General features: G+C 45.0%; 48 protein-coding genes (2 of these 48 only partly in view). 11 read left to right on the top strand and 37 right to left on the bottom strand.

The genetic code is table 11. The annotated features are described in order from the left end of the window. Both R3I13_RS18200 and R3I13_RS18195 read right to left on the bottom strand, forming a co-directional pair. Positions 1-268, bottom strand: the start of a protein-coding gene (locus R3I13_RS18200) for a FecR domain-containing protein (RefSeq protein ID WP_346319386.1). Its footprint begins 860 nt before the window's first position; the window shows 268 of its 1,128 coding nt (coding positions 1-268); its start codon is at positions 266-268; the stop codon falls past the left edge of the window. 46 nt (positions 269-314) lie between these two features. Then, on the bottom strand, positions 315-860 hold the full coding sequence (locus tag R3I13_RS18195) for a sigma-70 family RNA polymerase sigma factor (protein ID WP_346319385.1): 546 nt from the start codon (positions 858-860) through the stop codon (positions 315-317). Between the two features lie 519 nt (positions 861-1,379). Between R3I13_RS18195 and R3I13_RS18190 the strand changes: the two genes are divergently transcribed. Genes R3I13_RS18190 through R3I13_RS18180 form a run of 3 tightly spaced genes read left to right on the top strand, consistent with a single transcriptional unit; the run spans position 1,380 to position 7,916 of the window. Further along, a complete protein-coding gene (locus R3I13_RS18190; RefSeq protein WP_346319384.1) occupies positions 1,380-4,922 on the top strand; it encodes a SusC/RagA family TonB-linked outer membrane protein in 3,543 nt (1,180 codons plus the stop codon). 60 nt (positions 4,923-4,982) lie between these two features. Continuing rightward, positions 4,983-6,359 carry a RagB/SusD family nutrient uptake outer membrane protein gene (locus R3I13_RS18185; protein WP_346319383.1) on the top strand — a complete coding sequence of 459 codons (1,377 nt, stop codon included), beginning with the start codon at positions 4,983-4,985 and terminating at the stop codon, positions 6,357-6,359. 24 nt (positions 6,360-6,383) lie between these two features. Continuing rightward, complete coding sequence (locus R3I13_RS18180) at positions 6,384-7,916, top strand: TlpA disulfide reductase family protein (RefSeq protein WP_346319382.1); 1,533 nt, start codon at positions 6,384-6,386, stop codon at positions 7,914-7,916. Positions 7,917-8,327: 411 nt separating this feature from the next. Here R3I13_RS18180 and R3I13_RS18175 read toward each other — a convergent pair whose 3' ends face one another. The 21 genes from R3I13_RS18175 to R3I13_RS18075 form a co-directional block, all read right to left on the bottom strand. Further along, positions 8,328-8,645: a hypothetical protein gene (locus R3I13_RS18175; protein ID WP_346319381.1), complete on the bottom strand. Its 318-nt coding sequence runs from the start codon at positions 8,643-8,645 to the stop codon at positions 8,328-8,330. Between the two features lie 505 nt (positions 8,646-9,150). Continuing rightward, entirely contained in the window at positions 9,151-9,600 is a 450-nt protein-coding gene (locus tag R3I13_RS18170; protein WP_346319380.1) for a MauE/DoxX family redox-associated membrane protein, read from the bottom strand. Between the two features lie 11 nt (positions 9,601-9,611). Next, positions 9,612-12,188: a lanthionine synthetase LanC family protein gene (locus R3I13_RS18165; RefSeq protein ID WP_346319379.1), complete on the bottom strand. Its 2,577-nt coding sequence runs from the start codon at positions 12,186-12,188 to the stop codon at positions 9,612-9,614. A gap of 37 nt (positions 12,189-12,225) precedes the next feature. Further along, on the bottom strand, positions 12,226-13,767 hold the full coding sequence (locus R3I13_RS18160; protein ID WP_346319378.1) for a hypothetical protein: 1,542 nt from the start codon (positions 13,765-13,767) through the stop codon (positions 12,226-12,228). After that, a complete protein-coding gene (locus tag R3I13_RS18155) occupies positions 13,754-15,412 on the bottom strand; it encodes an NAD(P)/FAD-dependent oxidoreductase (protein WP_346319377.1) in 1,659 nt (552 codons plus the stop codon). Before R3I13_RS18155 ends, R3I13_RS18160 begins: the two co-directional genes overlap by 14 nt. 326 nt (positions 15,413-15,738) lie before the next feature. Continuing rightward, a complete protein-coding gene (locus R3I13_RS18150; protein ID WP_346319376.1) occupies positions 15,739-15,969 on the bottom strand; it encodes a hypothetical protein in 231 nt (76 codons plus the stop codon). 294 nt (positions 15,970-16,263) lie between these two features. After that, positions 16,264-17,271, bottom strand: coding sequence for an AraC family transcriptional regulator (locus R3I13_RS18145; RefSeq protein WP_346319375.1), 1,008 nt, complete (start codon positions 17,269-17,271; stop codon positions 16,264-16,266). A 656-nt stretch (positions 17,272-17,927) separates the two neighbouring features. Beyond that, on the bottom strand, positions 17,928-19,916 hold the full coding sequence (gene mobC, locus R3I13_RS18140) for a conjugal transfer protein MobC (protein WP_346319374.1): 1,989 nt from the start codon (positions 19,914-19,916) through the stop codon (positions 17,928-17,930). A gap of 38 nt (positions 19,917-19,954) precedes the next feature. Then, on the bottom strand, positions 19,955-21,469 hold the full coding sequence (locus R3I13_RS18135; protein WP_346319373.1) for a relaxase/mobilization nuclease domain-containing protein: 1,515 nt from the start codon (positions 21,467-21,469) through the stop codon (positions 19,955-19,957). Beyond that, positions 21,457-21,843: a plasmid mobilization relaxosome protein MobC gene (locus R3I13_RS18130; RefSeq protein ID WP_346319372.1), complete on the bottom strand. Its 387-nt coding sequence runs from the start codon at positions 21,841-21,843 to the stop codon at positions 21,457-21,459. Before R3I13_RS18130 ends, R3I13_RS18135 begins: the two co-directional genes overlap by 13 nt. A gap of 244 nt (positions 21,844-22,087) precedes the next feature. Beyond that, a complete protein-coding gene (locus tag R3I13_RS18125; RefSeq protein ID WP_346319371.1) occupies positions 22,088-22,393 on the bottom strand; it encodes a hypothetical protein in 306 nt (101 codons plus the stop codon). A 93-nt stretch (positions 22,394-22,486) separates the two neighbouring features. Next, on the bottom strand, positions 22,487-23,527 hold the full coding sequence (locus R3I13_RS18120; RefSeq protein ID WP_346319370.1) for a hypothetical protein: 1,041 nt from the start codon (positions 23,525-23,527) through the stop codon (positions 22,487-22,489). A 227-nt stretch (positions 23,528-23,754) separates the two neighbouring features. Next, complete coding sequence (locus R3I13_RS18115; protein WP_346319369.1) at positions 23,755-24,159, bottom strand: hypothetical protein; 405 nt, start codon at positions 24,157-24,159, stop codon at positions 23,755-23,757. 1 nt (position 24,160) lies between these two features. Continuing rightward, positions 24,161-24,343, bottom strand: coding sequence for a hypothetical protein (locus R3I13_RS18110; RefSeq protein ID WP_346319368.1), 183 nt, complete (start codon positions 24,341-24,343; stop codon positions 24,161-24,163). A 27-nt stretch (positions 24,344-24,370) separates the two neighbouring features. After that, the gene (locus tag R3I13_RS18105) at positions 24,371-24,790 is read right to left on the bottom strand and encodes a hypothetical protein (protein WP_346319367.1); all 420 of its coding nucleotides are present in this window, start codon (positions 24,788-24,790) and stop codon (positions 24,371-24,373) included. A 316-nt stretch (positions 24,791-25,106) separates the two neighbouring features. After that, complete coding sequence (locus R3I13_RS18100; RefSeq protein WP_346319366.1) at positions 25,107-25,673, bottom strand: sigma-70 family RNA polymerase sigma factor; 567 nt, start codon at positions 25,671-25,673, stop codon at positions 25,107-25,109. A 174-nt stretch (positions 25,674-25,847) separates the two neighbouring features. Next, the gene (locus R3I13_RS18095; RefSeq protein ID WP_346319365.1) at positions 25,848-26,708 is read right to left on the bottom strand and encodes a sigma-70 family RNA polymerase sigma factor; all 861 of its coding nucleotides are present in this window, start codon (positions 26,706-26,708) and stop codon (positions 25,848-25,850) included. A 729-nt stretch (positions 26,709-27,437) separates the two neighbouring features. Continuing rightward, positions 27,438-27,980, bottom strand: a complete 543-nt coding sequence (locus R3I13_RS18090) for a sigma-70 family RNA polymerase sigma factor (protein WP_346319364.1) — start codon at positions 27,978-27,980, stop codon at positions 27,438-27,440. Between the two features lie 319 nt (positions 27,981-28,299). After that, positions 28,300-29,058 carry a site-specific DNA-methyltransferase gene (locus R3I13_RS18085; protein WP_346319718.1) on the bottom strand — a complete coding sequence of 253 codons (759 nt, stop codon included), beginning with the start codon at positions 29,056-29,058 and terminating at the stop codon, positions 28,300-28,302. 168 nt (positions 29,059-29,226) lie between these two features. Continuing rightward, the gene (locus R3I13_RS18080) at positions 29,227-29,889 is read right to left on the bottom strand and encodes a hypothetical protein (protein WP_346319363.1); all 663 of its coding nucleotides are present in this window, start codon (positions 29,887-29,889) and stop codon (positions 29,227-29,229) included. 484 nt (positions 29,890-30,373) lie between these two features. Further along, positions 30,374-30,889 carry a hypothetical protein gene (locus R3I13_RS18075; RefSeq protein ID WP_346319362.1) on the bottom strand — a complete coding sequence of 172 codons (516 nt, stop codon included), beginning with the start codon at positions 30,887-30,889 and terminating at the stop codon, positions 30,374-30,376. A 398-nt stretch (positions 30,890-31,287) separates the two neighbouring features. Between R3I13_RS18075 and R3I13_RS18070 the strand changes: the two genes are divergently transcribed. After that, positions 31,288-31,935: a YkgJ family cysteine cluster protein gene (locus R3I13_RS18070; protein ID WP_346319361.1), complete on the top strand. Its 648-nt coding sequence runs from the start codon at positions 31,288-31,290 to the stop codon at positions 31,933-31,935. Between the two features lie 110 nt (positions 31,936-32,045). Here the strand turns inward: R3I13_RS18070 and R3I13_RS18065 are convergent, their stop codons facing one another. After that, on the bottom strand, positions 32,046-32,852 hold the full coding sequence (locus tag R3I13_RS18065; RefSeq protein ID WP_346319360.1) for a competence protein CoiA family protein: 807 nt from the start codon (positions 32,850-32,852) through the stop codon (positions 32,046-32,048). A 355-nt stretch (positions 32,853-33,207) separates the two neighbouring features. On the opposite strand from R3I13_RS18065, the gene R3I13_RS18060 reads away from it, so the two are divergent. The 4 genes from R3I13_RS18060 to R3I13_RS18045 all read left to right on the top strand — a co-directional run bounded on the left by R3I13_RS18060 (position 33,208) and on the right by R3I13_RS18045 (position 36,299). Beyond that, the gene (locus R3I13_RS18060) at positions 33,208-34,560 is read left to right on the top strand and encodes a hypothetical protein (RefSeq protein WP_346319359.1); all 1,353 of its coding nucleotides are present in this window, start codon (positions 33,208-33,210) and stop codon (positions 34,558-34,560) included. 18 nt (positions 34,561-34,578) lie between these two features. Next, positions 34,579-35,220, top strand: coding sequence for a hypothetical protein (locus R3I13_RS18055; protein WP_346319358.1), 642 nt, complete (start codon positions 34,579-34,581; stop codon positions 35,218-35,220). 29 nt (positions 35,221-35,249) lie between these two features. Beyond that, a complete protein-coding gene (locus R3I13_RS18050; protein ID WP_346319357.1) occupies positions 35,250-35,471 on the top strand; it encodes a hypothetical protein in 222 nt (73 codons plus the stop codon). Positions 35,472-35,552: 81 nt separating this feature from the next. Then, on the top strand, positions 35,553-36,299 hold the full coding sequence (locus tag R3I13_RS18045) for a hypothetical protein (protein WP_346319356.1): 747 nt from the start codon (positions 35,553-35,555) through the stop codon (positions 36,297-36,299). 131 nt (positions 36,300-36,430) lie between these two features. On the opposite strand, the gene R3I13_RS18040 is transcribed toward R3I13_RS18045, so the two are convergent. Both R3I13_RS18040 and R3I13_RS18035 read right to left on the bottom strand, forming a co-directional pair. After that, positions 36,431-36,892 (bottom strand): hypothetical protein, encoded by a 462-nt coding sequence (locus R3I13_RS18040; RefSeq protein ID WP_346319355.1) that lies wholly within the window; start codon positions 36,890-36,892, stop codon positions 36,431-36,433. 105 nt (positions 36,893-36,997) lie between these two features. Continuing rightward, the gene (locus R3I13_RS18035; protein ID WP_346319354.1) at positions 36,998-37,201 is read right to left on the bottom strand and encodes a hypothetical protein; all 204 of its coding nucleotides are present in this window, start codon (positions 37,199-37,201) and stop codon (positions 36,998-37,000) included. A 481-nt stretch (positions 37,202-37,682) separates the two neighbouring features. On the opposite strand from R3I13_RS18035, the gene R3I13_RS18030 reads away from it, so the two are divergent. Beyond that, a complete protein-coding gene (locus tag R3I13_RS18030) occupies positions 37,683-38,156 on the top strand; it encodes a hypothetical protein (protein WP_346319353.1) in 474 nt (157 codons plus the stop codon). A 377-nt stretch (positions 38,157-38,533) separates the two neighbouring features. Here the strand turns inward: R3I13_RS18030 and R3I13_RS18025 are convergent, their stop codons facing one another. From R3I13_RS18025 to R3I13_RS17990, 8 genes are all read right to left on the bottom strand, one after another. Then, entirely contained in the window at positions 38,534-39,940 is a 1,407-nt protein-coding gene (locus R3I13_RS18025; protein ID WP_346319352.1) for a TlpA disulfide reductase family protein, read from the bottom strand. Between the two features lie 45 nt (positions 39,941-39,985). Then, the gene (locus R3I13_RS18020) at positions 39,986-41,281 is read right to left on the bottom strand and encodes a TlpA disulfide reductase family protein (RefSeq protein ID WP_346319351.1); all 1,296 of its coding nucleotides are present in this window, start codon (positions 41,279-41,281) and stop codon (positions 39,986-39,988) included. Between the two features lie 22 nt (positions 41,282-41,303). Next, positions 41,304-42,389, bottom strand: a complete 1,086-nt coding sequence (locus R3I13_RS18015) for a TlpA disulfide reductase family protein (RefSeq protein WP_346319350.1) — start codon at positions 42,387-42,389, stop codon at positions 41,304-41,306. 66 nt (positions 42,390-42,455) lie between these two features. Next, positions 42,456-43,916: a RagB/SusD family nutrient uptake outer membrane protein gene (locus tag R3I13_RS18010; protein ID WP_346319349.1), complete on the bottom strand. Its 1,461-nt coding sequence runs from the start codon at positions 43,914-43,916 to the stop codon at positions 42,456-42,458. Positions 43,917-43,928: 12 nt separating this feature from the next. After that, complete coding sequence (locus R3I13_RS18005; protein ID WP_346319348.1) at positions 43,929-47,378, bottom strand: SusC/RagA family TonB-linked outer membrane protein; 3,450 nt, start codon at positions 47,376-47,378, stop codon at positions 43,929-43,931. A gap of 246 nt (positions 47,379-47,624) precedes the next feature. Continuing rightward, positions 47,625-48,545: a TlpA disulfide reductase family protein gene (locus R3I13_RS18000; RefSeq protein WP_346319347.1), complete on the bottom strand. Its 921-nt coding sequence runs from the start codon at positions 48,543-48,545 to the stop codon at positions 47,625-47,627. An 8-nt stretch (positions 48,546-48,553) separates the two neighbouring features. Continuing rightward, complete coding sequence (locus R3I13_RS17995) at positions 48,554-49,720, bottom strand: FecR domain-containing protein (protein WP_346319717.1); 1,167 nt, start codon at positions 49,718-49,720, stop codon at positions 48,554-48,556. Between the two features lie 157 nt (positions 49,721-49,877). After that, a complete protein-coding gene (locus R3I13_RS17990; protein ID WP_346319346.1) occupies positions 49,878-50,468 on the bottom strand; it encodes an RNA polymerase sigma-70 factor in 591 nt (196 codons plus the stop codon). A gap of 420 nt (positions 50,469-50,888) precedes the next feature. On the opposite strand from R3I13_RS17990, the gene rsgA reads away from it, so the two are divergent. Both rsgA and R3I13_RS17980 read left to right on the top strand, forming a co-directional pair. Beyond that, positions 50,889-51,911 carry a ribosome small subunit-dependent GTPase A gene (gene rsgA, locus R3I13_RS17985; protein ID WP_346319345.1) on the top strand — a complete coding sequence of 341 codons (1,023 nt, stop codon included), beginning with the start codon at positions 50,889-50,891 and terminating at the stop codon, positions 51,909-51,911. A gap of 325 nt (positions 51,912-52,236) precedes the next feature. Next, entirely contained in the window at positions 52,237-53,064 is an 828-nt protein-coding gene (locus R3I13_RS17980; RefSeq protein ID WP_346319344.1) for an HAD-IIA family hydrolase, read from the top strand. Between the two features lie 169 nt (positions 53,065-53,233). Here R3I13_RS17980 and R3I13_RS17975 read toward each other — a convergent pair whose 3' ends face one another. The 3 genes from R3I13_RS17975 to R3I13_RS17965 form a co-directional block, all read right to left on the bottom strand. Then, positions 53,234-54,379 carry a TlpA disulfide reductase family protein gene (locus R3I13_RS17975; RefSeq protein ID WP_346319343.1) on the bottom strand — a complete coding sequence of 382 codons (1,146 nt, stop codon included), beginning with the start codon at positions 54,377-54,379 and terminating at the stop codon, positions 53,234-53,236. Between the two features lie 75 nt (positions 54,380-54,454). Beyond that, positions 54,455-55,954, bottom strand: coding sequence for a RagB/SusD family nutrient uptake outer membrane protein (locus R3I13_RS17970; protein ID WP_346319342.1), 1,500 nt, complete (start codon positions 55,952-55,954; stop codon positions 54,455-54,457). Positions 55,955-55,969: 15 nt separating this feature from the next. Continuing rightward, a protein-coding gene (locus R3I13_RS17965) for a SusC/RagA family TonB-linked outer membrane protein (RefSeq protein ID WP_346319341.1) crosses the window boundary here: on the bottom strand, positions 55,970-57,671 show its 3' portion. Its footprint extends 1,544 nt past the window's final position; 1,702 of the gene's 3,246 nt are visible here — the last part of the coding sequence; the start codon falls outside the window, past its right edge; the stop codon is at positions 55,970-55,972.

Below are 57,671 nucleotides of genomic sequence, written 5' to 3'. Positions count from 1 at the left end.
CGCTATAAGGCCACATGAGCCGATGGATGCCACGATTACGATTATTGATGATGGACCAGGTATTACCCAAAGATGCATCCGTATCAAAGTTTTTGCCTTTGGCCCGAATATCCTCTGATCTATAAAAAGCTTGCAACTCCTTATAATAAGCATAGGCTTCGCTGTCTCCCGAAATGAGTTCCATCAGATAGTCCTCATCTTCCTGGGAGATCACCCCGGTGATTTGTTTTACGGTGAGCTGCTCTATGATATCAGTATCCACTTTCATTGGTCTATTAGTATAACACAGCGTGAGTTGTAAAATATAGCCCGCGTCAATAGGGGTTTTTGAAAACTTTTCTTACGAAGGCGACGCCCTGGCTGACGAATTTGCGGGCTGTCTGGAGTTTCATGCCGGTAATTTCTACGATTTCCTGATAACTTTTTCCATCCACATAGTACATTTTGAGCACCTGGCGGGTGGCTGGCGCCGAGATCTTTTCAATGGCGCGGTGCAGCTCTTCGACTAATTCACGGCTATTGGTTTCCGGTATATACTCCTGCGGTTCCACTTCTATGTATCTCCCATTTCGCCGGAGCGCGTTATTTCTCTTTTCATACTTATTAATGGCGGCATTCTTGACCATTGTGAAAAGCAAGTATGAAATTGGGGGCTCCGCCTTCAGCTTGCCCCGGCGTTCCCATAATTTGGCAAACACCTCCTGTACCGCGTCCTGAGCTTCTTCTTTGTTAGCGCCGCAGTACCGCAATGCGATCAGGAAGGCACTCCTACCGTATTTATGATAAAGTGCGTCAAAGGCACGCTCGCTTCCGCCAATCAACTGCTTGACTATCTCAATATCGTCATTCTCAATGTGCATACATGACAGGCAACTGGAATGTTACCGGAAAGAAAGGTGTTTGGTTAAGAACTGCGGTCTAAAAAGTGTTTAAAAAAAACGGCAGCATTTCAAAAAAAGTCCAATAAAATACACATTCATTGTTCTCGGTAAAAATAAGATTATTAAACCGATAATCAAAAATTCAGCGTATGGCAAAAATAGGATGAACTCCCCTCCAAAGCAGCCGCGCAAAGTTAATCAGATGTAAATATTTTTTCATGACTTTTTCGAGAACTTTTTTGAAAAAAAACGGGACATTTGGGGTATATCATGCATTTTGTCCTGTGTTATTATTAGATCAGATCTGAAAAGGGGAACGATAGTCATATAAGCATCCGGTCATGTAATGTTCAGGAATGAAAAATTCCTTCTCGTTGTTACTATTCTGTAGCAACCTATCATTTTTATAGCCCGCTGCCTGTCAGGCTATAATCACTGTCTTCCGTTCACGGGGGATAAACATGGAGAACAACATCTTTCATAAAAAACCTACCACTCATGGGACAATCATGGACCATCTGCCTGCGCAGCATCATGCTACTGTGCGCCTTTCACCTATCCCTACACCTGCCAGCATTTTCTACCCATTCGGAAAACGACCAGGGCAAAGTAAAAGTCACTTTAGTCGCCGACAACATGCCAATAAAACAAGCTCTGCGGCGGCTTGAAAAACAATCGGGACTAACCTTCTTTTTTTCCTCTTACGAAGTAAAGATGCCCCCCTTCATTACGGTCAGGGCCATTGACAAAAGCCTGGATGAAGTACTGGGGATGATCTTTAAAGGCGCCGGGCTTGAATGGGAATACCGTGAGGATATTGTCACGATCCGAAAAAAAAAGGTCGGGGCCCCTACCTCTTCTGCCAATGGGCCTGATTCAACTATCACTTCTGTCCAGGTAACGGGCAAAGTAACGGATGCTGACGGCAAACCTATTCCTGGCGCAACGATCATCGTGAAGGGCACTACTGACGGGACTACAGCAGATGAAAATGGTACATTCTCCCTCCAGAACGTACCGACCAATAAAAAGTTGCTTATCCGCTCCCTCGGGTTTCAGGAAATGGAAGTCCCCGTAAGAGGTGGCACCAAATCCATCCTGGTTAAATTAATGATCGACATCAATAGACTAGACGAATTCGCTGTGCTTTCCACCGGCTATGAAACCCTCCCGCGTGAACGTGTCACTGGCTCCTTCAGTCAACCTATTAAGGAAGTCTACGACGCCCGTGTCTCCACCGACGTTCTCACGAAACTCAACGGGATCACCCCTGGTTTACTGTTTAACAATAATACCTCGCTGACAAGTAATGGAAAGCTCGACTTGTCGATCCGCGGCCGCTCCACGATCTTCGCCAATGACCAGCCGCTGGTAGTGGTGGATAACTTCCCTTACGACGGCGACATCTCCAACATCAATCCTAATGATGTCGAGAATGTGACCGTATTAAAAGACGCCGCTGCCGCGTCTATTTGGGGCGTTCGTGCGGGCAACGGCGTGATCGTTATCACGACCAAAAAAGGCAACCTGAACCAGCCGCTTCGTGTTTCCTTCAACTCCAACGTTACCATTGGAGAGAAACCGGACCTTTTCTACGATCCCAATTTCATGTCGGCTTCAGACATGATCGGGGTAGAGCAACAGCTGTTCGCACAAGGTTTCTACGACAACAATATCAATACCGAATATATGCCTATCAGCCCTGTGGTGAATATTCTCAACAAAGAAAGAAGTGGGGTTATCTCACCGGCAGAAGCGCAAACTAAAATAGCTTCCCTTAAAAACGCCGATATCCGCAATGATCTAAAAAAATACTTTTATCGGAAATCCGTCAACCAACAATACGCCCTTAACTTCAATGGCGGCAATGCACAAAATGCCTACTATGCTTCCATCGGTTATGATAAAAATGCAAGTAACCTGGTGAACAACGACTATGACCGAATTACCTTAAACATTGTCAACACTTTCACACCCATTAAAAAGCTAAGCCTAACGGGAAACATCAACTACATCCAGAACAAGACAGAAAACGACAATACCCTTTCTGGCCTCACCAGCGGTTTCAATGGCACCATCTATCCCTATGCCACCGTGGCTGACAATGCGGGAAACGCGCTTCCCATTGTCAAGGGATATTCTCCCGTCTTCGCAGAAACAGCCACCCAAAAAGGATATCTAAACTGGCAATACTTTCCATTAACGGAACTGCGTAATCAATGGAACAATGACAATACAGCAACGGTTAACGACCTACGAGCGTTTGCCGGGCTGAAGTATGATATCCTTCCGGGTATCAGCGCAGAGGTAAAGTATCAATACCAAAAGGCGACAACCCAGCTCACTTCGATATTCCCCGAAGAAAGCTTTTACACCCGGGATCTAATTAACCGATATTCCATCGTAGATCCTGACGGCAATGTGGTTGGCTATAACATACCCAAAGGCGCCATCTATGGAAAGACTATCTCCGATCTAACGTCCGAAAACTTTCGAGCTCATCTTACGGCCAACAAAGGATGGGGCAAACACTACCTGGCCTCCATTGCTGGTTTCGAGGTACGGAGCACCGAAACAGAATCAACTAATTCCGGGATGTACGGTTTTAATAAAGAGATTGGAGCATTTACCTCAGTCGCTTATGCTACCTACTACCCCCTCAATCCCGATGGGAACTACGGTCAAATCCCAGATCCAAATAGATACGGAAAAACGATAGACCGATTCCGTTCCTATTTTGGAAATGCGGCATATACGTATGCCGATAAATACACTCTATCTGCGAGCGCAAGAATAGACGGTTCAAACTATTTCGGTGTAAAAACGAATCAAAAAAATGTACCTCTTTGGTCCGTTGGTGGCAAATGGGACATAGACAAGGAGAGTTTCTATAAAATTAACTGGCTACCTTATTTAAAATTTAGAGCGACATACGGTTACAATGGAAATCTTGACAGAAGCATTACTGGTATAACAACATTTCGATACACAGGCATTCCTTCGAGGTATACTAATGCAGTAAACGCAGTGATATCCAATATCGGAAACGCAGATCTTAGGTGGGAAAAAATTAAAATATACAACATCGGTGTCGATTTCGGAATAAAAAATGAGATTTTAACGGGAAGTATTGAATTTTTCCACAAAAGTGGAATCGACTTAATCGGCGACGCGGTTATGCCTCCCAGTAGCGGAGTTACTACAATGAGAGGAAATTATGCTAAAATCAAGGGAAGCGGATTTGACCTGAAATTAAATACCAAAAACGTAGACCAGGAAATTAGATGGACGACTACTTTTTTACTAAGCGGTGCCTACGACAAAGTTATAGATTATACGGGAGAGGTAACTCCAAATTCTCTTCTAAGTAATGATAATAATATATACCCATGGAACGATAAGCCTGTGTATGGGGTATATAGCCTTAAATGGGCTGGCCTTGATCCTAATAACGGCGATCCTCAGGGCTTTGACACTAAAGGTACAGTAAGTAAGGACTATTCAAGCTTGCTTCAACCGGATTCAATTAATGGCTTAAACTATCATGGACCTGGCAGGCCAACTATTTATGGTGGAATTAGCAATTCCGTCACTTACAAGGGCTTTTCCTTATTGATAAATATTTCCTATAAAATGGGGTATTACTTTAGGCGAAATGGCATCCAATTCAACAAATTATTTAATTACTATTTAGGACATAAGGAATTTTCTAATAGATGGCAAAAACCAGGGGACGAAACCCATACTAACGTTCCCTCATTAACATACCCAGGCGACCAGAACCGAGATGAATTCTACAGATTTTCTGAGGCTTTAGTTTCAAAAGGGGATCATGTCCGACTTCAAGATATTAGTATTGGCTACACATTGGATAAATCAAAATGGAAGAGATTGCCCTTTCAAAGTGTACAGTTTTATATCTATGCTAACAATATAGGCATTCTTTGGAAAGCCAATAGTTCAGATATCGATCCTGATTATCCAGTTGGAGGGGTTCCTCCTCCTAAAACATTTGCGTTTGGCTTTAAACTAAATATGTAGTCTATATCCACAAATCCTAAAACGTAAATTATTGATAAATGCCTTAAATCAGATGAAAAGATGAAAAGTTATAGAATTTATACATTAGTATGTATAGTTTCAATGTTAGGTATTGTAGCTTGTAGCAATTGGTTAGATGAAAAGCCAGATATCTCGTTAGTTGTTCCTAAAAATATCGAGGATTATCAAGCGATACTTGACAACTCAAATAGCATATTCAATGTAAATCAACCTGCTCTAGGAGAAATTGCCTCTGATAATTTCTTCGTATCTAACTCAACATGGCAAAGTTGGCCAACAGTTACAGAAAGAAATACATACAAATGGGCAGACGACCCTTATGAGGGTACATTCTCTCATGATTGGAGATTCGCATTTGAAAGAATATTAACAGCAAATATAGTTCTTGAGGGAATTGAAAAAATATATCCTGGAGAATCCGATGAGATGAAATTGGCTAACTGGAAAAAGGTGAAAGGTAGCGCACTATTCTTCCGCGCCTTCGACTTTTATAATCTCACTCAGATCTTTTGCAAACCATATGATCCACTGAGTGCAAAGATGGACCTTGGCCTGCCTCTTCGCCTAAGCTCAAGTGTGAACGAAAAATCTGTACGAGCTAGTTTGCAGGAAACTTACGATCAAATATTCAACGATCTTCAGTTGGCAGTGAGTTTACTACCTAACATTTCCAACAATCCAACTACACCCTCTAAGCCATCAGCCTACGCTCTTTTGAGTCGAATCTACTTGTCAATTGAGAATTATAATCAAGCGCTACTAAATGCTGATCTTTGCCTGCAGTTAAAAAATGAACTTGTTGACTACAATACATTAGATGGGGCAAATATTTTTCCGATACCTATATTCTTTGGTGAGGATATATTTCACTCTGATCTAGCACCTTATGCGGCGCTTAATTTGATTAGCGGATGCATAATTGACACTAGCTTATATAACACCTATAGCGAAAATGACCTGAGAAGAACAATTTTCTATCGCGAATTCTCTGATGACCTACGTTTCTGGGGAAGCTACAGCACACCAACTGATGTATATGGAGGCTTAGCAACAGATGAAATTTATCTTATTAGGGCTGAATGCTATGCGAGAAAAAACATAACTACTCAGGCCCTTAACGACCTTAATACATTACTGTCAAAAAGATTCAAATCAGGTACATTTACTCCTCTAAAAGCAACTACTGCAGATGAGGTTCTAAGGTTGATCCTAACCGAAAGGCGTAAAGAACTGGTATTTCGCGGTGTACGGTGGACAGATCTTCGCAGATTAAATAAAGATAGTCGTTTTGCAATCACTCTAAAAAGAACTGTTAACGGACAAGTCTTTACGCTGCCTCCTAATGATGCTCGATATACATTTCCTATACCGCCAGACGAAATTAGAACTAGCGGGATAGAGCAAAATCCAAGATAATTCAATAAAGAAAATTAGTTCGAAATGTCACAAATAAAATTAAGATTGTCACTGTCAATTCTTCATTTGTTACTGGTTATCAATTCATACTCAAATGAAAGAAAATTCAGTTCAAACCTATTGAACAATAAAGGAAAATTAAAAATATCCGGTTATATTGCAGATAAAAATGCACCAAATGAACTAACTCTTTTTATTTGGTCAGATGTCTACGTTAAAGAAAAACGAATGTATTTGCCCCATAGGACACAGAAATGCCTAGTAGTCGATGGGAAATTTAAAGCGGAAATTGATTCTATCTCAGTAAACTCAATTCTATCAATTGGATGGCCAAATAGCAATGGTGAACTTGTCGAAGCCATTAACACCGAAATTGCTGAAAATGGTGATAGCATCTATATTAAATTAGCCAACTATAAAAATGATCGATTGAGTACAACGTTCAAGGGTCGCGGAGCTGAAAAATACGAATGCGAATACAAAATGAAGGAAATTTGGGATAAGTTATACAACGGCTGGATTAATGATAGCCTTAAAATTCCTCCTACAGATCCCGCGAAATATGATGAATCATTGAGGGCATTATATAATAGGGAAAGTGTTTGGCATTATTGTCTTCAAGGTCAGTTAAATATACTCAATCAATTTGAAAATAAAATGGAGCAAGAAGACTATAATACATTAAAGACAATAGTGGTATTAAACTGCGAATATTTTAAATTAAAGCAACTAAATCAAATACTTGAGTATTTTCACACTACCAGAGGGCCTGACAAGTGTCAAGAAATTGATAAAATATCGAAGAAAATACTTCTTCAAACAGATTTCAGTGCAGGCGACTTCGAAAACAGACAAGACTACACAAAGTGTCTGTTAGAAAGATGTAAAGTGGAAAAAATCTTACTAAATAAACCGAGTGTGCATGAGGTAATAAAGTTACAGTATTCAAACGAACTTAGGGATAGATTACTTTTCGAGAATATATTCATCAATGGATGGGTGTGGGACTCAAAGATTAGGGATACTATTGAACGAGAATCCTATAAGATCGTCACATATGAGAAATACCGAGAATTAATAAAGAACGAAATGGATAATCACAAAATAGGCGCAGTTGTGTATGACTTTTCGCTACCTGATAGTTCCGGAAATATTGTTAGGCTAAGTAATTTTAAAGGCAAAATCGTTTTCATGGATTTTTGGTTCGTTGGGTGTAGTGGCTGCGCAAATTACTACAACAATGTAGTATCAAAAGTGGAAGAAATGCTGAAAGACCAAAAGGATGTTGTTTTCATTACAATTTGCATTGACAGCAAAAGAAGCGTTTGGATGAAAGGACTGAAGTTGGGTAAGTACACTTCGGATAAAGCGACCAATCTTTACACACCTTTAGGTATAAATGATCCATTGATAACTCAACTTTCAATTGCTAGTTATCCGCATCCAATTCTAATTGACAGAGATGGAAGAATCATTAGCAACTCACAAAAAGAACTCCAAGCAAATGGTGCTCAAGGATTGCTTGAAAAGATCAAATTGGCACTTAAGAAGGAGTAAATCCTTATATACCCATCATTAAATTCAACCTACAAAAAAAACAATCTAAACATAAGTTTGGAGATGAATGTATGTTCATGTCTGTGTTTTTAGCATAGTGCAGAAGGGAGCGCCACCGAAATCAGGTACTGCATCTTAAATTAGGCGTATGACACAAGCACCTGAAAAATTCGGCTCCAGCATTTGCACTCTCATTTTATATCTATTTACAGGTCACTGTTCAATTTAACTACATTTCTCTTTTACACGATAGTGTAATGATGTGCAAGTTCGTAAGGTTGAATGTTAAAAAACGAATATGTACATTCTCCTACCCATGGTGGAGTAGTAGTTAGACAGTTACATATCTGGCTCAATAAAAAGGGGGACTTCCCCCCTTTTTTATAGCAACTTAGAATTCAGTCAATCAACTTAGAGGCCATTCCACTGCCTATTGGTTACAACTGAATTTGTAACGTAGGTAGCCGTACTGGATGGTATTGCATCAGTAGTTGGTACTGTAAGTTGAGAATAAATCACACTACAAGAAGTCGAGGTGGAAAGCTGACAGCCACCAGAGGGGCGGTATTGCCATGCTGACTTAGTGAGTGGATTGGGATTTCCAGCCTGTGTCTTGTTAAAGAAAGTGTAGTTTGCAAACTTAGCTGAAGGAGTGAATGCGCTTGAAAAAGCACCAATAGCAGCCAAAACAGCTCCTAAAGCGGCAACGGGAAATTTGATTCTTTTCATAATTATTCGTCACTTTTTAGAGTAAAAGCAACAAAACTTAAGATGAAAAATAATGCCTACTCTTTTTTGCAGGTTTTCGGCTATCCCTGTTATGGCCATAAAAAGATTGTTCCATGAAAATATTCTCACAAATATCAATTTCCATTCCATTGAGCCCCCCATAATACAGCACTTACAAATGTTGCGGTACTTGTTGGGTTACTATCGGTTGCTGGCACCGTAATCTGGCTGTATATTACCGCGCAGCAGGTATTTGAGCTGGCCGTGATACAACCACCTGATGGCCTGTATTGCCATTTTGACTTGTCAAACGGGCTAGGACAACCAGTCTGTGCTTTGTTGAAAAATGTATAGTTTGCGAAAATTCTACTTGGCGTCAGCGAGGACAACAATATGTGAGCGCCCATGAACGTAAACGCCAATACTGATATATTAATTTTCCTTCTTTTCATTTGATGTGGTTTTTTTGTATATATTCTATGAAATTCAATACAGCCTATATAAACTACCCAGGTTGAATTTTGCTGTCAAGAGGAAATTTGTTCCCTGGTTTTCTCTTCAGCAAAAACAGTCCGGTGATAGAAAGCAATAGAAAAAAGACATTTAAGATGAGGTGCTGCGACCAGCTTAGGTGCTTTATCACACCGCCACAAGAGCACGGAATCTTTCCAAAAGCATTCATAAGGACTGTCGCTGTATAAATCGTGAATGCCCCCATCAATAATGCTGATCCCCACAGGCCGTATATCCTTGCTCTCGACCAAAGTAATGCAGCAGCAATCAATAGCTCTCCCCCTGGCACTACCCATAATAAAATACTGGATATCCATTTAGGAAAAGGCTGATTGTACATATCAATTTTGAATTGCTTGACATCCGCAACTTTACTCAAAGCAGCATACACAAAAAGCATGACCAGGAGTGCTGAAATTCCTTCAATGAAATTTTTTTTCATATTAATTACATTTAATTTTTCAGTAAGGGGAAACCAACTTGTTCCGGATAACAATATCTCAGCAAAAAATGAAGTATTCCAGAGGTTCCGAACATCAGGTCCGCGGTCGGGAAGACATTGTTCTCAGTTAGCCAAAAAGCAATATTCTGGGATGGTTCTTTTCTTATTGCCATCAAATAATCTATGATCCATCCTGATCGTTCTTTCCATTCCCCACCTGCCAGAATCTTTTCAGCCTGAAGGTAAACTTCACCCAAACCACTCAACCCGTGGCACTGGCCCAAACTTTGACTGGTAAAATGCAATGGCGTTTGTTGCAATAGTTCAACAGCAGCAGTTTTTAACTCTGGAGCCTTTAAGTACTCAAAAGCGGATAAATACAGTAATGCCATCCCAGAAGTCCCATTGCACCACCACGGACTCTGATAAACACTTTGAATGTCAGGAATCCGCGTGTAATTTTTTCGCTCAGTGGATAGTCGGCTCGTTATATATTGAAGCCCTTTTGTGCATGTTTTCATGATATCATCACCGCCGAACTTTTTATGATACTCCAGTAAAAAATAGGTGATGCCGGCAGCACCATACCCAAAATCGAGCAATTTTTCCTGCACGCCTTTCGAATAATCCTGCAGTACCCATGAACCATCCGCCTCCTGGGAAACAACCAGCTTTTCCGCGAGCTGGCTTAGCACTACCAATAACTCAGGGTCATTCGTGTATTGAACCCATTGTAACAAAGCCATACCCCTACCCGCTTCACCAAAGATCATACACAGATCCTTAGGCCCGACAAATAAGCATTTTCTAATAAAGTCAATAATCTCTCGGCTTGGCTCCACTAGCTTATGCTTTAATGCGGTACATAAGGCCATCGCAATGCCGCATGATCCAAAATGCAGGCCCGGTGGTAGGGTTGACAAACTGCGCTGAATATCCCACACCAGGAATTTCAATGAGGCATCAACCATTGGTTGCGTTTCACCAATATCCAATCCACAAGATTTGAGTTGCGCCAGCAGGTATAATACCCCCGTTACGCCTTTTGCAAGTCCTGGAAAGGTTCCAGTATTAGCCTCCGCGCTAAGCTGCATGGTACCTATTCCTTTGTATTCCGATAACCAAAGGTTACCTTTCGCCAGATAGTGGGAGGCCAAGGCATGAATTCCTTTTTTTAATATGTCACTTACTTCTTCATGCTGGGTATCCCTCTGCACAGGGCTATTCTGACTTTTCATCGATTTTGCGATATTCCCGACCCTCTCCAGCACTACATCCACGCCAGGTCTCTTTTCCGGCTCCACGGCGATACATTCCATAATAAGATCCGCGATATCCCTATTCCGGGTAAGCAATTCAATCACCTCATGATTCCGCTGGGATCCTGGTTCAATCAGGTACCCTGGTTCCTGACCGGTGAATATAAATGTCATTAACGCTCCCAAGGAGTAAATATCGGCCGACCGCTCAGGTTGTTGCAGGGCGATTTGCTCAGGTGCAGCAACCCCCGGTGTCCCCCAGGTAAAGGCTGGGGAAGGGAAATGATCATTAAGTGAATATGCCAGCTCTACGTCAATAAAGGCGGCCTTCCCTTCTGGTGATATGATAAAATTGGATGGAGCTACATCCCGGTGGACAAAACCATTTGCATGAAAGTATGCAACGCCTTTTACAATCTGTAACAGCAAGTCCATTAAATGGGCCTGGTGCTCAAGTGCAAGGTCAAACCAAGGTTGATTTCGATGAATTCCAACGACCTCATAAAACAGTGATTTACCGGGCAAATAGTCCATGACCAGGAATCCGTCGTCATTTTCCTCGAAATATGCATACATTTTAGGCATCGGCACTCCGTCTCCCAATCTCTTGTACAGCTCAAACTGCCATTTCAGCCGATCCCGCATATCTCTGCCCTGCCGATCATCAATAATATTGGCCCGTCCTTGCTTAATTACACATTCTTTTCTTGCTAAACCTTTAAAAAAGTAACCCTCGATCAAGTTCCCTTTTATGCTGCTACTGATTAACCGGCGTGGGTAATATTTCCCGTTAAAGGTTCTTTTTTGAGATCCGGCAGGGTCCTCTTTAATCAATTTCATAAAAGGATTATCAGGTATCCTGATCTGGCTGCCATCCTTGGCATTGTTTTCCTTCTTTACCGTTTTATCTAAAAAAGATATATATAAATTTTCACCAATACTAAAACTATCCGGAACACGCGGTCCCCTAAGGCCTTTTAGCGCCGGCAATAATTCCTGTACATGCCTCACCGCGCGCTCAGGATCACCTAAAAAAACGGTGACACCTTTTCCTATCTGCTCGTAGCCATAAAAACCAGCATTGTGGTACCCGAGGAACTGTTCATTTCTGGGAATTCTCATTTTATAGCCCCAGGAGGCAATGATTGGCAGAAGGGTATCCAGAAACCTTTCCATATGAATTTGAATCAGCGATACATGCAATTCCCATTTACCATTCCCGAAATCTTCGCCCCATAGATAATATGGCCCGGATTCAGCGAAGCGCAGTTCCAGTTTCCTTAAGTAAACTGCATAATCAATGATTGTATGGTTCGCAACGGCTAACATATGACCACTTTAAATTCTTGAATGTTGAAATGCCCTATTAAACAACTTCCGCTTCTAAATTCCGGATACTATTATCCCTGAAAACATCTCTGTCTATCAGGTATGATTCATCCGGCCTTTCAAAAACCTCTATCATTAATGCGGAAAGCATAAATAATAATATCAAAGGCATTACCTGGTACCGTAAAACAACTGGGGAAGCCAATATGCTGAAAAGACAGTTTAATAGCGCAAAAGCTCCTGCCAATACACAATACTTCTTAAAGGGATTATTCAATAGGCTACCTCGTCCGCTGACAAATAGCCAAATAAAACCACCAAGCAAGAAAAGATTGCACAAAAAGAATATTGTTGGCAGGAAGAATAAAACTGTTCCCTGCATTTGCTTTGAATAGGTTCTTGCAACCTCGCTTTTATACCTGAACCACTCCCGAGCAAGCGGTCCGACAACATTCTGCCCGGAGTTATACAGCTGCAATTTTTCCAAAGGAGGATACAAATAATTGACAGCGTTAGGCATTACATAATACCGTAGGAAAGCACCAGGATATTTTTTAATCAAAAAAGTCCCGTAGGCAGCATAAGTTGGCGATACGGCAGCCCAACCAGCCAGCTCATTCGGTGGCTGACGCCCTTCCCAAAACTGGAACACGTATTTTTTTAGCGGTAAGTAAGCCAGTTGTATATAGACCGATCCATCCACCGGCGCCAGGTCGGCTGTGCGGGCATCGATCGTATCGAAATAGGTTTTTACCCCCACGTGAAGCTGCTCACAGCCGGCTGGTACTTTATACTGCTCCTTTGGAAGGTGCGGAAACATATAGAGTGCATTATTGGCCAACTGCCAACCGCTGAAAGCAGAAAATTTCCTGATCCCAGATAATTCATAAGCCTTTTCCCGCGTATAGATCATAAAAAATGCGACCAACGCGAATGGGAACAGTATGCCGGCGACTTTTAAATACCACCTGGTCTTCGATAAAAGTAACGCAACTATGGCAACGAATGGGTAATATGCAGCATTGTAACGGATCGTAAAAGCGACTGCGATCAGAATCGCATTCATGAAGACCCCAAAAAGTGAGGGGCGATAGATGATCCAGACAAGCTGTGTAAACCAGGCTAAACTAACCGCCAAAAACAATGCGTCACTACTAACATAGTTACATAAATACAGAATCAACGGATTGAAAAACAAAAATATGAAAATGACTATGCTCGTCTTTCTACTCGGAGATAGAAAATACAGGGTACTCAAAAAGAAGTACAACATCGAAATTACCACCAACGCATATTGCAATGCCACCAAAGCCGTATCCGAAGGAGTGATTTCATGTATAAATTCCATAAATTTGGAATATCCAATTGGCCATACACTAACTTCTCTATGCAATGCAGCTGCACTAATATAGCTGTACGAATCAGAAAAAAAATCAGCATAAGGATAAAGTAGTTTAAAAAGAATAAACTGAACTACTGAACCTACTATCGCAATCAGTATGTAATGCTTGTAGATCTTTTGCCGCCACAAAATGGCGTAAAAATGATCATCTCCTTGTATTAGTTTATACCGTGGCATTGTTGGCTAAATTTTCTTTTGTACTTTTTATCTCCTTCGTAATTTCTTCCTGGTATTGCTGTTCAGTATTAATACTCCAGATATTCTCTTTGGTAATAATCCCAGCGCAGATGTTATCCACCGCTACCATAGCGGTAAGCATCGAATGATCCGTATTATTATACTTATGCATGCCGTTGCGGCCTATGAGAAATAAGTTTTCAAAGCCATCCACAAAGGCCTGTATCTTGTAAAATTGGTCGTAGGAGCCAAAATAAGCCGGATAGGTTTTCTCCATCCTCAATACCGTTGTATCCAACACATCTGTGCGACTGGCTAAACCAATTTTCTCCAGTTCCCGGATAGCTAGGTCTTTGATTACTTCATCCGGCTGATTCCAGAAATCATCGATTTTATTGCAGAAGAACTCCATGCCTACCCATGTCGTATTCGGATCTTTCACCATATATGGACTCCAATTATTAAAAAGTTGTAACCTTCCTACCTTCACATCCTTTTCCTGTATATAAATCCAGGTATCCTTTAGTGCCAAAGCCTTCCATTCTCCTGTCTTCTTATCCTGGAACGATAACTGTTGCAGCAGAATGCCAACTGTAATAAAATCCCGGTATTGGAGGCCTGCCGCCACTTCTTTCACATCCTCAGGTATGGGGCCGTTCAAGCCTCCAATCAGCTCCTGCACTGGCATTGTTGAAAAGAAATAATCGCCTTCCAGGTAACTGGTTTCACCGGTAATATTATTTACTGCAGCTACAGCAGCGACATACTGGGCACTATCAGAAGAATAAACCCTTTTCACTTCCTGATTCATCAGGATCTTCCCCCCCATGCTTTCCACCTGCCGGGCGACTTCCTCCCATAATTGCCCGGGTCCGTATTTGGGATAAAGAAATTGATCTATTAAACTCGTCTCAGTATCTTTTTGTGCAATTTCAATTTCTCCTACTTTCTGCTTCTTTTTCATAGCCGATTGTATGGCATGCTGAATGGCCTTGGTAACAGACACCCCTTTAATGCGTTGTGCGCCCCATTCCGCAGAAATCTTATCACAAGGAATGCCCCACACTTTCTCTGTATAATCCTTAAAGAACAGCTTGAATAACACATGCCCAAACCGATTGATCATAAAATCCTCTAAGTTTTTCTCCGGTCTACGCGGTAAAAGTTGAGCTTTCAGATAAGAGAACATAATAGTAATAGTCTTCAATAGGCCAAGTTTGGCGAGAGTGTCCAAGGATAGCTGAATGGGATATGAAAAGAATTTTCGCAAGAAATAAATCCTGGATAAACGTCTGCGCACGAGCATGACTTTCTCTGGCTCTACTCCTATCTTGTCATTTTCCCCGGTAGTTGATGTTCTAAAGTAACGAGACCTATTCTGGTAGCTGATATTGACAATAGTATTCCCTTCAGCTTGTATCGGCAAAATACTCATCCACCAATTCATCACTCGGTCAGATTTAGAAAAGAAACGGTGTCCACCGATGTCTATCCGGTTACCCTTATAGTTTACTGTTTTAGAGATTCCGCCGATGTCACCGGATTTTTCCAGGATAATGGGTTTAATATCTGTCCTTTTTAGTAATTCATAAGCTGCAGTAAGACCGGCAGGTCCAGCGCCTATTATTATCGCTTTCTTTACCATGATTCATACTTTTCCCGGCACGACCAAGCCCTGCTCCCATTTTCTAGGAAAGCCGATCGCGATAAAAAATGTAAAAACTAATTTAACAGCGTTCAGTGAAAAGCAGTAATTGTTGTATCAAAGCTGAGATATTCTCCACTTTTGTTTCATTTGCCGTGATGTATTAAAACTAGCCAGCTGTCAAGAGACTAAATATTTGTCCCGCCTGAAAAGGCAGAACGTTCGATACCTCAAAATAAAAGCTCTTTTTAACGAAAATTCAAGGAATGTTAATGCCAGCTCTTATTTTAGTGAAACAAATTTATTACTACATTAAAGTTCTTGCTTTAAGTCACCGAAGTTGAACAATGGCTGGCAGGATTTAAAGCATTGATAAATCCCCCGGCCTCAATCATATTTAACGTGGCATTTTTTTGCAACTTCAGTATTCCACTCAATCCTTTAATGATCTTTAAGCAATTAGTTTCATTTTTTATAACAGAAGCAATATTGCTGGGATTGAGCACATTGGAGCGCCTTACGGCATCATGAAACGAGAAAGGTTTGTTTCGTGCCATGGTTAAACTATTTTGTAAATATTCCGGTTTTGATGACTATTAACCCGCTCAACAAAGAAGAGCGACTATACAGGATTATTATCAGTTAATAGTTATTTTGAGTATAAACTTACATTGGCAACAGGGTAATTCAATAACAGGGTTTATCCAAACTATTTTTTTATTAATGTTGTGTCATGTCTACTATTGCTTTACGTCTATTCTTGGCTACTGTTCTGCATGTCAAATATCGGTACAAGCCATGTAACAAGAGTGATATTTCGTATAAATAATTATATTCAAATTGTCCCGTTTTCACTGAAGCTTAAATGCAGCAGGTGTAGTACCTGTTTTCTGCTTGAAAGCCCTAATAAAGCTACTGGTCTTATTAAACCCCACCATCATCGCTACCTGGCTCACCGCCTTATCTTCCTGCAACAGCAGCTTTGCTTTCTCAATACGCTGGCTGATGATGTATTCATGAACACTCTCACCATACATACGCTGAAATCCATCGTATAATCTTGTCCGGCTAATATGGAATTTCTCACACAAATGAGGCACTGTTATATCGATATCCAAGTGATTGCCGATATACACGGCCACTTCTTCGAACCGCTCCAGCTGCGACCTGCTGACAGCTTTTGTGGTCAAGGCGTAATCGTGGAGCAGATCAAAACAAAGCAACATCATTTCCTTAGCGGCAGACTCCTTCAGTATTCGCGCCTTCATGCCTTCCTGCTCGTTAGATAAAATCCTGTTCACCTGAAATGTGGCGCCTACCGGAATACCAACAGAAACGTCGGCAAACCGTGTTGGCACTTTTTCCATAATAGGTATTGGCCACCGTCCCTTAAATTTTTTCTCTGGGAATAAGGCGGCAACAATATCCTGTCTAATCTGCACCTGCAACATCCGGTAGCTTCCTTTTTCCCAAAGGCTATCGTGACTTCCGGCTGGCACCCGCAATAAGTGGAACCTTCCTACTTGAATAGGCAATCGCTGCGTGGCGTAAAACAACGTAGTCCTTCCTTCAAGTGTCAGGTTAAGGTAAAACGTATCAGATTCGACCTGTAAACGAAGCAGGTAGTCTCTTTCGAGATTAACTATATAGTACCAGACAATGATGATATCATATGCTATCACCTGACGTACGACTGTCCCAAATTCTCCCTGGATTGTCATTGGTGCAGCTTCCGATATACGACACTTTTCGTATTCTTGCAACAAAACAGGTACCGTCCTGACTTCAGTGTTATTAAAACCATTTATGGTACCTACCGGCCCAATTGGCAACAATGGTTCAATCGAGGGAATTTTCATATTGAAATGTTATAAAGATCAAACGATTCAAAGACACACTAGCCCAAAGCCACGGTTATCCAGATCCATCTTCCATCTCCATCCAGTACAGGATAATACGAGAAATCTACAATAACAAGGGCAGCGACGCGCTGATGCTTGCTACCAGAAATCTCCTGCCTGCTGTCACTTGCATATCTCAGCAGGCAACGCAAGCAGACCGGTTTTCCTGCCTGTCGCAGATTTGCCTATGCAGAATGACTTGATAGGTTTAGGCGAAGATCTCGATTATATCGCGCTGGCTTATGGCCAGCTCAAATGGGGTTGACTTCAATTCTAACTACTGGAGATGTTAACTTTTTAGGCGACTATCAATCTAATATCCTTCTATGGCCATCGCAAAACAACCCCTCTTTTATGCTAACGTTTAGCAAGATGCAATTTAACTAAATCTTAATAAATGAAACAGAATAGCTAAAATGGAAAAATTATTTTAATTATAAAAGGCATCATTTCAGAACCGGGGGTATTCAGGACAAAACAACGTTCTACTTCCACAAAACGATTTATGAAAGATACTACTTGGGCAGTCCGTCTCTCTTGGCCATACCTGGAATACTTTGCTAACCAATTCCAATAAAATATTCCTAAAATAACAAAGATCAAAATTCGCATTACTACTCCTCATCTGGATCGACAAACAATAATTTCGACAGCTCCTTATCTGCTTTGATCCGCTTTATTTCCGCATCTATGATATTGTAAACATCATTTTTGATCTGGATATAGTTATTCTGAACGGCGATTGAGGAAACGTCCCTAACTTTGGGTAAAGGTTTGTAAGCCGCTTCTTCTGCATTAATGCCACTTTCGTTCAACAAAATTTTGCAATGAAAATTCTTTAATTTTATTGGCTCATGTGGATTGTCGGCGACTGTGCCCACAAATTCGCCGGAGCTTAAGGTGGCAATGCGGCTGGCAGGAACAGCAGAATCCAGCTGCGTACTTCGACTGACGCTCGTGTCCTGCCGGTTGATGGATACACTTTCCCTTTCCTGCACGATACGGCCAAAGCGTTCACTAATTAGTTTCGCCGTTTCACCCGACGTTTGCCCGCATAAAAAATTGGCGCAAAGATTTATGATCACATCTGCCTGCTCCCGTCCATATTCCATGCGTATCTGATCGAGTCCTTGCACTGCTATTAATGTGCTTAACAGATTTCCACGCCCCGTACCCAGGACTGTTTGTAATGGAGCGTATAAAGTAGGGTACTCATCGAATAAAAGAGAACATTTCTGTTTTCCTTTCTGGTTGACGAGTTTCAGGAGTCGAGTAGTATACAGGGAAAGCACGGCCCCATAGGTCAGTATTTTTAAGGGATTGTTACCGGCGCACAGTATTTTGGGCTCCGCTGGATTGTTAATATCAAGGGTAAAATCGTTACCGTTGAGCACCCAATACAGTTGCGGGGAAGCCAGGCGCGCCATCGCAATTTTTGCGCTTGCAATCTGGCCCTCTAATTGCTCGAGCGCACGGTTGAGATAGGCGGAAATAAAAACATTCACATATGGACCACATTCAGGCTCTGTCGATAAAATCGGAAAGAGGTCGTTGTAGTCACTCTGCATAAACTCTATCAGGTGTGGAAGCGTGCAGTATTTTCCGTCCTTATAACGGCGTAAAAACCACAACACTGCCGTTACAAAATTGATGGCACTTTCCGTAAAAAATTCCCCGGATTTTTTTATCCACTCTTTATTTAAAGCCAGCAAGATAGTACGGGCCGCCTCTGAGGCATCGGTAATATCATACATGCCGGAGGGCTCTAACGGATTACAACGGTGCGTGTACTCCAGCTGTTCAAAGTTAATGTAGTAGAATTTTGGTGGTATTTTATAGCTCTCCCGGTGTTTGAGGTAAGAATTGTAAGCGATATTAGTGAGGTCAGGAAACTTGAAATCGAAGCAGAACATTGTGAACTGCTTGCTGATATGTTGGCGTATATATTCGTTTACAACGTACCGGCTTTTACCTGCCCCTCCCGAGCCAGCTACCAACGTCCCCCTGAAGGGGTTGACTATATTAATCCACATCCGGCGCCGCTTTCCTCGAAGGTTATACTCCCCCGGAAGGTTAACAGAAAACTCGTTTTCGATCAATTCTTCCTGCTGTGGAAAGGTTTCATTGAGTTCATTAAAGGGATCTTTAAGCATTTTGAGCTTCAACAACCGTGATAGCCTGGCGCCCCCGGTCAGGAACAATACAAAACCTAATGCAGTGGTTACGATATAAATGATAGCGGTGTCTGTAACGGGCAGGGGTATATAAAAAAAAAGAATACTGCCAAAATAAAACAGCAAACCAATAGACATGAATGCAGCAATCCATCCGGCCTGCAGCTTTTCATTCTTCTTTCCTTTTGAGCCGAGCAGAGAGAGGATGAGCAGCGCCAATGCAAGGAACTTGGCATAATGGGGATCATCATAAAAACCGGTTCTGCCAAGACCCAGCAATATCTTCTTTATAATTTCAACTGTGAATCCCCATTCTTCAAATGCACGGTAACAGAAAACATAAGCATGTAAACCTAAAACTATGATACTGGCCTTCCGCAAAAAATCAAGCGCCGCCCGAAGTGCTTGTTCATTTTCTCCTGTTGACATACCATCACAATTTTCAATTTCATAAAAACAAGGAACCATTAAAGGCGTTTCCTCTTTCTTTTCTTTCGTTTGGCTTCCTGCATAAGCTCGCGGGAGACGTGTTCATAAGGCTCTTCTGAGTATGCGAAAAAAGCGTCAAGAGCAGCTTTAATTATTGCCTCCACCCTTTCTGGCGGCGGAAAATAATCCTGTCCATCATCGACGAAGGCCCGTTCCGGATATAGCTGCTGGAACCCTTTTAGGATGCCCTCGCTATTCCGCTCATGCAATCCGCTGGCCCGGAAATATTTTTCTGTTTCATTATCACAACGCCAAAAATGAGTTGGATGGCTCTTGATATGGCCCATCTTATATTGCATCTGGCCATCTGTCCCCATCTCGGCGATTACCCCTATCCCCTTCATGGCAAGTGTTTTTAGCACATTCTTGAAGCCACTTTTAAAATTGATTACCCGCAAGATAGCCTGGGACTTCGTACGATTGTAACAGAAGGATGGATGATTATCTGACATAGATAGCTGACCTAAAATTCCCGAAGCGCTATAGGATTTACCGAGTTCACGACCGTTAAATACAGCCAGACTGACGTTATCCACGAAGGTCATACCATATACGAAACCATCTTCATTCTGTCGCAAGATCACCTTTATGTGTTCATCGGCCATTTTCGACAAGAAAGTCTCTATATCTGGCTTTTCTTGAAGTATATCCCTGACAATCCATCGGATCCGGCCCTTTAAATCATTCCTGGATGATTTATTCAGCACGAACAATTGCTCGAGATGGTGCAATGTCGGCTTCCCGAAAATCGAAGATGCTTTTATAGGAACGCCTTTTTTCTTCCCTTCAGGGGTCATTAAAGAATACTGCAACCCTTTTTTTTCAAACATCTTGCTGCCCACCGCCCCCCGGTCAGCCACGACATTAAATTGATTTAAAACCGCGTTCAATTCCGGTAGGCTGGTAAAATTATAATGCTTCACGACCGCCCGAACCACCTTTGAAATTGCCGACTTCGTTGGTAATTCCCCGTAACGGACCTTATCCAGGTCAACGGGATGTAGGATCATGGAAAACACTTCATCCTTCTTTTCCGCTTGTACCAATCCATACTTTCTTTCCAAGTACCGTGTGGCAGGTTTTGAAATATCCCGTCCAATAAACTGTGTTTTCTTTCTTATCCCATCTGATTGAATGAGGCTGGCCACGACATGAACATGGGGATGTCCCGCATCAAAATGTCGGTAAACCAGGTAAGGCTGCTCAGCATACCCAATCAATTCCATGTACTCCTTCACGATTAGCAGCAGGTTTTCGTTTTCTATTTTTTCGGATGGGTGAAAGTTGAGGCTGATATGCAGGATACTTTTTTGGGCTGTCGGGTGTAGGGCAGCCCGCAGCCGCAAACGCATAATCTTCTCCCTTTCACCCAACAGGGCTGCATCATTCGGAAACAAATGTGCGTACAGACAAACTGCATTCCCCTGACTGCATTTATTCTCATTATAATAAAATGCATTCCGCAGCTCAGCGGGGCCAATCACTGCAACCATATTTGAGCAAATTCATCGATTCGCCGCTGAATTCCTGTCACTTTGTCCAACAGCTCTTTTTGAAATTCTTCCGCCACCTGTAACCAGGTGCCGAACTTCTCCACTTGGGCTACGCTATGTAATTTCCGCACAACCTGGTTGAAATTATTACCAACCGCATTCAGCTCCACCCGTAAAACGATCATTTGTTCCATAAATTCATCCATGGACTGACTTCGGTATCTGACTACCACGGGTTTCTCGAAAACCAATAAACGGATATATTCACTCATATGATGGTACGGCGTGGCTTCAAACCTTTTATTCAGCTCAGCGAGCTCCTGGTCATTAATCCTTAGAGAAATCCACCGGTTACGTTTTCCTGCACCTTTCATACCTACCTCCCATTTTTACAAGGTTCACACTGACAGAAAATACCGAGTTCCGAGGTGTTTGCTTAAAATCCGGTACCGACTTCGGAGGTGCCGGCAAGGTCCGGTGTGACACACCGGGACACCTTGCCGGGCATGCCAAGTGGTGCCCGGAAGATCCATTTAAGTCGCCCTCCAGAATAAATTTACCTTGTTGATCGTTCATATCGACTCCAAACTGCCATCTTGGCAGTGCCCCGCCCCTGCATTAGGTTCCGGGGAGGTTGAAAATGGCGGGATTCTTCATACCATACCGACGAATGTTCGATTTTGAAAGTGTGGCCATGGCAATGATATAGTCCAGCACCTCCACGATCTCCTCCTCAGTAAAACTATAAGAGTTCGATACCGGGCTAATATCACTATCGTACGCACTGTCCGGATCAAAAAAAAGCAGTCGTGGGGAGTAACCCTCGCCGATTTCCAGGGTAGGCCCGATAGCGATCGTCTCCCCCATGAGCTTTATTTGCTTACCAGTTTGCAGCACTAGGGTGTTGTTTTTTAGAATAGCCATAATTATCAAGATGTTTAATGACTCAAAAAAAGCAGAGTTTTCCAGGTCATACCCATGAAGATGAAGGAGGACATATTGTTAAAAAGATGAATCCTATCGCCGACGCCTACCTTTCCTATCTCTCGATCCAACCGGGAAGGCACCTTTAATTTTTAAGATTCGCTTGAATGACGCTACCGCCTCATGCTGTACCGTTTTCATTTCCGACGTCACCTCACCATCAATTTTCAACTTCGGCACAGTAGCAGATAAGAGCAATATTCCTAAATTCGAGCGAAAATTGCTCTCAATAAAAGACTGGACAGACGCTCCTGGAACTATTTCCTGAAGTCGATCATCGAAATAGACCAGCTGCTCTTTATCCGAATTATATCCAGCAAAAAAACGTTGATTGATCGTCATCTGCTTGAAAGGATCCATAATTAAATTGATCTTTAAAGACCCTTCTTCATAAAACGCTGTTTTAAGCGGAAGCCCAGTATTGTATTCAGGATATCCTTCGCTATTCAGGCGAAGTGTTTGGTCTCTAAATTGCCCTACAAGAATGAGGTCGTAACTGATCCTTGAAGTCCTGGCCGGAAGCCGGCGAGCCAACTCCCCGAACGTCTCTTCAGCAGTTCCGAATCCAGAAAAAGTCTGCAGGATGCCATGCGAATGGCCAACCTCGTAAATCAAGCCCTTATATTCATGTGCATGACAAACTATATGAAACTGTTCCATCCGTTCAACCGGTGTAAACGTAATCGGCTTCATCACTGGCACTATGCAACCGTGTGCCAACTCAGTAGCGGTAAAAGGATGTAAATGCTCCGAAAAGGCCACCACTCCATTTTCCCGTGCCATCGCTTCCACCTGCTCGGGTAATGTTAGCATAGGCAGAACTAGTCCTTGAGCAACCTGAAATTCCTTGATTAAATTATCTATGGAATAAAAGAAATAACTCCCATTCTCCACCACCTCTCCTGATTCAGTCGTAGAATAAATAAGCGCATCGCATAATTCCGACGCCTCCAATGCTGATTCAACACATTGAAGGGAAAAATATTCACGCGGCAGTTCAAACCCTTTGAATACCGCCCACTTTTTACCGGACAGTATTTCGGATTCCAAAAACTTGATCATTTCTGAATACATGGAATCATGATTTATCATCCTTAATATTCTTTAAAAACTTAACCAATATATTAACCATATCTGTATCAAATAAAATAATATTTCTCTTCCCAAATTAGACCCCCCTAGTGCATCGCTTACTAAACATTTCAAAGCACTCCCTTCACGCTCCTGAAAAACAAAATCGAATACTTTTACTTTTGTGCTTCAGTTTATAATCATTATGACAACATTCATGACTTTCCATGTTATTCGCTTTCATCAAATAACTTAGATTCTTCACCCGGGATGAATAACAACTCCAAGTCACTTTGTAAAGAAGAATCTCTAATTTTATCCAAACAGAGGACTCGAAATCGTTTCTCAAATAGGCGGGCCAGGCGCGTATGCTCCTCCAAGGTTGCCAACCAAATTTGAGCGGGCCCACTAACCTCCTCAAAAGGAATTCCCGATCCTGGAGCTACCACCAGGGACAGTTCCTTTAAAATATGATCTACATTAGCAGTCCACTGTGACACCTTTCCAACAATGAACTTCATCTCTGCTTCGCTAAACAAACCGGAAATTCTAAATGTGAATAAGGTACGCATACATATTTCAGTAATTTCAACCGTGCATCTTGTAATGCAGATCACAACATCCACTGACTTCATACTACACATATTTCAGTTCTCTATGATGCACAAATAAACCACATTGAATATACTCATTGCCTACAAGTTTCTCCACCAGATAACTCACATCATCATTCATTTTACCAAATTCTGAAGCAGCAAATTCATGCAAATAATTACTACTACTTAAACACATCAGCAAATCATCCGCCATTCTATTCATGATCCCAATACAATTACACTCCCAAAACTACGGACGACTACCACCCTTCTTTTTTCGGAGATTTGCCTTTGTAGTCCCTCCTTTCTTATTTACTCTCGACACATCCTGCACATACAATCGGGCAATATCAACCGCAGTCAACAATTCAGATATCCTTATACCATACAATGGTATGATCTTTCCATTGGGGCTCAACCGGTGCATAATAAACTCCATCAACCGCCCACTATCTCCATTCATGGCATGATTGATATAGTAACATTGTCCGTCTTTCTCAATCAATTGAATCAACTGAGGTGGAGATGTTTTGGCAAAATAACCATCCTCCAACCTGGTAAACTGATGATGAAGTAAATACTCGCTAAAGGAAATCCTCCTTTCCAGCCGCCGTGCAGCTTCTGCAAGACGATGCAAATCCTCCGCACCTAAGGCAACCAATACTTCCATAATTCCACAATTATCGACAAAAAAAGCACAACGAGAAACTCCGACAATTCGAAATATTTCCAACAGTTAGACCACCTGATCATAAGGTCGGAGTATCCAACTCATCCTTTCGTTCATTGCTAAATCATGTGCAAAACTGAAAAAAAACAAAAGAGAGAGTTCACTAATTATCCTAGTAGGGAACAAACGAACGTATTCTTATAACACTCAACGTAGGCGGCTCCGATATAATTCAGATTGAGCCACTGCACGAAAAATAGAAAAATGCCTAAAATATCTAACCTTCGCTGACCATACCGAAAAGAGTTTACATCGCCTATCGAGAATGGAACTTGCCAATCGTTCTAATGCTAGTTCTCTTTCCTGAAACCGCATTCCTAATTTCTGTCCGAGCCTGATAGAGGGAATTTCTTACATATTGGTAACTAATACCTAAGTCCCTGGCTATAGATTTAGCCGTCTGTCTCTGAACATAGTACAGTCGGAATATCCTTCTTTTGGCAGGAGAAAGCGTTTTTATTGCCTCCACGATTACACCGATTGGTGGATAATTATCCTCGCCTTCTATAAACTGGTGTTCAGTAGGTGTGGTTGAAAAATTCAATATCGCCTGTCGATGGCGCTGCTGATCACGCAGAAACCGACCGGCTGCATGCATAGTAGACATAATCAAGTAGGCTTTTACATTACGAATTTCCGAAAGGGTTTGTCGATGGAGCCAGATCCATTCAAAGATGTCCTGGGTAATATCCTGGGCGGCGTCAGAGGCTTTTACTTCCCGCAATGCTATCGAATAAACTAATCTTTGATGCGTCCTAAATACTACATCAAACGCGTGGTGATCACCTTTCCTTAACAATTCTATCAAAGTCTCATCATTCATTCTACACTACTTTCAATCTCCCCGGAAAAGACAAATGATATAAAAATAAAATCAACTCCAGTCTCAGTAATAATAAATTGCCTTCATCGCGGCAGCTGAACGCCAATGCTTAATATGCAATCCAGGTGAAACCCTAATACATTGAACCTTATATCACATTTTCCAACACGTTGATTATTTGAATCTTACTTTTCTAACATCTCCAAAAGTCGAACGTAACTTTCGATGAGCAGCGGTGATGTGTTGATGAACAGTCGTAAAAGACAACTGTAAAGAATTGGCTATATCAGCAACTGCCATCTTTTCTACCACTTGCATTTTCAAAATGGTCCGCATTTTCTTTGGAAGTTTATCTATAGCGTCTAACAAAACCAAATCAGGTGCTGCTTCTCGATTAATACTTTTCCTCTTTGCATGCATAATTTTCGTGGTTGTCCCTTGACCGTATGTCTGCATCCCAATGATGTAGGATTTAAGCAATCGTTTGCCGTTGACTATTTGGTTCTTGATGGTCTGTACAGAAATATTAAGTTCGAATGCGATCTGGTTTGCAGTAAACTGGTGCACGAGAAATAATTCACAAACCTGTCGCATTTTTATGGGAAGAGAACTAAAAGCAGCAGTCAATATTGCCCCCAACTCTTTATTTTCATATGGTTCCTGGGTATCATAGAGTTGTTGCATCACGAAATTCATATCTTTGTATTCCCGCCGTGTACCCTGCTTACGTAGCAAATCAATACATCTACGATTCAGGATAATCATTAAATAACCCATTGTCGGCACAGTAGGAATTTTAACCCTGTCCATCCATAGGTTACTGAAAACGTCCTGGACAATATCCTCCGCTTCAACCGGATCACCAAGTTTCTTACGTGCCACTGCCATTAGTTTATCATAACAGCGTCCATACAATTCACCAAAGGCATCTCTATTTCCGCCCCTTACTAAACTCAATAAATGACCAATGCTGCGCATATGCTGTAGATGTTCCTTTGGAATATTGTATTTGAAGAGGGCAGTAACTGATGTCATCAGACTTCCATTTCACCGCCAGATTAAATAGACATTAACCGACATTCGCAGATAGTCACCTATAAATTCTCGACCCGTCTTCCCAACACAAAACGGAGTTGAAGTTCATTCGAAAGCGGCTCGCATCTTCACTACTTTTCATTTGAGGATAATCAATAAACACGTCAGCACCGCAGTTTATTTACTGTTCCAACAAAACAGAGCCACCTACTCTCTACAGCCTATTCATTAAAACCAATTGCAACCAATTGAGTCCGCCGTATAATACTGACCGACCAGAATAATGGGGAATAGCGCATTTACTATGTATTACCCAATTAATCCAAAAGTAACACAGTGAATTAAAGACAACATATCGGAGATGAAACTGGCAACGGTTTAATATTACCTAACAGAAATTCTTCTTTTCCTACCGCAAAAAATAAGTCCATTACTGATAGATGGATAAGCATTCGCACAAAAAGGGCCAATCTGAATTCCCCAAAATAGCTTTCAAGATGCGTGCTGACTAAGATCAAAAGGATTTCCAAGAATAAGACGGATGTTCTTCAAAAACGTACCACTAATAGCCTCTATTTTCTTAAACTTTTTCCACTGAAATAACTATTGGGCTAATGGATTCATTAGAAATTCACTAAATAAACCACTTCTGAACATGAAACGATTCGGACTGCAAGCAAAGAAACTGACTCTTTCAATAGGGATACGGAACTAGCCACGGTAACAAGATCAGAGGCTTTTCCTATAGCCCTTGAATTTAGTTCGCAAAATCTTCCTTGCGTCATAAGTGAAGTTCCTGATCGTTTGTATTGCTATGCCCAGCTCAGCTGCCGCTGCTTCTGGCTTGAGTTCATCCAAATAAATCAACCTGCAAACACGTGCTGTTGCCGGGGGCAAACTATTTAACATATTCGATACCTCCCTTTCAAATTCTTTATCTTCTAAATTCTGGGGTGGAGGGACGACATCTTCATTATGATCAAAGAGCCGTCTCATATTCCGGCTCCTCCTTTTTGTTTTAGTATAGTACTCATAGAAGTGGTTCCTGGCGGCCATGAACAAATATTGCCTATCTGCATGTTCAGGCAGCCGGTCTCTAATCCGCCAAATATTACAAAATACATCTTGTGCGATATCTTCAGCAAGTTCGTGATTATGGGTCCAGTACATGACCGTTCTATAAATGAACGGCCAGTATTTTCTATAGAGTTCATTATAAGCTGCGGTATTACCGGTTTTTACGGACTTTAGTAACTGATTAACCCTATCCATAATGTGTCTTAAAAATGGTTATTTACTCACCGTGGAAGCTAATAAATACAGACGGTATATTTACCTCATCTACTTGTAATGTAATTCGTTTTCAAACTAATTCTACGAAGCTTTCCCTATTAGGAAATTATTCAATCAAACAATAAAAACTGGTTGCATTTTACGGGATTATTCAGAAAATAAAAAATTGAACAAAGGTTAGAATACCGTTTGAAATTATCCCATGATTAATTGGTGCATTGTTTGTCTTCAAAATCATAAAAAACTGGAACCGCAAATACTCTATTGGCCTCGCGCCCACTTGAATCCAGCTTCAGCGTTAAAATAATTTCTGGGTTCGTTGCAGGTCCCTCACCCGATTTTGAGCATAAGTAAAATATTCAGGATGTAATTCAGCGCCAATGAACTGCCTTTTTTCAACTACACATGCCGCCGGCGTCGTTCCCGATCCAAAGTACCCATCAAAGACGAGATCGGATTCGTTGCTGTAGGTAATTACCAGGTAGCGGATAAGATCCAATGGCTTCTGTGTAGGGTGAAAAGATTCAGTATTCCGGTCTCCATTGGTAAATTCGATTACACTTTGAGGAAACCGCGTTCCCTCATCATCGAAATAATAACTACCCTGGTGCGCAAATGTATTGTAATTTCTACCTTGCCGTTGTTGCTGATTCCGGCCTCTCTTTCGGACGCCGGCGCCCATTATAGGATTGTAGGTAGGTAATCTTTTATAAAATAACAATATGTGCTCGTGATTCCGCATGGGCATGCGGCTGGCGTTGAGAAACCCTGAGGCCAGCGGCTTATACCAAATTAAATCATAACGAAACAAATCCAGGCAGCTAAGCACCAGCTCGCTGGTAAACGGCTGCTGGGAGAAAAAGATCATGGCGCCTGACGGTTTAATAACCCGCTTCCATTCCGGCCAGAGTACAGATAATGGAGGTTTCCGATCCCATTTGTTCTGTGTTATACCATATGGAGGATCTTGCAGTAAGAGGTCCACACTTTCATCTTGTAGCCTTTTCAACGTCTGTAAACAGTCCTCCTGGTACAATTGAATATTCAGCTCCCTCATTTCCCCATCGCACACGGCTAACCTGTTTCTTAAAAATGAACTAAATAGTATAGGCCAACCGACCGGCCATAAAGTTTAGAAAATCCCAATTTTAAACCTTAACTGCGGGAGTACATTATGCCTTAAATCGTTTACCATTTTATCTGTGAACGCGTGTTGATAGAAAATCTAATCGAAATTTCTTCTATTGGGTTTCCTGTTCTTCGTTGTCACAGATCGACTGCTAGTAATGTTACTACTCCTAACCTTCCCTTCATCAATTAATACGGTTTGGCGGCGAATAGCTGCTTCAATGTCTTTGGCGAAATACTCCCGAATAGAGAAATGATAGCCTTCCATTGCAATTGCGGCAGAATGTTCCCACCTGTTTAACGCCACCCCCACCATCCTGGGAGCCGTATGAAGCCATAATGTGCGAAAATCACCAATTAGCCAGGAAGGACAAGGTATGGCTTCTGTTGGTTCTGTTCGGTCAGCAGCAGTTGTAAAAAAGAAGTAGCTCACCATTTCGTCATGTTTAATATCCTGTAGAAACAGCGGTATGTCCGGAAAACTGTCATTGAGAAGATGATGGGCATCCGCCATTTTCTTTGCCCAGTCGGGCACCTGATCCGGGATATGCCGATAATACTGCGCTGCTTCAAGAATCTTGTCTTTTGTCGGCTCATCTGTGATCCTGCGAGAGGTAAATAGCTTTTCGGGATCCCCCTTCAGTTCCAATACATGCATGCACAAGTCCACCGTATAGGGATATTCCATGCAAGTTTTTTCCAACCTGTTCAACTTCTCCTGCAGCTGGAGACCAATACCAAATTCCGTCTGAATCCGCATATAGCTATAATTTAAAATCGCAGGGAAACATTGCAAAGTGGAAACGGCATAGATTCATTTCTATAATTTTGGCCCTCGGGGACTATTTACCCGTGATTTCCATGGCCTCAATACCAGCGTACTTCTAATGATCGTCATAACCTTGGGTTCAAAATCTGGAAAATACCTGTCAACTTGAATTCTGGTCATTTCACTCATCTTACCATAGTAGATAGCGAGAAACCCGATCAAAACGGGATCAATGCCAAAAACGTTGCAAATTCTGTCCAACGTGTCGGCTGTAGGCTTTGTTTTGCCATTTTCAATAAGCGACATAGATGTCTTGGAAATGCCCACAAGCCTGGATAACTCCGCTTGCCTCATGCCAGCCACCTCACGGACAACAGCAATAGCCTTTCCCCAGTGCATATGATTCCAATTCTAAAATAAAGGTTTATGAATAGAATTCCAGCATCGCCAGTTTCCACTCCTGTCAGCATTAATATCAAGAAATCCGGAATCGTTTTGCTTCCTTGATCATCTGGTCTGTATTGTAACGCGACCATGTTTGATGAATTTTCTGATCCACTGCCTTTGATGCCTCATATGTCTTCAACTGTTCCGACATCAAATTTTTCAGTGTGTTGACAAAATCCATATTGAGTCCAACAGCACGTAACCCTTTTATAATATAGGAAGTGGCATCTACAAAGTACAATCGCAGGGTATTGGTATCCGTCTTTAAAAATTCCTGTAGATTCTGAGGCGGAGAATTAAATACGTTTACAGGTGCATCTAAAGTCATCTTACTGAACTCTAACGTAATAAATGGCACATTATCCCGCTCAAAAATCCCATACGTAAAAGGGTCGCTGCTGACAGCCTTCGTCTCGGCTGGTGTCGGATTTTTCCAAAATATGGCCAGATCGAAACCCCATGTTGAGATATTCAATACCGCGTTATCTACAACGCCGCGAAAACTGGGATCGGGATAAGGCTGCCCTAGTATATACTCTTCCATGTTAATACCGTTTGCAGCATCAAAAATGTATATATCCTGGTACGGTTCTTCACCGTTTTTCCTAGTGTGGGAAAAACGATTCTCGGTAAATGACATTGAAGATGCAGAAATGCACGTAAGAGGGGAAAATTGACAGATGTGCGAACCCGTTGTCCCTTGAATTATCCCAGCACCCGCGGTATTCACAAAGAGGCCGAATGGCGCGGGCTGATTCGAAAAAATGGCAAAAATACCCCTCGAAAGGTGAAAGTGTTCAAAATTTTCTATAATTTTAAATTACTAGGCGGAAATATATTCTTGCGCGCTTCTATATACAGATTTATTGATCTTCGGCAAACGAAAAATCAAAATGTGCAATTGATTATCTGTACCTCCTTCAAAAAAATTCTTTTCCCTACATGAACAACAGTCATTCAGAATCCGTGCTGGTAACACAAGAGCTGGCATCAATATTAAGTAACAATCCTGCTGTTACTCTTAATATAGAGTTTACATCGAAGGTTTATGAAACCATATCCGACTACCGCTCTCAATTTCTCAAAAACTGGCATATCAACAAAAAGGACGCTGCCCTAGACATATTTAGGGCTATGGACGAACTAATTAGAACATCTAAATCATTTAAAAAGTCCGTTATTAGTTGCCGCCGCGGGTGTTCTTTCTGTTGTCGTATATTGATCAATATCTCCGAAATTGAAGCGACCATATTGGCTGACTATTGCCAAGAGAACGGCATAGAAATTTCTAAAAATTATTTGGAAGAGCAGATGAGACTCGATGAGAAAGCTTTTCTATCGTCTAAAGTATCTCGTTGTATTTTCTTAAAAGATCATGAATGCAGTGTATATGCCGTCAGACCACTGGCTTGCCGTCGTTACTATGTAAAATCAGATCCCCAGTTATGTAATGCTCGAAAATTTTTGGGGAATCAACAAGTACAGCGTGTTACCTCCTTTGAAATGGAAATGCTTCTTTCCGCAGTTATACCAACAATATCTCAAGGTCAAAGTAGGATGAGTGAAATGCTTATGCCCTATGCCCTGTAGCCGCTATTTTAGATCCATAAGGAAATTAATCCTCAATAAAATTCCAACAAACAACGATTATTTTCCCTTGCAATAAATTAATTAACGGTCACGCACTTCTTGCACAGGATTTATAAGCGCTTTCGCCTGATAAATCGTCCTTTATAGAGTACAAAAGGGGATTCTTTTCTCACATTGGAATTCTGTCTACCTTGCCCTTGCTGAGCATCTTGATTGGGGACTGGTCGCTCGAAATCGCTACTGAAAATCGACGACCATTCGCCAGAAATGGTCTTATCGATAAAATATCGACGAGTCAAAATCGTAAGAAGGGCATACCTGCTATCTTTTTTCGGAAGTAAGCAATATAAGTGGTGTCTGGGATCCCTTGGGTCGTCAATTGTTACAGTACCTTTAAAATCAAATACAACCGGAACATCACTACCGATCCAGGCTGAAGGGAAACATTCCGCCATAATATCGACGTGGAAAATTGCAGGATGATGGGTCCTGCGAAAACTATTCCTAGCTTGGAGAAAGCGCGGGTAATCATTTTTCAGGCGGGTACCGTCGATCACCCAAACCATGTTTTTGTAGAATTTTTCACGCGCCATTCGTTCGGAAGGGTGGATGCTGGAGTGCTGAAATTCTATCACAAGCCCCCTATCGGTGTAAACATCAGCAATATGCTTCTCATTGGTCGCCGGATCCAGCATTGAAAATTCTTGCCATGCAGCTGTATAATGGCTCTTCCAGAAACGATGCCATTCAGTTTCATTTTCCCACCAGGGATCGCAGTTACGAATGCCTTTATGTGCCCAATGGTGTATTTTAACAGTTCCACATTTTGCGATTAATTCAGCCCCGCAATGGGTGCACATCCCCACAGCGCCCTTTGTGGCTTCTATTTTGTTACCATTTATCGTTGCAAACTTCATGTACCGAAAGCTTTTTGCCCTAAAATACGGCTATTCATAAAAAAATAAGGATGACAAGCCTCTTTTAATTCAAGGCAAACGAAATCCATGAAAAATCATTAAAATTTAAACCTCAGACGGATTTTCTTTTGATTTTTGAAATAAGTGACTATATTTGTTTCAACAAATATTGTTCTAACGTTATTTCGTTTAGAATGAATATTTGTTCTCAAATCCAACGGAACCAGGTCATGACCCTAAATTCTATCTCCTAACGAATCCTAAAATATTCATTAACCCGAAAGACGAGCCATCCCGGCCAAGTATCGCACGTCTTCAATATTACACTCTATTCCGAATCTTAAAACCTCCCCTTATGAAATTGTTAAACAGGCCCATTTCTATTTTATGTACTGCGTTAACCCTTTTGATAATACTTACAGTGCCAAGTTGTAAGAAACAAGACAAAGGTACCGTTGAACAAGACATAAAATACAAACTCAGAGATCGGCTATCGGCAGTTATCACTGCCCCTAACACTCCAGCTGATACAGTAACAGTCGCAGAGGCTCAGAGCTTTTTCCAGGTGGCCAGCAATAATGGGGGTCTGACACCGTTCGCAGATTATCCGGTCATTATTCCCGATTACGAGTTAGCTGTGCTATGGACAGCAATTGATGTATATCCAGGCCTTTCTGATAGGGTTGCACTGTATATCCCGCTTGCGCAAAATTGGCAAAATGGCAAGCGTTTAACGATGATTGTAGCAAAAGAACATGGATTTCTAAGAGGCATTTTTGTCGAAGATATTCCAAATGCTTCCTGGCTCTCTAATACTATCAATTATAGCGAGCTAAGTGGCGTCCAGCGTTACTTCAAATATAACGGCACCATGATCAAAGCCGTTAATCTTTCTGCCGGATTAGTCGTGTCTGTCGTCCCGCCGGGGCCTGCTCCGGCGCTTGCCTCTCAGTCAGCCGGCGAAGATGGTTGGGACAGTTGTACCGGTCCTGATGACTGGCCTAATGGACCTGACGAAGATTATGACAACGATGGCATTCGCAATGGTAGCGATTGTTGTGTATCCACGCCAGCAGGAGTTTGGGTTGACAGTAAAGGCTGTCCGCTAACGATGGACCTATCAGAATTTGTGGTAAGGTCCGAACCTGCAGAACCACCTTCTTTTCCTCCATGGGACTTTATTACTCAACTTCCAATTCCGGAAATCCCCACGTTCGAACAAAATTACCCCATTGACATGGGTCTCGGCGTAGGTGGTGGTGGAATAATTAGTGAATCATTTTATACAGCGGGCGGGCCGGGAACTCTTTGTGGGCATTATTCGTTCCAAGCCGTAGGAAACTCATATACTGCTAATATCCAAGGTGCAGGCCAACGATTCCAATATTACGGCACCGATGGCTGGCATCTGCTGAACGTGGTTTTTAATGACTTATGTGTTCAACTCCGTGCAGGATCAGAAAACATAGCTTCAGCAAAATTCATTGATGCATTTAATTACGCTATATCGAGGACCGTTAGGGATATAGACAAGGGGCATTACACTAACCCCTCTGTAGAAGGTACGAAACTGCGTATTCTGCAACATATGCGGAATCGAATAGCCCAGAATTCTGGACCAGGCTACTCAGTTTCGAATGGTCCTTGCCAGGGTCCTATCCCAATTTCTCAGGCCAAATATGTAACATCAACCGGAGGCTGCCAATAATAGAAATAATTAGCTTACATGGATAAAGAACAACGTTTAGAATTGCTTAGGTGCATAGATAGGTATTATGCGACTGCTGCTGACCAAACATTTACTGCGAAGTTAAACGAGAGGAACAAAATTACGGCAGCAAAAATCGAGCGCTTAATTGCCGGTGAGCCCACTCCTTGGAATAACCTGGTGCAAGATGTAAAGGCTAGTTGGCCTAATGTGACCGATTTGGCGTTCAGGCAATTTCCCAGCTATATGCTTACCATTGGAGAACCCGCAGATTCAATCGGGAATGAGGTTTACAGTAAAAGACAGTTTTCACTCTGTGTTTCACTGCTGGGCAATTTCTATACCTTGTTCTTTGAAGAACAATATTATTTTCAACGAATGAAGGATCATCCAGATGACTACGATCCTAGCTATCGGTTCTACTTCCGTGAATTGTTGGGTCCTGAAAATAAGAAGCTCGAAAAAGACTTCCATAAAATTAGCAGGTTATGCCAGCAACACTTTCCTGATCATCAGTATATAAGACATACTTGGTCCATGTTGCAATCAGTTCCGGACCTCCTTACCGATCAAGGGGAATCACCTTTGCAAGACCGAACTGTATTTGCCTGCCTATTCGATGATCAATGGATCACAAGCCCCTATAAAGTTCTGAATTAACCCAATTATTTACTTTTAAAAAACAGAAAATGAAAAAAAATCCCCTCCCGATGTTGTTCTTTGCGGCAGCCTTGACCCTGGCTTTATCGTCTTTTGCTATGCCTACCAGTTCATCAATTAATGGCGTTGAATCCAAGGCCATTACCTTCGCCGATAACGACGAAGACAAAGACGGCGTAGTGGACGAAGACGATCTTTGTCCAGGGACGCCTGCTGATGTTCCCGTCGATGCCAATGGATGCCCAATTTAATCCGGCGCACAAAATAGTTTCGATCAGTCGTTTTAATAGCCAGCTCATTTAGAGCTGGCTATTAGGCTAAAATAATTATTTATGAATCCCTCCCATCGACTCATATTTGCCCTGTTCAATCGTACTGTCTCATCCGACCAACCGGTAAAGGACAGGTCAGGATGCTGCCACTCGCCGACGACTGTAGTTGACGGCATTCACCAGTTTTGCTGCTGGCCGGGGTTACTGAAAGCTGCCCAAGTGAATGTCAAATATGCAGCAGCGATGGTAGAGTTTCTTCAACATCACTTAAGTTATCTACAAGGTAGTATCGGCTTGCAGCAGTGGAACATGATCCTGGATGCTGTCATCGAGAGCCAAAATGCGAACCACCCTCCCTCCACCCTGCTGGGTACCCTTTTGGCTATAAAACATTTAATATTTACTAAATCGTACAAGTTAAACTCTATCTGCCTGCGCTCGACAAAAACAGATTTTCCCGATTTCATCATGAAGAGTCCTAACGAAAAGCAAGTTCTCTTCGAAGTGAGGAATGTGATCGTGCCGGAAATCTACGCCCATCATTTTGACCACTGCCTGGTCCATATCCAAGACGTGTTAGACAAACCTGTACTAAGGAAAAATGAAGGGATTGAAGCTTTTTTGGACTACCACATTGTACCGGTTATTTGGGCCAGCAATGCAATCTTGTCGTCATTGGCGAAAGCCATACACCATCACTACGTAACCGACATCCGAATAAAAAATGCCTTAGCTCCTCGAATTTACTATAACAAAGCAGGGAAGCCATATCACAAAACGGGACGCATCCGGGATATTTTCGCTTAATTCAAAGGAGAATGTTTATATACTGTCTCCCATGGAAGAAATACCAGCAGGCATTCATTCAAGCATGCTTCTTTAAAAGTGATGCTGGAGAGATGGGGCGACTGACCATTATTCTCCTTATTAACTACAAACTAAGGGTTCGAGCTGCTGCCTTGCGCTATGAGCGCCAGTATGGCGTTGAATTCTTTCACTTCACTTTCGTACAACTCCTTACGCTCCAACGCGCTTTCCAGATCGTCGGACGTGGTATGGCCGGTTGAAATGGTTTCCAAATCCTCCAGCAGGGTCTTTTTTCCGGCATGCTGGATAAAATCAATTGCGTCGGCAACAATTCGATAGAGCAGTAACGGACCTGTGACATCGTGGCTCACGAATAAAACATAAGAGTAGGACCGCTCGCGATCATAAGTGATCGCAATAACGGCCGTCTCCTCTTCGTAGCCTTTATTCGTATCGTCAAGAACAACCGTATAAATCTTGATTAATACCTGATGAGCCAGTAAGGCTTCAGTGTAGGCATAAAATGTAATTATACCTTCCTCACCCTCCACCGCTAACAGCGAAATCCCATTGCGGGCAAATAGTTTTTCCATTTGCCGAAGATACCACAGCAGTACCGCTTGCCAAAAAAACTTATGGGATCGCTGTCGGTATATCTGAACCGGGCAATCCCCTAAAGAACGAAAAAATGGTAATGACTATTCCTCATCACCATTTAAGAAGTCATAAATGAATTTTTCCAGCGGTTCAGTGTGAAATGGCGTATAGCCTGGCGCAATAGCATGGACGCAATCGTTGACCAGATAATACTTGTAATCGTCCTGTCCACATTCTCTGCGGTAGTCCTCAATATGGTCATTGATCCATGTCCTTGCTTTTTGTTTAAGTTCGTTGGTAAGCATAGTAATAGTAGTTTGTCTACTTATATATGGGATAGAAAAATCAGGAAAAGTTACGGCGGGGGGCAAAGAAAATGTCTTTAGGCTCGTTTTTCAAAAAGGCTGGATGATACGAGCACAAAAATGCCGGCACGCAGCTGGCGGGAAAGGGAAACGATCGCTGGCCTAAGTACCCGGCAGCCCATAAATGGCGGCCCTGGGCAGGATAACCGGCCGGTTCGCCCATTCCCTGCTCCCGGCGGCGGGTGCCGAAAAATAATCGGCGGCCTGCTTCTTATCCTGCTTCTTATCTTGATAAGGCCACCCGTGACACGCCCGGAGGATGGTTTATCCGGTGCTGCTGGCCACTAAACCGGCAGCCTTATTGGTAGTCAGATACCTGGGCGGAGGCGGACGCCCTGGCCCTATTTACCCCTATTAATATCATATCGTACACCGGCTTTCTCCTCTTTTATTAATATTTTTACTGCCATAACTACACCTCATGGATGGCACAGATACCAGCATTGAGCTGACAGCATCAGAAAGGCAATACCTGCTCGGCCAACATCGCACCGACCGGGAAAATTTACAGCGGTCGATACAGGATGCCGAAGAAAAAATCGAGGCACTTAGGTCATCCATATTGCATGCACAACAACGTTTGCAGGCAACGGAGCAGAGCATAGGTTATCTGGAAAGCTTCCAGCCCGTCTACGTAGATATCATGTCCACTGGTTGGGCTGAAAAGACCAAGGAATTATTAATTCAGGAATTGGCCAAAAAGCCGGTGCCGATGAGCATCGTGGAAATATTAGCCATGCTGCAATTAGATGGAGACCCCCCGGAACGACTTTTGGCCCTTCGAAATGGGGTCCTGTTAATCCTGCAGCAGCATCCGGATCGGTTTACAATGGTACATCTGCCAGAGACCGGCGACGATAAACCGCGCTATATACTAAGGGATGACGAAGGTTGAACTGATCTATGAAATGTTCTCCCTTGTGTCACGGCTGCCCTGAGCGGTTGATACTCGCCTGCAACTATAGGAGAATTCGGAATTTTTTATACATTTGTCCTTGACAGGTAGAAACCGGCAGCAAGTGGCGGGAAAAATAGCGGCGATGGAGCCGCTGACACAAATTTGACACACGATCTTTACAACTAATTGATTTACAATATTAATGTGGTGCCAGTTCTGGGCACTCAGAAAAAGACAAATCGGTTTAAACTGGTTTGTCTTTTTTGTTTTAGGGCAATCACAAAAAAGACCGATGCCTCAACCCTCCCGGCAGTTGAAAAGTAAAGCCGCGCCCATCAAATGACTAGCGCGGCTTTAAGTTCGAAAAATACTATCTATTTGCGGGCCATTTCCACCATTTGCACTACTTCCTCCGCAGCGGCTTCGGCTTTACCCGAAAAACCAGACACACTGAACCTGATCCTGCCTTTACCGTCAATTATGAACTTAGCGGGAATCCCTTCTACCCCGAAGGCGTCCGCAGCAAGGCTACGCCTGGTGGAAGTATCTCTCGGATCCATATAGAGATCGAATGTATAGTTGCGCTTGCTTAAAAAATTCTTCGCGTCGGTGAGCGGATCGGCTACATTTTCCCAGCAGTGAATAAAGAGGAATTTCACACCAGGATCATTGGCATACCGGTTCGCCGCCATTTGCATCGCGGGAAAAGACTCCACGCAGGGGCCGCACCAGGTCGCCCAAAAGTCCAGTACGATCGTCTTTCCTTTAAAATCCGCCAGCGAAACTTTCCTGCCGTTCGCGTCCGTAACCGTGAAATTTGGCGCGGCTTCATTGATCAGCAATGTAGCCACATGCGCTTTTATCGTATCGATAAAATCTTTCTGCAAATCCGCGATATAGGCGTCTACGTCTTTCCCGGGATGCAAGTGCGCGTAGGCCTTTCTTACCTGGTCGACATACCGCTTCTCAAATTTCCCTTCTTTCACGGCTTTGGCCAGAACCGGCAGCGCTTCCTCGTATTTACCGTTCAGGCTCGACAGGAAGGCGTAATTCCCGACCAGTACTTCGTCTCTTTCGCCGATGTTGTTGTAGGCCTCGGTGGTAAACTTATAAGCCTCGTCGTTGTTGCCTGCTTTGAAAAGCAATTTCGCGTAGGTATTAATATAGCCGTAATACATCTTCCGGGGATCTATTCTCATTACCGATCCCTGCGCCGGCAGTTGCTTTACTTTTTTCACCATTTCCAGGTTCTTGGCGGCAAGACGCAGCGCAGTGGCGTTGTCGAAATCCGCGATGATGTCCAGCGCCTGTATTAGTCCCGCCACCTTTGCTGCCGGTACGGTTATCATGTTGATATACCGCATCATTCTGGCCGTATCCGGCATCTCTGCGAAGTGACATGCCACCAATGTCTTCTCGATATCCAGGTTTACACCGGGATACTCCTTTATCATCGACCGGAGCAAACGCTCAGCTCCCACCGCATTGGTTACTTTCAAAAATGGTTTCAGCCGCGCCATCATGGCTGCCTGGCTTTCCGGGTACTTTTTGATGAGCCGCTTCGAGTATGCGGTCCTTTTAACCGAATCTTCCGCGTAGAATTGAATCAAAAGATCCAGGTCTTCGGCACTTCCATTCTCCAGGGTCTTGATTTTTGCCTGTAAAGCAGGCTGGCTTTTTTCCGCCTTCAATGCCTCCAGCTGCGGATTTTCTTCAGTTTGCAACTGAGCCATGGCGCCTGTTGAAACCAGCAACAGGGCTATTACTAACAACTTTCTCATAATTAAGATCGATTTCTTGCCATGAATTTTATTCACGGTACCGGTTTACTTTTTGGCAACAGCGCTCCGTGCCTTCACAATCTCCACCATGGCTTTCAGCTTGTAATACTCCCTGTCCGTGGAACCTGCGTAACCAGCGGCATAGAAACGGATATTTCCCATTGGATCGTAAACGATTTTAGTGGGCGTACCATTGATATTGAACGCCGTGTTTGGCTCATCGCGCAATACATCCAGGGTAATTCCCCTCCTGGCTACAAAAACCTTAACAGTCGGAAGGTCCTCAAACAAATTGACAACATACAGTTTAAACGGCTCAGTTTTATAATCGGCCACCACACGCTCAAAGCCGCTGAATGCTGCCACACAGGGGGTGCAACCGGTTGACCAGAAATCCAGCACCAGGATTTTCCCGGCGTGATCCGCAAACTTTACTTCCTGCTCCGCCAGGTTCGTTAAGACAATATCTTTCACCGGCTTGTTAGCGTCAAAAAGCGCAAGCGGTTCGCGGCTTCCATCGGAATTGGGGAATTCTCCCTTGATGGTCTTGGTTTCTTTCGCGATATACGTTTTCTCTACTTCCTTATAATACTTCTGGTAGGCCTCGTCCTGGAGAGATTTGATTAACTCCTCGACGCCATTTGTATTTCCGTGCACTTTCTTGTAAATATCTTTGTACACAGCTGCCATTTTTGGGTTGGAATCCGCGTTGCGGAAGGCTTTGGTCAGTGTATCCAACGCTCTTTTGTTTTCACCGGCAGCAGATAAAATCAGGCAATAGCGGGTGAGATACTTCGATTTTGAATCCTTGAAGTATTTCATCTCCCTGGAATTGTCTTTTTGTTCACCCGATCTGGCGATATTCTTCATTGCCACATCCATATTCCCCAGCCTGGCATTAGCCAGGGCATTCACTTCCAGCAGCACCTGCGTCCTGCTTACCCCGTCGCTCAATTCGCCTTTCTCCAGTTTCTCCAAAAGTTCCCTGGAAGCCTGTTCCACAACCTTGATGTGCTTGTTTTCATCTACCAAATACTCCAGCGCATAGGTTATGTCAACGAGCTTGATGACTGAAAATTTCGGGTTGGTACGCATGTAATACTCATACCGCCCGATGTCCCCTTTCGTCAGCCAACCGATTGCCAGTTGTGAGCGGCATTCATTGTCTATTTCGGGTTTCATTTTACCCGGTAAACTCTGCCGGACCATCTCATTATAATACCTCTCCTGCTCCCCGATGTCAGCGATCAGGTTAAATCCCTCGAAGTTGTGCTTCTTGTCTGTTTGTTGCTGCGCGAAAGCTGCGCTTGAGATCAACAGTAATGCGATTAATTTTTTCATCTTTTTTATCTTTTATCACTATTTATTTAATCATTTCAGCAAGTCGCTGGTGCAGATGTTCCCCCCTTAAATCTTTGCCTACAATTTTACCGTTGGGATCCACCAGCACGTTGGCGGGAATGGAAGTGATGTCGTACAATTCCTTCACCTCACTTTTGAAAGCTTTGAAATCACACACCTGCTTCCAGGGCAATTTATCTTCGGCTATGGCTTTCAACCACCGGTCTTTGTTATCGTCCAGCGAAACTCCCAGTACTTTAAAGCCCTTACCCTTGAATTTCTCATATGCGGCCAGCACATTCGGATTTTCGGCCCGGCAGGGAACGCACCAGCTGGCCCAGAAGTCTACCAATACGTAATTGCCTTTGTAGGAAGCCAGGGAGACCGGTTTCCCCTCTATATCGTTTATGGTAAAGACAGGCGCGGTGATAGTACCCGACATTGCCTCTTTCGCCTGGTCGAGCCGCGGTTTCCATCGCAATACCTTTTCTGAATTCTGCATCCTTTTGCTTAGTGTATTGTACATCGGTTCTACAAGTCCGGGTTGAATCGAGCTTTGCGTAAACAGGTCCATCAGGTCTACGCTGGCGTATGCGTCCGGGAACCGTTTCACCATATCGGCAACCAGTTCTTCATAGAACCGCATACCATCGGCGGCGCCTGCCGTTTTACTCCTTGCCGCCGCTTCCGCGCTATAAAACATCCAGGCGTCCTGCTCCTTCCCGCCACCACGGTAAGACGCCATGCCAGCGGTATCGAAGGTCACATCTATCGTTCCGTCGAGGTAGAACAGGCCTACATTCTTCATGTTATTGCCCTCTTCACCGCCCTGGCTGCGCTGGCGCGGCCCGCCTGCGGGGCGGGGAATGATCAGGTTCAGTTCCGCCAGTTGCGGCCGGCCGATAGTTCCCTTAAACCTGAATTTACCGTCGATGATGGCGGTCGTATCCGCCGCGTATTCCCCTCCTTTATCGTCGGGCGGGTAAGACATCACGGCCTTTGTCGCCTTGTGGTTTGCCGGTATGATTCCCCTGATATCGTACACGGTCTGCGCCAGGCCGATGGCCGGTATAGTAAGGGCTAATGATAAGGCTGCCAGTCTTTTCATGATGCTGTTTTTTAAGATGGTGAATCGCCGCTCTTACAGCGGCGATCCGGAATGGTTGGTTTATGATTATGGGTTTTCTTCGAGGCCTTTACTTTCCTGGAGCATCCGTTCGCCGAATTTCAGTGCAAAACGTTTGGGATCCAGTTCGTGGGTTTCTACGATATCCCCTGCAATGCTCCGCACCTCGTGGGTATACCGGACGTGATCATGATATACGGGATCTACCGACAGGCGCCTCATATCCAGCCAGCGAAGGCCGGTAAAGGCGAATTCACGAATTCTTTCGTCCAGGATATATTTAACCAAAGCATCTTTATTGGCGGCCGCGGCGGACGGCACTGCTGGCGCTCCGGAACGTTGAGCCCTGAGGAGTTCCACATCTGCAATTGCCCCAGCCAGGTCATTGGCGCGGGCGCGGCACTCTGCCCGCATCAGGTACAAATCGGGTAAAGAAGGGCCAACCGGGGTTCCAAAACCAATGGGGTGCCGCATGCCCAATGGGAAACTGGCGGAACCATTGAATTCCATCGGATCAAACAGATTAGGACGTTTATCCTGCGGATCAAACAGGCCGATGGTAGCCGGAGACAACAAATAGGCGTTTGCATTTCCGCCTATATACGACACCGCGTACACCTGGATGCTATAAATGGTTTGGGTGTTATCCGCCGGTTGTGGAAATCCCACCAGCATCAACCCGAGTAACATTGGGAACCAGGATTCATCTGCATCCGGGTCCAGCACCTTGTTGTAGTCATATAAGGCCAGGGGGATGGTGGACTTTGGGATTTCGGCGAAAGCCGCATCCAATTGCTGCTTCGCGCCCTCGAAATTTTGCATGGCCATATAAATACGCGCCAGGTAAAAGTGCGCCGCCAGCCTGGAGATTTTCCATCGGTGCTCCAGCGGCCCCAGATCAGGAATCGCGTCTGTCAAATCGCTTATGATCTGCTCATAGCTTTCCTTTTTTGTCCGCCTTTTAAAATCCGTCAAAGTAACGTCAGCTTTGGTGAGCCCGGGGATTCCCAATTCCGTGGCCGCCGTAGCCGGATTGTAAGGCGTGGTAAAATCGGTCAGGAACAAGAAGTTGGAGATGGCCCTGCCGGCTTTCGCCTCGGCGAGAATCGCTTTCTTCTCCATTTCGGTGCCTCCTTGTGAATCCATCACTTCATTGATGATTTTGTTGAATACGTACAGCCTGCGAATGTACCCTTCTTCCGAACTCACCTCTTCCGGCAGCTGGTCCGCCTCATAAATACGTTCCGCATATTTGAACAGGCGCTGCGTACGGAGCGTGTGCTCATTGACGAATGGCTTTAACGCCGTTACCTCATCGCCCATATACACGCCCGCATTACTTTGCGACAGAAAATTCATGTTCAGTATCTGCCGGTAGTCTTTTGTCATGGCAGCTATCTGCTGCCCTTTAGGTACGATTTCCAGGAACTCCTTTTTACAGGATAGCTGTGGCACGAGTGCTGCAAAAAGCACCAGGCAATGCACATATTTTAGTTTGAATGTCTTCATGATGGTAAATGATTAAAATGAAACGTGTGCTCCTACGGATACGGTCCCCTGTGCCGGCCTGGACCTGGCTCCGCCATTCTCCGGGTCGTAAAAACGGTCATTGGCCGTCCAGATCAGTAAATTGGACAGGTTGAAACGCAAGGTGACTGCCTGGGCATTGACTTTCTTCACTACAAATCGCGGGAGATCATATCCCAGGCTGATATCCCTGATCTTGGCATAGGACGCGTTCAGCACGCGGGAGTGGGCGTAGGTGTAATACCACAGGTACCGAGTGGCATTCTCGGAAGCGAGGAATACATACTTGGGAATATCTGTCCTGCTATCGTCTCCCGGTTTTCGCCAGCGATCGTTGAATTCGGGGTTCTCGGGATCCAGTCCGTTCAGCGGGTCGCGCATCTTATAACCCAAACTGTAAATGATATTCACCGAGAGGTTGAAGTTTTTGTACTGGAAATTATTGGATAAGCCCCCATTCCAGGGCGCCTGGGTAAGCCCGCTGTATACAATATCTTCCGGCAACGTCACATTGGGCTCAGAGGTCAGCGAGCCATCCGCGCGCCTGACCTGCGGATTCCCTTCGCCATTCAGGCCGGCGTAGTGATAGGAATACAACAAATTCAATGGGCGGCCCACCATCATGGTAGCTTGCACCAATGCCGGCCCTGTAGTGGGCGGGTTGATATTCAGTTTCGTCAGCTTGTTCCGGTTATAGCCTATCACCAGGCTGGTCCCCCATTGGAAATCATTCGTCTGGATGTTGATGGAATTCAGGAGCAGGTCAACCCCCTTATTCTGCAAATCACCGAAGTTCCCGGTTACGCTGGCATAGCCGGTTAAAGGCGAAGTGAACAGCGTCCCGATGAGATCGGAGGTATTCTTGATATATGCGTCAACCGAACCGCTCAGCCGGTTTTTGAAGAAAGCAAAATCGACACCCGCGTTATACACCCGCGTCCGCTCCCATGTCAGCTTGTTATTGGCGGGAACGGAAAGGATCAGGCCGGCACCTCCCACAGCGTTTGCATCGGTATCCGGCTCGAGAATATCGAAGGAGGCAGCTTGTCCAACGTTAGGGGCATTTCCTGTGATCCCGTAGCTGAAACGGACATCCAGCCTGTTCAGTGCCGTAAACTCCCGCATGAACTCTTCCCAGCCTAAGGCCCATTTTCCGCCTATGCTGTACACTGGCCGGTTCTGCGCCGATTTGTCCAGCCCGAACAGGTTGCTCTGATCGATTCGCCAGCTCGCGTTTAAGGTGTATTTGGACAAATAAGTATAACCAGCCGTTGCGAAGTAAGAGGATCTTCTGCTTGCGCGCCCTTCACCACCTCCGACGTTATAGGTAAGGCCGGCGGTACCGGTAGGCCCGGCAACACCGGTAAAGCCCGTGGCAAGCGTCGCGAAATCCACAGGCCGCGACACCTGCAACTGGTCATCCCAGCCGTAGTACGTGGCAGTGCTGTTCATCCCCTGGTTGTGCGTCGCTTCCTGTCCCGCCATAACGCTCAGCCAGTGATCTTCAAATTGCCTGGCATAAGACAGCTGGTTCCTTACCGTCCAACCCCTTTCCAGCGAGTTGGTCGCATTCAGCCTCCCGCCAAACTGCGGCAGGTAGTATACTGGCGTGGATGCCTGGGTCGGGGCCGAGGTGTACATCATCAGGTCGCGCCGCACGACCCAATTGGATTCATCCAGTACCTCCCGGTCATTAACCGATGTGATGTTATAGCCGTAGGTGCCGGTAAATTTCAAGCCGTCCAGGATGTCGATGGTACCACCGCCCACGAGCCGGGCTGCGAGAATATTCCCGCGCTGGCTGCGCCGGCCCAGTTCGAGAAGGGGACTGTAATCCAGGTTGACCCTGCTGCGCGCCTGGTAATCCTGCCGCATAGGGTCGCTGGGCGGTACAAATACGCCCCATGGGGAAATGTAGTTGATATTAAGCGCATTACCGGCCGCATCGCGGTACAACTGATAGCGCGGGGCACCGCTACCGCCGGACCCCTTGCTGCTGCTGGTAACATTGGTGAGATCGGAATTCAGGTAAAGTTTTACCCGTTTCCCTATGTTCACATCATTGCGCAGGTTGATTTTAAACTGGTTCCGTTTTTCGCCGGGAACGTTGGAACGGGTACCCACATGGTTCAGCGAACCGTAGAAGGAATATACTTTCCCTCCGCCGGAAACGGAAATCGTCTGGTTATACTCAGCGGCAGAACGCACAAAGTAATCATCCAGCTGGCTCCAATTGTCGAGCTGCGACAAGCTGTCCAGTTTGGATTGCGCCTGCCCCGCCGTCAGCAAACCCCGTTGCTGATCCCAAAGCACCTGTTTGTGAGGCAAAAGACCAATGGCGCTTGCGGCAGCATAGGTTGTGCCTGCGGCTTCAAGGCCGAAAATCTCCTGCTGGCTTTTGATGTACGCGCCACTGGCCCAGACGGGCAGGTAATCGCGACGGGGCCGGCCGTTAAAGGAATAGTAGCCATCGTAATCCACTTTCAAAGCCTCGCCGGCCTTCCCTTTCCTGGTGGTGATCACAATTACGCCATTGGCGGCTTTGGCGCCCCATATGGAAACGGACGTGGCATCTTTCAAAACGGTAATATCCTCCACGTCCTGCATGTTCACATAATTAATATTCGGAACTTCCACATTGTCAACCACCACCAGCGGTTCCGTTGCGGCGTTGATGGAAGTGGAACCGCGGATGACCATTCCTCCCGATTGCCCGCCGCTGCCGCTGGACAAACCCGGAATAAGGCCTTCGAGGCGCGAGAGTACATTGGTACTGGTGGTGCGGTTGCGCATTATTTTCAGGTCGGGCTTGGAAAACGATCCGGCGCTCCGGGAGCGGTCGATTTTCTCGTAACCCGTGTTGAAAACTTCCACTTCCTGCAGCTTCCCGGTGGCCCGCTCCATTTTTATCGTTCCAAGTTCACGGGCTACAATGCGTTCGGCGGGATGATAACCAACATAAGCGATAAAAATAGTGGCATTCTCCTCGATGTTCCGTAGTATAAATTCGCCTTTCTCATCCGTAGTCGTCCTGCTCCTGGAATCCTTTTCAAACACGGATGCTCCCGGCATCGGCTTACCGTTTTCATCCACCACTTTACCCCGCACCTCGATCAGCTCCACGACCTGTCCGTTGCCTGCCGCCTTTGCCGGGGACTTCCTGACGATCGTCACGATCTTCCCGTCGATGGTATAAGTCAGCGATACGCCTTCGAGCACGGATCTGAGCGCTTCGTCGATATCCGCATTTTTCAGGTTTACATCAATGAACTTATCCTTGGGAATGATCTTCCCGTCATAGAAAAAGTCATATTGGCTTTGTTTCCGGATGGCTTTTAAGACAGACGCCAGTGAAGCGTTTTTCTGGTTGATGGTGATCTGCTGTCCGAAGCCCGCAGCACTGACCTGCATACATGCAATTAATAACACGGTGGTTAATCGCATAACGAGCACGATTTTAGGGCGGGGGCAGGTTGAATACCCCCGGCATCTGTTAAAAATTCTATACATTTGATTAGTTTGGATGTTACACAGCAAGCGCTTTTCGACCGGCAGCTTGCTGTAACTGATTTTAGTTGATTCCAGACTGGCTAGTCCCGGCATAGTTGGGACTAGTTTTTTTGGCTAAGGCAAATTCTTCTTCATGTTTGGTTGATTTGATGAATTCTGATTTGGTTGATATTTACAGCTTTACTTAAACAGTTTCTCGATCGTTGCTTCCAGTTCTTTCCCGTGCAGATCTTTCGCGATGATTTGACCATTCCGGTCGATGAGTATATTTCTAGGGATGGCCGTGATATTATATTTTTTGCTTAAAGGAGATGCAAAGCCCTTGAGGTCGCATAAGTTTGTCCAGGTATACCCATCCGACTGGATGGCCTTTTTCCAGGCTGTGCCATCGGTGTCAAGCGAAACGCCTATCACCCCGAAGCCTTTTCCTTTGTATTTGTTGTATATGGGAATCAGCCCGCGCCCTTGCTTCCGGCATGGAGCGCACCAGCTCGCCCAGAAATCTATAAAGGTATACCGGCTGTTGTTCACGACTTCGCTTGCAGATATTAACTTCCCGTTGATGCCCATCATGGAAAAATCCTCGTAACGGATATCCGTTTTAACTGAATTTTCGATTTTGTCCTCCGGTTCCGTATCGGCCGCTGGCCCCGCCACATCCTTATGATTGATGGCTAATGTGTATTGTTTTTTAGCGGGAGGAAGGCACATTTGTTTTGTACAGGCCATGTATTTGATGGTAATGGGAAGCGAAGTCGGCTTTTCGGATCTGAGCGTGATCGTTTGCGAGAAAGTCACCCCTTTGGCATAATATGCCAATGTTTCCCCATCTTTTTGTTCCATACCCTTTTCCTGGATTTCATCCACAAACGTAACGTTGTCATTCTCTTCGAAAATGATCTCCGTGGGCAGTCCCATGCCACCAGATGCCTGCCGGGGATAGATGTGATAGGGCGCTTTCACGGTTGCCCGGAGAATAACCCGGTAAGTGAGCGGGGCGGTTTGTTCAGACCTGAACTCCCAGGATACGGGATAGCTATTTTGCGCGATGGCAATACCTGCGAGGCAGGTGAATAATATAAACAGTGTAATTGATTTCATTGGTTGACCTATCGTGTTACATAAATTTTCCTGCCTTCCACCCGGAATTTTACCAAACCGGAAGACTCAATCGATTTAAGCACCGCAGCGAGCGGTTTTTGCCTGGATATCCATCCCCCCGACTCCAGGTTATCCGGAACGGCATCGTCATAAATAATTTCCATATCATACCACCTGGCGATCTTTCGCATGGCTGTTTTGAATTCAATGTTGTTCAATGCGAAATCACCGTTCTTCCAGTCGATGATATTATCGGTATCGGTTGGCTGTATGGTTATCTGGCCGGCCTTATTCAGGGCTTGTTCGCCAGGCCTGATCCTCCGTTTTGTTCCGCCGGCGCTGACGTCGATGGCGCCTTCCAGCAATGTGGTGGCTACAACCGGTTCATCCGGATAGGCGTTGACATTGAAATGCGTACCTACCACTTCGATATCCTGGTTATGACTTTGTACGACGAAAGGATGTCGTTTGTCTTTAGCTACTTCAAAATAGGCTTCCCCCTCCAGCTGGACCAAACGCTTACCGTTACTGATCAGGCCGGAAGAAAATACCAGGCTGGAGGCTGAATTCAGCCAGACGTCCGAACCGTCCGGAAGGTGGATCTGGTATGTTTCTCCCCGGGCGGTCGACAACTTGTTGAAACCCGCGGATGCTCCTTTGGCCCCTTTCACTTCATACACCAGCTGCCCACCCGGCGACTTACGGATTACCACGCCGGCTTCTTCGGCCAACTCGCCGTTGGCCGCTTCAGAAAGCTTAATCTTTTTTCCATTTGATAAGGTCAGCGTGGCACCGGTAGTCCCCGCAGGAATATTTACCTGGCTTTCGGCCCTGGCAACGGGGGCATCAGCCTGCCTGTCCGCAAATAGCGAAATTCCGAATATGATTGCGCCAACGGCGGCGGCAGCCACAGCTACGCGCGGCCAAAGCCTGATCCGCCTGGATGCCGGAGCCTGTTGTTCCACAATACGGTTGAAAACCTCATCTGCCCTGTCTTTGGGCAGAAATGCCAACGCATCGCCGGCCAATTCGTTCCAATGTTCGTCCATCCGCTGATCCAATGCGGCTTCCTGCCCGGTATCCAGGATCACTTGCCGGAACTCTTCCAGCTCTTCGGGACTCATATTTCTGTCTAAGTATGCCCGGTACAGCGCATTTATCCGATTCGAATCCATATAATGCAATTACGGCCTGATTGGCCCATTTCATTGAAAGACACCTGGGCCTGGGAGATCGGGGTACACGAAACAATAGAATTTTTATCTTTTTCCGGGGTAGCGAGGATGTAAGCGAATTTTGTCCGCCGGCCAGGGGGTGACCAACGCCTTGAAATTATATCAACTTTAATATGATCAAAATTGCCGCTATGTCAGTATGGTCTTTAACATATGACCTGACAGATTTAAGGGCCCGTTTGACGTGCGTTTGGACGGTCAACGGGGATAAGCCCAGGCGTTCCGCCGCTTCTTCGTACTTGAGCCCCTGTTGCTGGCATAATATATAAACTTCTTTTTGTTGCCTGGGCAATGCATCTATGGCCCTGTTCAGCACATTCCGTACGTCCCTGATCAGGATTTCGTCTTCCATATCGTTGGTTTCCTCCCGCCAGTCTTTCCCCAAAGCCTTCTCTACCTTCCCCTCCAATACCATCCGGCGCAGCACATTTAAAGACCGGTGCTTCGTCAGGGTTCTTAAATAGGCTTCGAGGTTGGCAATCTCCAGTACGCGATCCCCCATTAACCAAAGCTTTAAAAATACTTCCTGGACCATTTCTTCCGCCTCAGACTCCGAATGCAACAATTGTAATGCATAGGTATAGACCTTCCTGCCGTAGTTATCGTAAATGGCACGGAACGCCTGGTGATCCCGTCCGGCCACACCAGCTAGTAATTCCCTTTCTTGGTCTGCAGGGAGAAGACCCATAGATACCTGATTTCGAATAAATGTACAAATTCGCGGGAAATGATGGATAGATTTTAGGTCGTTTCAGTATTTTATGCGATTGTATACATTGTCTGTGTAGAGAATAAGTCCACTTAGGCGCACCTTAAATGGAGAAATCGGAAATACTCCTGGTTTGTCCATTTTCTTTTGGCCCGGGTATTACGCGATATTTTATTACCTTTATGCCTCATGACACGCCAATCAACATATTACCCTCAGTCGATCATTGTCGCCTAACGCAGGCCCACAAAGCATTCCCGCTTTGATACTCCCCGGCTACCTGCGTTGAATGTCTTCAATTAATTTATTGAAACCGGCTTGCTATGCCTGTCCGCATACGCAAGACAGAATTGTTATACCATGTCGGCATTACAGTCGTACGGATGGAATGAGCATTTTATGCGTCATTCCGAATTAAACACATCCCAGGACCTCGAAGCTGCGAGAGTCTTGTCCATACAAGGATTTAAACATCTGCTGATCACCGGCACCGGCAACGTAGAAGCGCAACTTGCCGGCGCGCTCATCAACAGCCGCGAACCGGAAGCCTATCCCAAAGTAGGCGACTGGGTGCTGGTCAAACGTTACGATGAGGAAGGCATCATCATCGACGTACTACCGCGCATCAACGCGCTCAGCCGCAAAGCGCCCGGTACGCACAGTACGCGGCAAGTGCTTGCTGCCAACATCGATGCGGCGTTTATTGTGCAGGGGCTCGACCGCGATTACAACCTTATGCGTTTGCAACGTTACCTGCAGCAGGTTGTACAGTGCAATATTCAGCCTGTCGTCATTCTCAATAAGGCAGACCTCGTACCTGATCCGGAAACGTACCGGCAAGCGGTACAGGAGCTGGGATACAATTGCCCGGTAGTACTCACCAGTGCGCTGGATCAGGCGCTGCAGGAAGAGTGGGCGGGTCAATACCTTCTGCCCCGGCACACTTACATCCTGCTGGGATCGTCTGGCGTAGGCAAAAGCACACTGCTCAACAGCCTGGCGGGTTACAGGCTGCAGAAAGAAGGCGCTACCAGCACCGCCAACAGCAAGGGAAAACATACCACCACCGCCAGGCATCTCGTACTGCTTCCCAATGGCAGCATGATCATCGATGTGCCGGGCATGCGCGAGTTTGGCGTTACAGGAGAGAGCGGAAGCGAAGGCGTTCATCACCCGCTGATAGATGAGCTGGCGCCGCAATGCCGGTTTGGAGATTGCACCCATCAGCATGAGCCCGGTTGCGCCGTCGTCGCAGCTGTCCGCAACGGCACATTGCCTGAGCCCGTATACCGCAGCTACCTGAAACTAATGCGCGAGCAATATCATTTCCAGGCCAGTGAAGCGGATAGGAAGCGAAATGAAAAGCAGTTCACTAAAATGGCCAAACAGGTATTCAGGCACCGTAAAGACACCAAGTATTGATACCGGCAATAATGAAAAAATAGCGGCCTGTGTATTTACAGGCCGCTATTTTTTTGGTTGGGTAATTTCGCTGGTTATCAACCCGAAGCCGGGTGCCGGTCAGAATTGATAAATTGAAAACACCTCTAAAAATTAAACGTTTCAACATTTTGTTGTATATTCGGCCATAGGCCATGCATATACACGCTGACCTTTCTTGCCTTTCTAATTCTCCACGAACCAAGTCTAATTCGCTTTTGTCTTGCTAACCGATACGCCTTGCCTGGTCGTTTCCATATGATCTGCCAGCAATGAACTGTCCGGTGGCCCATAAAAAAACATCACTATGAATCAGAAAGGATTTTTAATCGACATGGATGGCGTCATCTACCACGGCGCAGAACCAATTCCGGGAGCAGTAGAATTTATCAACAACCTCCGCGACCGGGGCTTCCCATTCCTATTTTTGACCAACAACAGTCAGCGTACCAACCGTGACGTTTCCTACAAGCTTCGCAAACTGGGCTTTAATGTCGAGGACGAGGACATCTTTACCTGCGGGATGGCAACAGCCAGGTACCTTGCTTCCCGTACCCCTGAGGCCACCGCGTATGTGATTGGCGAAGGCGGGCTGCTGGCCGAGCTCCATGCTGCCGGTTTTTCGATCGTGGATGACCACCCTGATTATGTGATCATCGGCGAGGGCCGCACCATCATGCTCGAATCAGTCGATAAGGCGATCAACATGATCATGAATGGCGCCAAGCTCATAGCCACCAACCTGGACCCCAATTGCCCTGTTGGCAATGGCAAATACCGGGCTGGTTGTGGCGCCTTTGTGGCAATGGTAGAGTTTGCTACCGGCAAGCAGGCATTCAGTGTGGGCAAGCCCAGCCCGGTGATGATGCGGATGGCCCGTAAAAAACTGGGGCTCTCCACCGACCAGACGGTGATGATCGGTGATACCATGGGAACTGATATCCTGGGCGCCGGCTCTATGGGCTTTACCACGGTACTTACGCTTTCAGGCGTAACAAAGGCCGAGGACGTTGATAAATACAGCTATCAGCCAGACTTTATAATATCCTCAGTGAAGGATCTGCTTGATTCTGATCTGTTTGAACGGGTGCTGGAAAACAAAAAGGAAAATATCGAAGAAGAGCAATACAGGTAAAGTGGTTTCAAAAAATAAGAGGCTTTTTTGATAGCGGGTTAAGTATTTTTCAATCAACAAACAATGAGGCTGCGCCTCATTGTTTGTTGATTGCAGACTTTTAATAAAAAAGCGGGCGGAAATGCATTTGCATACCGCCCGTTTTTTAAAATGGGTTTAAGACCAATATCTATGGCATTACCTCAGCTAATTTGGCATCCAAAGCAGCATCGTCTTCACTTCCCCCGCTATATCTTCCCACGATCACTCCATTCCGGTCTACGAGAATTTTCGTGGGCAGTGTCCGGATACCGTATGCTTCGCTTAAGTCATCCGGGTTAGCTTCGTTCCTCATTCTCTTCTCCATGTCCAGTCCGCGCAGTACGTGCTTCCACATACCAATGCCGTCATCTGCCACCGCTTTATGCCATGCGCCATGATTACGGTCATCGTCAGATATGCCAATAATCTCAAGCCCCTTTGACTTGTAATGCGCATACAGTTCTTTAAGATGGGGATTGCCTTTGCGGCATGGCACACACCAGCTTGCCCAGAAATCCAGCAATACATACCTGCCTTTGTAGTCGGACAACCGCAACGGCTTACCATCGATATCCGTTTTAGCGATACCAGGAGCAACCACACCCGGGATGCCTTTCTTTTTTCTTTCCAGCTCTTCGGCAATCGCCTTGCCAAATGAGCTTTGCTGCACCTTTAAAGGGAAACGCGCAAATATCCTATTCAGGGAGTCGGCAGAAAGCTCACCTGCTTTCATCCGGAGAAAATAAGCCGCCATGTACGATGAGGGATTTTTTTTCAAAAATGCGCTCTGTACTTCGTCGATCTCGGCGTTATAAGGTTTCAGTACCCAGCTCTTCAGCTCCTGGAATTCAAAGTTGCTTCTCTTATTAACGGCGCTCAGGGTATCCATCACCTCTTTCCAGCGCGTCCGGATCTTTTGTATTTCATCATTTACCGAGGCATACTCCGTATGCGAACGCGAACCGGTCATTATGACGTTCTTAAAATCATCCTGGCTGAGCATAACTTTCATGCTGGCGGGCTCCAGCACGATGGTAGCCATATTGGCCTGATCCATCCTGGGATTCAGCTCCGTGCTTAAGCTGGAAATAGTTGGCTCTTTGATATCTCCCGAAAACCTGAAAGAGCCATTGCGGACTAGACTGCTGTCCAGCTTACGGGCGCCTTTGCTATCTGCATAGAACAGATAAATTTTGTTGACATCTTTACCAGTAATCTTTCCATCAATCACAAACTGCGCATGACAGACAACGATATTGCCAAGTGTAATAAAAAACAGCAATACTTTCTTCATTATCGTATTATTTATGAATGTTTATAAGATGAGGTGCGGACCGCGTTTTGCAGGTTTGTCCCGCATCATATTTTTTTATTGAACGTTCTGTTTTACGTTGGGATTTTCCACCAGTACATCCAGCGAGATCCGCATCACCACCCGGGGATCATCCGGGTTGATGGTCAGGGGCGCTGAGTTAAATGAACTGTAGTTCCTCACCATCGGCAACCCGTTCCTGAAGTAATCATAACCGATATGGCCCTCAAACGCCAGTTCCAGCCTGCGTTCCCTGAGGATGGCAGCGAAAAGGGGTTGTCCGGCCAGGCCGTTTAACCCGGTCAGGCCGGCGCGGGTATGAATGGCATTCAGGTCTGTGAGGGCGTCATCGTTCCTGCCTTGCTTCACCCTTGCTTCCGCCCTGTTCAGGTACATTTCCGCAAGGCGGAAGTGGTTGAACGGTGCGTTGCTGTAGTAAACGCCGACGTCTACGTACTTATAGTAATACTTTGACGTGCTCAGGGTATCTGTCGTATTATTCCTGTATTTGTCCACTATGTAGAAATTCCAGCGCAGATCGTTTGCGGCAAGCAGGTCCAGCAAAGCGGGCGACGGTTTGACCTGGCCGGTGGAATAGCTGGGATGCCCCGCATACACGCCGGCCGGCTGGTTGAGCAGCATCGGAAGGGTCGTGGTCGCTGCGTCATGATTGAGCGCCCAGATGGTCTCGGCATTAGCCTGGTTGCTGCTCTTATAATAGTTCGCATAAGCCGCGCCCTGCAGCAGCGTGTACCCGCCATTGAGTATCACTGAATCCGCATACTGCTCTGAAAGCCGCGCGTAGTCAGTAGCGGGCGCATCGAAAGTACCGCTCATATACAGGTACACACGGGATAACAAAGCGAAGGAAGCGTACTTATTGGCAAAACTGTTCACCTTCTTTTGCGAGAAAAGCGGAATGGATGCCTTCAGGTCGGCAATGATCTGGTCATATATCTCCCTGACGGTCGCCCTGGCGGGAGGATTATCTGTACCGGTGATCGGCTGGAGGATAAGCGGGATGCCCGGGTTGGTTTCCGGTGACTGATAATAAGGCCTGCCATATACCCGCACCAGGTTAAAATTGATAAAAGCCCGCAGGAACAGGTTTTCAGCTTTTGCCTGGAGGATCACCGGGTTGGTTTCTTCATCCTTTACGTTCCTCAATACCATATTAACGCCCAGCAAAGCCTGGTAAGAGGTCTGCCAGAACTGATGCGTCAATCCAAAATCCTTTGATTCCGTATTGGTAAAAGTAAAGGCATCGAAGTTCTGGGCATCCACCAGGTTGCTGGTAGAGGTCTGGTCAATGAATCTTACATTGTTGCCGCGGAATTCACTGATGTTGAACCAGTGGTTTTCCACAGCATACAACCCGGTATAGTTGCCGATCGTGGCCTTGGTAAAGCCTTCGGGTGAAGCAAACTGCTGGCTCTCGAAGTTTACGTTATGCGGGGTAAGGCCGTCCAGTTTTTTGTCGCAGCCGGTTGCAAGCAGCCATAGACCAGCAGCATAAAAGCCCGCGCGAACAGAATTTTTTATATCAAAAAAGGTCATGATTCAATGTTTTAATTAGAAGCTTACGTTAAGACCAAAAATGAGCCGTCTGGGCATGGCGCTGTAGATCCCGGTACCTGCATAGGCATTGGAAACCGCGCCAATGGTAGCTCCTTCAGGATCGGCAGCATACAGTTCTTTGCTTTTCAACACGAACACATTGTCTGCGCTGGCATATGCGGTAAGGCCCGACAGCTTTATTTTTTGCAACAGGTTACGGTTGAAATTGTATGAAAGGCGGATATTCCTCAAACGCAGGTAGCTTGCATCCTGGTAGATCAATGAGGAATTGATGTTGGTACCGCCGCGCTGGCTGAATGCAATATCATACCAGTTGGGAAAGTTGGCATTGGCGTCGCCGGGGCCTTTCCAGAAGCGCTGATTTTCCGTTGGCGCCGCTGCATTGAAGCCATTCTGCCAGGTGCTTGGGCTCATAAAATTCCGCAATGCGTTGTTCATGATAACGTTGCCGTAGGAATAGTTGAACAGCATGCTTAAAGTAAAGCCCCCGTAAACGAAGGTACTGGTAAAGCCCCCGAAGAACTTTGGCGTTGCGGAGCCTATCACCTGGTAACTGTGCAGGCTGCCTGCTTTAGCCAGCGGAATACTGTCTACGATATCCACGCTTTTGTCGCTGTTGATGCGTTCGAACAGCGGCCGGCCGTTATCCGGGTTCACACCTACATACCGGATCGCGCGCAGCGTATTGATGTCTTCGCCGAGATGACGGTAATAGGCCCTGGAGAAACCGTCTATCAGGGAATCCCCGAATATTTTGGTGAGACGGTTTTGGTTAAAGCTGATGTTGGCATCAAGGATCCACTTGAATTTACCGGCCTGAACGGCGACAGCAGATGCGGTCAGTTCTATGCCTTTGTTCGTCAGTTCGCCCACATTGCGTATTTGTGTAGGAAAACCGGTATAGGTCGGCAGCGGCACGCTCTGCAATAGCCCTGCGCTCCTCCTGTAGTAGTAATCGGCTGTAAGGCTGACACGGTTCCACAATCCCAGGTCAAGCCCAAGGTTGGTGGTATACGTGGTTTCCCAGGTGATCTGGTCATTGGCCAGACGCTGGATCGTTGCGCCGTAAGTAGCCTGGTCATTATAACGGACAGCATCCGCATAGGTTGTGAAGTTGAGGAAATCCGCGCCGGCTTCCCTTCCGGATGTACCGTACGTAGCCCTGATCTTCATATTCGATACCGGCTTGATCCGCTGCATAAAACGTTCATTGCTCATCAGCCAGGCGCCGCTTACAGAGTAGAATGTACCATACCTGTTCTCTTTGCCGAAATTCGTGGAAGCATCCCTGCGCACAGAGGCGGACGCCAGGTATTTACCTTTGTAGTTCTCATTGATCTCGCCGAACAGGGAGAAAGATGATTTCTCCAACGGTGCTGCCGAGCCTGGAGTAGGCAGGATGCCGCGCTGCTTGTTCAGGTAATTCCCGTAGTTCTGGAACGCGCCCAGGTTGCGTTCACCGGGGTACGCTGTTCCATAGGCGTCAACAGACAAGGACGTTGTTTGAATTTCACCATATTCCTGCCCTACCAGTGCGCTGAGCGAATGATCACCGAATCGCTTGTTAGCCGTCAGCATGTTGGAGGTCAGGAAGTATGTACTTCTCGTATCAGTAATGTTTATCGATCCGTCTATCCGCACCCTGGCATTGGCGGGACCGTCATACCGGCCCCTGTACGTACGGGGATCGCGGTAG

Origin of the sequence: Chitinophaga sp. YIM B06452 (assembly GCF_039655965.1) — a bacterium.
In the GTDB taxonomy this organism is placed as follows: domain Bacteria; phylum Bacteroidota; class Bacteroidia; order Chitinophagales; family Chitinophagaceae; genus Chitinophaga.
Note: the sequence above shows the minus strand (reverse complement) of the source record. Positions and strands in the feature narration are given on the sequence as shown.

Bases quoted from the DNA above. Each gene is read 5' to 3' on its own strand.
- R3I13_RS18195 (WP_346319385.1), bottom strand. From the start codon at position 860: ATGCACATTGAGAATGACGATATTGAGATAGTCAAGCAGTTGATTGGC.
- R3I13_RS18190 (WP_346319384.1), top strand. From the start codon at position 1,380: ATGGGACAATCATGGACCATCTGCCTGCGCAGCATCATGCTACTGTGC.
- R3I13_RS18185 (WP_346319383.1), top strand. From the start codon at position 4,983: ATGAAAAGTTATAGAATTTATACATTAGTATGTATAGTTTCAATGTTA.
- R3I13_RS18180 (WP_346319382.1), top strand. From the start codon at position 6,384: ATGTCACAAATAAAATTAAGATTGTCACTGTCAATTCTTCATTTGTTA.
- R3I13_RS18175 (WP_346319381.1), bottom strand. From the start codon at position 8,645: ATGAAAAGAATCAAATTTCCCGTTGCCGCTTTAGGAGCTGTTTTGGCT.
- R3I13_RS18170 (WP_346319380.1), bottom strand. From the start codon at position 9,600: ATGAAAAAAAATTTCATTGAAGGAATTTCAGCACTCCTGGTCATGCTT.
- R3I13_RS18165 (WP_346319379.1), bottom strand. From the start codon at position 12,188: ATGTTAGCCGTTGCGAACCATACAATCATTGATTATGCAGTTTACTTA.
- R3I13_RS18160 (WP_346319378.1), bottom strand. From the start codon at position 13,767: ATGCCACGGTATAAACTAATACAAGGAGATGATCATTTTTACGCCATT.
- R3I13_RS18155 (WP_346319377.1), bottom strand. From the start codon at position 15,412: ATGGTAAAGAAAGCGATAATAATAGGCGCTGGACCTGCCGGTCTTACT.
- R3I13_RS18150 (WP_346319376.1), bottom strand. From the start codon at position 15,969: ATGGCACGAAACAAACCTTTCTCGTTTCATGATGCCGTAAGGCGCTCC.
- R3I13_RS18145 (WP_346319375.1), bottom strand. From the start codon at position 17,271: ATGAAAATTCCCTCGATTGAACCATTGTTGCCAATTGGGCCGGTAGGT.
- mobC (WP_346319374.1), bottom strand. From the start codon at position 19,916: ATGTCAACAGGAGAAAATGAACAAGCACTTCGGGCGGCGCTTGATTTT.
- R3I13_RS18135 (WP_346319373.1), bottom strand. From the start codon at position 21,469: ATGGTTGCAGTGATTGGCCCCGCTGAGCTGCGGAATGCATTTTATTAT.
- R3I13_RS18130 (WP_346319372.1), bottom strand. From the start codon at position 21,843: ATGAAAGGTGCAGGAAAACGTAACCGGTGGATTTCTCTAAGGATTAAT.
- R3I13_RS18125 (WP_346319371.1), bottom strand. From the start codon at position 22,393: ATGGCTATTCTAAAAAACAACACCCTAGTGCTGCAAACTGGTAAGCAA.
- R3I13_RS18120 (WP_346319370.1), bottom strand. From the start codon at position 23,527: ATGTATTCAGAAATGATCAAGTTTTTGGAATCCGAAATACTGTCCGGT.
- R3I13_RS18115 (WP_346319369.1), bottom strand. From the start codon at position 24,159: ATGAAGTCAGTGGATGTTGTGATCTGCATTACAAGATGCACGGTTGAA.
- R3I13_RS18110 (WP_346319368.1), bottom strand. From the start codon at position 24,343: ATGAATAGAATGGCGGATGATTTGCTGATGTGTTTAAGTAGTAGTAAT.
- R3I13_RS18105 (WP_346319367.1), bottom strand. From the start codon at position 24,790: ATGGAAGTATTGGTTGCCTTAGGTGCGGAGGATTTGCATCGTCTTGCA.
- R3I13_RS18100 (WP_346319366.1), bottom strand. From the start codon at position 25,673: ATGAATGATGAGACTTTGATAGAATTGTTAAGGAAAGGTGATCACCAC.
- R3I13_RS18095 (WP_346319365.1), bottom strand. From the start codon at position 26,708: ATGACATCAGTTACTGCCCTCTTCAAATACAATATTCCAAAGGAACAT.
- R3I13_RS18090 (WP_346319364.1), bottom strand. From the start codon at position 27,980: ATGGATAGGGTTAATCAGTTACTAAAGTCCGTAAAAACCGGTAATACC.
- R3I13_RS18085 (WP_346319718.1), bottom strand. From the start codon at position 29,058: ATGAGGGAGCTGAATATTCAATTGTACCAGGAGGACTGTTTACAGACG.
- R3I13_RS18080 (WP_346319363.1), bottom strand. From the start codon at position 29,889: ATGCGGATTCAGACGGAATTTGGTATTGGTCTCCAGCTGCAGGAGAAG.
- R3I13_RS18075 (WP_346319362.1), bottom strand. From the start codon at position 30,889: ATGGAAGAGTATATACTAGGGCAGCCTTATCCCGATCCCAGTTTTCGC.
- R3I13_RS18070 (WP_346319361.1), top strand. From the start codon at position 31,288: ATGAACAACAGTCATTCAGAATCCGTGCTGGTAACACAAGAGCTGGCA.
- R3I13_RS18065 (WP_346319360.1), bottom strand. From the start codon at position 32,852: ATGAAGTTTGCAACGATAAATGGTAACAAAATAGAAGCCACAAAGGGC.
- R3I13_RS18060 (WP_346319359.1), top strand. From the start codon at position 33,208: ATGAAATTGTTAAACAGGCCCATTTCTATTTTATGTACTGCGTTAACC.
- R3I13_RS18055 (WP_346319358.1), top strand. From the start codon at position 34,579: ATGGATAAAGAACAACGTTTAGAATTGCTTAGGTGCATAGATAGGTAT.
- R3I13_RS18050 (WP_346319357.1), top strand. From the start codon at position 35,250: ATGAAAAAAAATCCCCTCCCGATGTTGTTCTTTGCGGCAGCCTTGACC.
- R3I13_RS18045 (WP_346319356.1), top strand. From the start codon at position 35,553: ATGAATCCCTCCCATCGACTCATATTTGCCCTGTTCAATCGTACTGTC.
- R3I13_RS18040 (WP_346319355.1), bottom strand. From the start codon at position 36,892: ATGGAAAAACTATTTGCCCGCAATGGGATTTCGCTGTTAGCGGTGGAG.
- R3I13_RS18035 (WP_346319354.1), bottom strand. From the start codon at position 37,201: ATGCTTACCAACGAACTTAAACAAAAAGCAAGGACATGGATCAATGAC.
- R3I13_RS18030 (WP_346319353.1), top strand. From the start codon at position 37,683: ATGGATGGCACAGATACCAGCATTGAGCTGACAGCATCAGAAAGGCAA.
- R3I13_RS18025 (WP_346319352.1), bottom strand. From the start codon at position 39,940: ATGAGAAAGTTGTTAGTAATAGCCCTGTTGCTGGTTTCAACAGGCGCC.
- R3I13_RS18020 (WP_346319351.1), bottom strand. From the start codon at position 41,281: ATGAAAAAATTAATCGCATTACTGTTGATCTCAAGCGCAGCTTTCGCG.
- R3I13_RS18015 (WP_346319350.1), bottom strand. From the start codon at position 42,389: ATGAAAAGACTGGCAGCCTTATCATTAGCCCTTACTATACCGGCCATC.
- R3I13_RS18010 (WP_346319349.1), bottom strand. From the start codon at position 43,916: ATGAAGACATTCAAACTAAAATATGTGCATTGCCTGGTGCTTTTTGCA.
- R3I13_RS18005 (WP_346319348.1), bottom strand. From the start codon at position 47,378: ATGCGATTAACCACCGTGTTATTAATTGCATGTATGCAGGTCAGTGCT.
- R3I13_RS18000 (WP_346319347.1), bottom strand. From the start codon at position 48,545: ATGAAATCAATTACACTGTTTATATTATTCACCTGCCTCGCAGGTATT.
- R3I13_RS17995 (WP_346319717.1), bottom strand. From the start codon at position 49,720: ATGGATTCGAATCGGATAAATGCGCTGTACCGGGCATACTTAGACAGA.
- R3I13_RS17990 (WP_346319346.1), bottom strand. From the start codon at position 50,468: ATGGGTCTTCTCCCTGCAGACCAAGAAAGGGAATTACTAGCTGGTGTG.
- rsgA (WP_346319345.1), top strand. From the start codon at position 50,889: ATGCGTCATTCCGAATTAAACACATCCCAGGACCTCGAAGCTGCGAGA.
- R3I13_RS17980 (WP_346319344.1), top strand. From the start codon at position 52,237: ATGAATCAGAAAGGATTTTTAATCGACATGGATGGCGTCATCTACCAC.
- R3I13_RS17975 (WP_346319343.1), bottom strand. From the start codon at position 54,379: ATGAAGAAAGTATTGCTGTTTTTTATTACACTTGGCAATATCGTTGTC.
- R3I13_RS17970 (WP_346319342.1), bottom strand. From the start codon at position 55,954: ATGACCTTTTTTGATATAAAAAATTCTGTTCGCGCGGGCTTTTATGCT.